Source organism: Vreelandella sp. L-25 (assembly GCF_056857535.1).
In genome coordinates, this window is sequence record NZ_JBSXNH010000069.1 from 57,672 (window position 1) to 108,670 (window position 50,999).

The 50,999-nt window shown below is 54.6% G+C and carries 52 protein-coding genes and 1 pseudogene (1 of these 53 only partly in view); 30 read left to right on the forward strand and 23 right to left on the reverse strand.

The genetic code is table 11. From position 1 onward, the window contains the following. The 8 genes from AC13CN_RS11420 to tatC form a co-directional block, all read left to right on the forward strand. Window positions 1-200 carry the 3' portion of a gamma-butyrobetaine hydroxylase family protein gene (locus AC13CN_RS11420; RefSeq protein WP_054641528.1) on the forward strand. The gene continues 184 nt to the left of window position 1, outside the view, so only the last 200 of its 384 coding nucleotides appear in the window; its start codon lies beyond the left edge, outside the window; it ends in the stop codon at window positions 198-200. Window positions 201-321: 121 nt separating this feature from the next. Beyond that, entirely contained in the window at window positions 322-1,077 is a 756-nt protein-coding gene (gene ubiE / locus AC13CN_RS11425; RefSeq protein ID WP_062361961.1) for a bifunctional demethylmenaquinone methyltransferase/2-methoxy-6-polyprenyl-1,4-benzoquinol methylase UbiE, read from the forward strand. Window positions 1,078-1,120: 43 nt separating this feature from the next. Beyond that, window positions 1,121-1,783 (forward strand): ubiquinone biosynthesis accessory factor UbiJ, encoded by a 663-nt coding sequence (locus AC13CN_RS11430; protein WP_044630491.1) that lies wholly within the window; start codon window positions 1,121-1,123, stop codon window positions 1,781-1,783. After that, on the forward strand, window positions 1,780-3,402 hold the full coding sequence (gene ubiB, locus AC13CN_RS11435) for a ubiquinone biosynthesis regulatory protein kinase UbiB (RefSeq protein WP_253556807.1): 1,623 nt from the start codon (window positions 1,780-1,782) through the stop codon (window positions 3,400-3,402). The genes AC13CN_RS11430 and ubiB overlap by 4 nt, the downstream gene beginning before the upstream one ends. Window positions 3,403-3,454: 52 nt before the next feature. Next, window positions 3,455-3,802, forward strand: a complete 348-nt coding sequence (locus AC13CN_RS11440) for a phosphoribosyl-ATP diphosphatase (protein ID WP_044630500.1) — start codon at window positions 3,455-3,457, stop codon at window positions 3,800-3,802. 30 nt (window positions 3,803-3,832) lie between these two features. Beyond that, the gene (gene tatA / locus AC13CN_RS11445) at window positions 3,833-4,105 is read left to right on the forward strand and encodes a Sec-independent protein translocase subunit TatA (RefSeq protein ID WP_044630489.1); all 273 of its coding nucleotides are present in this window, start codon (window positions 3,833-3,835) and stop codon (window positions 4,103-4,105) included. A gap of 3 nt (window positions 4,106-4,108) precedes the next feature. Beyond that, the gene (tatB, locus tag AC13CN_RS11450) at window positions 4,109-4,528 is read left to right on the forward strand and encodes a Sec-independent protein translocase protein TatB (RefSeq protein ID WP_054641529.1); all 420 of its coding nucleotides are present in this window, start codon (window positions 4,109-4,111) and stop codon (window positions 4,526-4,528) included. Then, window positions 4,525-5,307: a twin-arginine translocase subunit TatC gene (tatC, locus tag AC13CN_RS11455; protein ID WP_062361953.1), complete on the forward strand. Its 783-nt coding sequence runs from the start codon at window positions 4,525-4,527 to the stop codon at window positions 5,305-5,307. Before tatB ends, tatC begins: the two co-directional genes overlap by 4 nt. Window positions 5,308-5,385: 78 nt before the next feature. On the opposite strand, the gene elbB is transcribed toward tatC, so the two are convergent. Beyond that, on the reverse strand, window positions 5,386-6,045 hold the full coding sequence (gene elbB, locus AC13CN_RS11460; protein ID WP_044630486.1) for an isoprenoid biosynthesis glyoxalase ElbB: 660 nt from the start codon (window positions 6,043-6,045) through the stop codon (window positions 5,386-5,388). Window positions 6,046-6,205: 160 nt separating this feature from the next. Here elbB and hemB point away from each other — a divergent pair, with 160 nt between their 5' ends. Then, window positions 6,206-7,213 (forward strand): porphobilinogen synthase, encoded by a 1,008-nt coding sequence (gene hemB / locus AC13CN_RS11465; RefSeq protein WP_044630485.1) that lies wholly within the window; start codon window positions 6,206-6,208, stop codon window positions 7,211-7,213. Window positions 7,214-7,337: 124 nt separating this feature from the next. Beyond that, on the forward strand, window positions 7,338-9,539 hold the full coding sequence (gene ppk1 / locus AC13CN_RS11470) for a polyphosphate kinase 1 (protein ID WP_253556808.1): 2,202 nt from the start codon (window positions 7,338-7,340) through the stop codon (window positions 9,537-9,539). 59 nt (window positions 9,540-9,598) lie between these two features. Here the strand turns inward: ppk1 and metE are convergent, their stop codons facing one another. Beyond that, on the reverse strand, window positions 9,599-11,896 hold the full coding sequence (gene metE / locus AC13CN_RS11475; RefSeq protein ID WP_253556809.1) for a 5-methyltetrahydropteroyltriglutamate--homocysteine S-methyltransferase: 2,298 nt from the start codon (window positions 11,894-11,896) through the stop codon (window positions 9,599-9,601). Window positions 11,897-11,995: 99 nt separating this feature from the next. On the opposite strand from metE, the gene AC13CN_RS11480 reads away from it, so the two are divergent. Continuing rightward, a complete protein-coding gene (locus AC13CN_RS11480; protein ID WP_058577124.1) occupies window positions 11,996-12,934 on the forward strand; it encodes a LysR family transcriptional regulator in 939 nt (312 codons plus the stop codon). On the opposite strand, the gene AC13CN_RS11485 is transcribed toward AC13CN_RS11480, so the two are convergent. Both AC13CN_RS11485 and AC13CN_RS11490 read right to left on the reverse strand, forming a co-directional pair. Then, the gene (locus AC13CN_RS11485; protein WP_062361936.1) at window positions 12,897-14,519 is read right to left on the reverse strand and encodes an ATP-binding protein; all 1,623 of its coding nucleotides are present in this window, start codon (window positions 14,517-14,519) and stop codon (window positions 12,897-12,899) included. The genes AC13CN_RS11480 and AC13CN_RS11485 overlap by 38 nt on opposite strands. Before the next feature lie 17 nt (window positions 14,520-14,536). Further along, window positions 14,537-15,295, reverse strand: a complete 759-nt coding sequence (locus AC13CN_RS11490) for a winged helix-turn-helix domain-containing protein (RefSeq protein ID WP_062361934.1) — start codon at window positions 15,293-15,295, stop codon at window positions 14,537-14,539. Between the two features lie 229 nt (window positions 15,296-15,524). Between AC13CN_RS11490 and AC13CN_RS11495 the strand changes: the two genes are divergently transcribed. Beyond that, the gene (locus AC13CN_RS11495; RefSeq protein ID WP_253556810.1) at window positions 15,525-15,665 is read left to right on the forward strand and encodes a hypothetical protein; all 141 of its coding nucleotides are present in this window, start codon (window positions 15,525-15,527) and stop codon (window positions 15,663-15,665) included. Window positions 15,666-15,749: 84 nt separating this feature from the next. On the opposite strand, the gene AC13CN_RS11500 is transcribed toward AC13CN_RS11495, so the two are convergent. The 3 genes from AC13CN_RS11500 to AC13CN_RS11510 form a co-directional block, all read right to left on the reverse strand. Next, window positions 15,750-15,929 carry a PLDc N-terminal domain-containing protein gene (locus tag AC13CN_RS11500; protein WP_044630479.1) on the reverse strand — a complete coding sequence of 60 codons (180 nt, stop codon included), beginning with the start codon at window positions 15,927-15,929 and terminating at the stop codon, window positions 15,750-15,752. A gap of 71 nt (window positions 15,930-16,000) precedes the next feature. After that, entirely contained in the window at window positions 16,001-16,516 is a 516-nt protein-coding gene (locus AC13CN_RS11505) for a retropepsin-like aspartic protease family protein (RefSeq protein WP_228168353.1), read from the reverse strand. Window positions 16,517-16,532: 16 nt separating this feature from the next. Next, the gene (locus AC13CN_RS11510; RefSeq protein ID WP_253556811.1) at window positions 16,533-17,879 is read right to left on the reverse strand and encodes an MFS transporter; all 1,347 of its coding nucleotides are present in this window, start codon (window positions 17,877-17,879) and stop codon (window positions 16,533-16,535) included. A gap of 136 nt (window positions 17,880-18,015) precedes the next feature. On the opposite strand from AC13CN_RS11510, the gene AC13CN_RS11515 reads away from it, so the two are divergent. Together AC13CN_RS11515 and AC13CN_RS11520 are read left to right on the forward strand one after the other, a co-directional pair. Further along, entirely contained in the window at window positions 18,016-18,477 is a 462-nt protein-coding gene (locus AC13CN_RS11515) for a substrate-binding periplasmic protein (RefSeq protein ID WP_253556812.1), read from the forward strand. A 4-nt stretch (window positions 18,478-18,481) separates the two neighbouring features. Next, window positions 18,482-18,703 carry a diguanylate cyclase gene (locus tag AC13CN_RS11520; RefSeq protein WP_058577122.1) on the forward strand — a complete coding sequence of 74 codons (222 nt, stop codon included), beginning with the start codon at window positions 18,482-18,484 and terminating at the stop codon, window positions 18,701-18,703. Between the two features lie 39 nt (window positions 18,704-18,742). On the opposite strand, the gene AC13CN_RS11525 is transcribed toward AC13CN_RS11520, so the two are convergent. Both AC13CN_RS11525 and AC13CN_RS11530 read right to left on the reverse strand, forming a co-directional pair. After that, a complete protein-coding gene (locus AC13CN_RS11525) occupies window positions 18,743-18,889 on the reverse strand; it encodes a hypothetical protein (protein WP_164834392.1) in 147 nt (48 codons plus the stop codon). A gap of 44 nt (window positions 18,890-18,933) precedes the next feature. Then, window positions 18,934-20,559, reverse strand: a complete 1,626-nt coding sequence (locus AC13CN_RS11530; RefSeq protein WP_062362354.1) for a BCCT family transporter — start codon at window positions 20,557-20,559, stop codon at window positions 18,934-18,936. 239 nt (window positions 20,560-20,798) lie between these two features. On the opposite strand from AC13CN_RS11530, the gene AC13CN_RS11535 reads away from it, so the two are divergent. Continuing rightward, window positions 20,799-21,149 carry a hypothetical protein gene (locus tag AC13CN_RS11535; protein WP_253556813.1) on the forward strand — a complete coding sequence of 117 codons (351 nt, stop codon included), beginning with the start codon at window positions 20,799-20,801 and terminating at the stop codon, window positions 21,147-21,149. Here the strand turns inward: AC13CN_RS11535 and AC13CN_RS11540 are convergent. From AC13CN_RS11540 to trmB, 6 genes are all read right to left on the reverse strand, one after another. After that, a complete protein-coding gene (locus AC13CN_RS11540; protein ID WP_058577120.1) occupies window positions 21,146-22,039 on the reverse strand; it encodes an AEC family transporter in 894 nt (297 codons plus the stop codon). The two genes, AC13CN_RS11535 and AC13CN_RS11540, sit on opposite strands and share 4 nt — an antisense overlap. A gap of 188 nt (window positions 22,040-22,227) precedes the next feature. Next, window positions 22,228-25,218, reverse strand: coding sequence for a bifunctional [glutamate--ammonia ligase]-adenylyl-L-tyrosine phosphorylase/[glutamate--ammonia-ligase] adenylyltransferase (gene glnE / locus AC13CN_RS11545; protein ID WP_475311987.1), 2,991 nt, complete (start codon window positions 25,216-25,218; stop codon window positions 22,228-22,230). Between the two features lie 53 nt (window positions 25,219-25,271). Further along, complete coding sequence (locus AC13CN_RS11550; protein WP_054641555.1) at window positions 25,272-25,643, reverse strand: diacylglycerol kinase; 372 nt, start codon at window positions 25,641-25,643, stop codon at window positions 25,272-25,274. Between the two features lie 26 nt (window positions 25,644-25,669). Continuing rightward, window positions 25,670-27,148, reverse strand: coding sequence for a D-alanyl-D-alanine carboxypeptidase/D-alanyl-D-alanine endopeptidase (gene dacB, locus AC13CN_RS11555; RefSeq protein ID WP_273682640.1), 1,479 nt, complete (start codon window positions 27,146-27,148; stop codon window positions 25,670-25,672). 11 nt (window positions 27,149-27,159) lie between these two features. Continuing rightward, window positions 27,160-27,489: a DMT family transporter gene (locus AC13CN_RS11560; RefSeq protein ID WP_062375183.1), complete on the reverse strand. Its 330-nt coding sequence runs from the start codon at window positions 27,487-27,489 to the stop codon at window positions 27,160-27,162. Further along, window positions 27,486-28,151 carry a tRNA (guanine(46)-N(7))-methyltransferase TrmB gene (gene trmB / locus AC13CN_RS11565; RefSeq protein ID WP_044630158.1) on the reverse strand — a complete coding sequence of 222 codons (666 nt, stop codon included), beginning with the start codon at window positions 28,149-28,151 and terminating at the stop codon, window positions 27,486-27,488. Before trmB ends, AC13CN_RS11560 begins: the two co-directional genes overlap by 4 nt. A 221-nt stretch (window positions 28,152-28,372) precedes the next feature. On the opposite strand from trmB, the gene AC13CN_RS11570 reads away from it, so the two are divergent. The 8 genes and pseudogenes from AC13CN_RS11570 to AC13CN_RS11605 all read left to right on the forward strand — a co-directional run bounded on the left by AC13CN_RS11570 (window position 28,373) and on the right by AC13CN_RS11605 (window position 37,470). Continuing rightward, entirely contained in the window at window positions 28,373-30,256 is a 1,884-nt protein-coding gene (locus AC13CN_RS11570; protein ID WP_273682643.1) for a beta-ketoacyl synthase, read from the forward strand. Then, window positions 30,253-30,747: a pantetheine-phosphate adenylyltransferase gene (coaD, locus tag AC13CN_RS11575; protein WP_054641557.1), complete on the forward strand. Its 495-nt coding sequence runs from the start codon at window positions 30,253-30,255 to the stop codon at window positions 30,745-30,747. Before AC13CN_RS11570 ends, coaD begins: the two co-directional genes overlap by 4 nt. A gap of 71 nt (window positions 30,748-30,818) precedes the next feature. Then, a complete protein-coding gene (locus AC13CN_RS11580) occupies window positions 30,819-31,067 on the forward strand; it encodes a YfhL family 4Fe-4S dicluster ferredoxin (RefSeq protein ID WP_039182874.1) in 249 nt (82 codons plus the stop codon). 50 nt (window positions 31,068-31,117) lie between these two features. Beyond that, window positions 31,118-31,291, forward strand: a pseudogene (locus tag AC13CN_RS11585) (MATE family efflux transporter); the annotation flags it as partial. A gap of 35 nt (window positions 31,292-31,326) precedes the next feature. Further along, window positions 31,327-32,853, forward strand: coding sequence for a hypothetical protein (locus tag AC13CN_RS11590; RefSeq protein WP_483053158.1), 1,527 nt, complete (start codon window positions 31,327-31,329; stop codon window positions 32,851-32,853). Then, on the forward strand, window positions 32,846-34,882 hold the full coding sequence (locus tag AC13CN_RS11595; protein WP_483053159.1) for a hypothetical protein: 2,037 nt from the start codon (window positions 32,846-32,848) through the stop codon (window positions 34,880-34,882). Before AC13CN_RS11590 ends, AC13CN_RS11595 begins: the two co-directional genes overlap by 8 nt. Window position 34,883: 1 nt before the next feature. After that, a complete protein-coding gene (locus AC13CN_RS11600) occupies window positions 34,884-37,031 on the forward strand; it encodes a hypothetical protein (protein ID WP_483053160.1) in 2,148 nt (715 codons plus the stop codon). Next, complete coding sequence (locus tag AC13CN_RS11605; protein ID WP_253486059.1) at window positions 37,024-37,470, forward strand: hypothetical protein; 447 nt, start codon at window positions 37,024-37,026, stop codon at window positions 37,468-37,470. Before AC13CN_RS11600 ends, AC13CN_RS11605 begins: the two co-directional genes overlap by 8 nt. 175 nt (window positions 37,471-37,645) lie before the next feature. On the opposite strand, the gene AC13CN_RS11610 is transcribed toward AC13CN_RS11605, so the two are convergent. From AC13CN_RS11610 to AC13CN_RS11635, 6 genes are read right to left on the reverse strand one after another with little or no spacing between them, the layout of a single operon-like run. Further along, window positions 37,646-38,416 (reverse strand): M48 family metallopeptidase, encoded by a 771-nt coding sequence (locus AC13CN_RS11610; protein ID WP_483053161.1) that lies wholly within the window; start codon window positions 38,414-38,416, stop codon window positions 37,646-37,648. Next, the gene (locus AC13CN_RS11615; protein ID WP_483053162.1) at window positions 38,416-41,694 is read right to left on the reverse strand and encodes a type I restriction endonuclease subunit R; all 3,279 of its coding nucleotides are present in this window, start codon (window positions 41,692-41,694) and stop codon (window positions 38,416-38,418) included. Before AC13CN_RS11615 ends, AC13CN_RS11610 begins: the two co-directional genes overlap by 1 nt. After that, window positions 41,691-42,470, reverse strand: a complete 780-nt coding sequence (locus AC13CN_RS11620) for a restriction endonuclease subunit S (protein WP_483053163.1) — start codon at window positions 42,468-42,470, stop codon at window positions 41,691-41,693. Before AC13CN_RS11620 ends, AC13CN_RS11615 begins: the two co-directional genes overlap by 4 nt. After that, the gene (locus AC13CN_RS11625; protein WP_483053164.1) at window positions 42,364-42,882 is read right to left on the reverse strand and encodes a restriction endonuclease subunit S; all 519 of its coding nucleotides are present in this window, start codon (window positions 42,880-42,882) and stop codon (window positions 42,364-42,366) included. Before AC13CN_RS11625 ends, AC13CN_RS11620 begins: the two co-directional genes overlap by 107 nt. Then, entirely contained in the window at window positions 42,872-44,389 is a 1,518-nt protein-coding gene (locus AC13CN_RS11630; RefSeq protein WP_483053165.1) for a type I restriction-modification system subunit M, read from the reverse strand. The genes AC13CN_RS11625 and AC13CN_RS11630 overlap by 11 nt, the downstream gene beginning before the upstream one ends. Window position 44,390: 1 nt before the next feature. Then, entirely contained in the window at window positions 44,391-45,014 is a 624-nt protein-coding gene (locus AC13CN_RS11635) for a restriction endonuclease subunit S (protein ID WP_483053166.1), read from the reverse strand. Between the two features lie 106 nt (window positions 45,015-45,120). On the opposite strand from AC13CN_RS11635, the gene AC13CN_RS11640 reads away from it, so the two are divergent. From AC13CN_RS11640 to AC13CN_RS11670, 7 genes are all read left to right on the forward strand, one after another. Then, the gene (locus AC13CN_RS11640; RefSeq protein ID WP_483053167.1) at window positions 45,121-45,342 is read left to right on the forward strand and encodes a hypothetical protein; all 222 of its coding nucleotides are present in this window, start codon (window positions 45,121-45,123) and stop codon (window positions 45,340-45,342) included. Between the two features lie 77 nt (window positions 45,343-45,419). After that, window positions 45,420-45,869, forward strand: a complete 450-nt coding sequence (locus AC13CN_RS11645; RefSeq protein WP_253486067.1) for a LexA family protein — start codon at window positions 45,420-45,422, stop codon at window positions 45,867-45,869. After that, entirely contained in the window at window positions 45,866-47,146 is a 1,281-nt protein-coding gene (locus tag AC13CN_RS11650; RefSeq protein WP_483053168.1) for a Y-family DNA polymerase, read from the forward strand. The genes AC13CN_RS11645 and AC13CN_RS11650 overlap by 4 nt, the downstream gene beginning before the upstream one ends. A gap of 105 nt (window positions 47,147-47,251) precedes the next feature. Beyond that, window positions 47,252-47,890, forward strand: a complete 639-nt coding sequence (locus tag AC13CN_RS11655) for a hypothetical protein (protein WP_483053169.1) — start codon at window positions 47,252-47,254, stop codon at window positions 47,888-47,890. Window positions 47,891-48,114: 224 nt separating this feature from the next. Continuing rightward, complete coding sequence (locus tag AC13CN_RS11660) at window positions 48,115-48,612, forward strand: hypothetical protein (RefSeq protein WP_078087416.1); 498 nt, start codon at window positions 48,115-48,117, stop codon at window positions 48,610-48,612. Between the two features lie 57 nt (window positions 48,613-48,669). Next, window positions 48,670-49,260 (forward strand): hypothetical protein, encoded by a 591-nt coding sequence (locus AC13CN_RS11665; RefSeq protein WP_483053170.1) that lies wholly within the window; start codon window positions 48,670-48,672, stop codon window positions 49,258-49,260. 87 nt (window positions 49,261-49,347) lie between these two features. Then, a complete protein-coding gene (locus AC13CN_RS11670) occupies window positions 49,348-50,085 on the forward strand; it encodes a hypothetical protein (protein WP_483053171.1) in 738 nt (245 codons plus the stop codon). A gap of 241 nt (window positions 50,086-50,326) precedes the next feature. Here the strand turns inward: AC13CN_RS11670 and AC13CN_RS11675 are convergent, their stop codons facing one another. Together AC13CN_RS11675 and AC13CN_RS11680 are read right to left on the reverse strand one after the other, a co-directional pair. Next, window positions 50,327-50,650 carry a hypothetical protein gene (locus AC13CN_RS11675; RefSeq protein WP_253486074.1) on the reverse strand — a complete coding sequence of 108 codons (324 nt, stop codon included), beginning with the start codon at window positions 50,648-50,650 and terminating at the stop codon, window positions 50,327-50,329. Between the two features lie 163 nt (window positions 50,651-50,813). Further along, a partial coding sequence (locus AC13CN_RS11680) for a hypothetical protein (RefSeq protein WP_483053172.1) occupies window positions 50,814-50,999 on the reverse strand: 186 nt, incomplete at its 5' end.

A 50,999-nucleotide genomic window follows, 5' to 3' on the forward strand; every position in this document is an offset into this window, starting at 1 on the left:
GCCTGCAAAATATTACCCAGGCCGGTAACTACGCGCTCAAACTGCACTTTGATGACGGTCACGACAGCGGCTTGTTTAGCTGGAACTACCTGTTTGACCTTGCCACACATCAAGATGCCTATTGGCAGAACTATCTCAAACGCTTGGAAGAGGCAGGGGCCTCCCGCGAGCCTGCGGGCATTCAATTCAAGCAGCTGTGACGCGGTGCCCCAGGTGAAGCGCAGACAAGCCGGGGTCGGGAAGGCTACAATGTTGCCAACTACTTATTGCGATGACCTAACGGTCGACAACTACCGCCTCGAACTCGGGAGCTAAAGCCCCATGAGCCCCACCGAAAAACGCACTACCCATTTCGGCTACCAAGAAGTGCCGGTCGACGAGAAAGCCTCTCGCGTGGCCGATGTATTCCACTCAGTGGCCGCCCGCTATGACGTGATGAACGACCTGATGTCCATGGGCATTCACCGGGTCTGGAAACGACTCACCATTGAGCGTGCAGGCGTTCGCCCAGGGCACCATGTGCTGGACATCGCTGGCGGCACGGGCGATCTCACCCTAAAGTTCTCCCGCTTAGTTGGCCCGCGTGGCAAAGTCGTTTTGGCCGACATCAATGCCTCCATGTTACGCGTTGGCCGCGACAAGCTGATGGATAACGGCGTAGGTGGCAACGTGGAGTACGTTCAAGCCAACGCCGAGTGCCTACCCTTCCCGGATAACAGCTTCGACTGTATTACCATTGCCTTCGGCTTGCGTAACGTCACCGATAAAGATGCCGCGCTGCGTTCTATGGCACGGGTACTCAAGCCAGGCGGCCGCCTGCTGGTGCTGGAGTTCTCCAAGCCCAACAACCCGCTGCTCTCCAAGGCCTACGATGAGTACTCTTTCCGCCTGCTGCCCAAAATGGGCGAGCTGGTGGCGGGTGACGGCGAAAGCTATCGCTACTTAGCCGAATCAATTCGCATGCATCCGGATCAAGAAACCCTGAAAGGCATGATGGAAGCCGCGGGCCTTGAGCGGGTCGAGTACACCAACCTGACCGGCGGTATCGTCGCCCTTCACCGCGGCATCAAGTTATGACACAGCAGCATCAAGCAATCATCCTCTGGCACCAGAGGTCAGCATGCTAATCACCCCGACCCTGCTGCTGGCCGGATGTGAACGCACGTTAAATGCTCTACTTGCCCGCGATCCAGCCGCACCTGCGCGGCTGGCGGCGCTAGCGGGCAGTCGACTGCTGGTTCGGCTTGAGAAACCTCATTTGGCGCTTCTTCTGTGCTACCACGCGACAGGCGTTGATCTGCAACATGGCGATGAGGTGGAAGAGACCGACGTTGATGCCGTGGTGGAACTGACGCCTGAAACGCTCTCCGAATGGCTGAGCGGCGCTTCCATTGAGCGGCTGATGTTCGACGGGAAACTGGCCGTACGCGGGCGTATCCACCTATTGGAAGCAACCCGCGATCTGCTGTTCGATCTGGATATTGATTGGGAGAGCGAGCTGGCGCGCTGGCTAGGCGATATGCCTGCTCACTCACTGGCGGAAGGTATTCGACGTGCGGCCCGCTGGGGACTGCGTGCCAAAGACGAGCTGCTGCAGGACGTATCGGAGTACGTGTTTGAGGAAGCTCGCCTGCTTCCCGGCCGCCAACAGCGCGACGTGCTCCGCGACCACCTGACCGAGCTTGAGATCGCCACCGACCGTCTGGAAGCGCGACTTAACCGTCTCCATAAGCGACTCACGCAGCCAGCGGAACCATCAACGCCTAAGGAGCAGCGCGGATGAGCCTGCGGCTGTTTAAAATTGTCTGGGTCGTCACGCGGCACCGTTTAGACACTTTGATTCCCGCTGAACGCCTACCGCTATGGATGCGCCTGCTGCTGAAGCTGTCGCCGCTGCAGCTAGTGCCCGTGGGCCAGCGTAGCCGCGGCGAGCGTTTGCGTTTGGCGCTGGAGGCGCTGGGGCCGATTTTTATTAAATTTGGTCAAATGCTCTCTACCCGCCGGGACTTGCTGCCCGAAGATATCGCCGACGAGCTGAAGCGCCTACAGGATCAGGTGCCGCCCTTCCCTGGCGAACTAGCCGCCGCGCGGGTAGAAAACGAGCTGGAGATGACGCTGGCAGAAGCCTTTGCCGCCTTTGATCGCGTGCCATTGGCATCGGCATCAATTGCCCAAGTCCACGCCGCTACACTTCACAGCGGCGAAGACGTGGTGGTCAAGATCATCCGCCCCGGCATTGACCGCATCATGCGTCAAGACATGGGCTTGATGTATCAGGTCGCCAAACTGCTTTCCAAAGTGCCGGAAGCTAGGCGCTTACGCCCTGTCGAAGTAATCCGCGATTACGAGGCGACGCTGTTCGACGAGCTGGACCTCTACAAAGAGGCCGCCAACACCTCGCAGCTCAAGCGTAATTTCAAAGACTCACCGCTGCTGTTTGTGCCGACTATTTACTGGCCCTACACTCGACGCCACGTCATGGTGCAGGAGCGCATTCGCGGCGTGCCGGTCGCCGATTTAGACACCCTGATCGCACGGGGCACAAATTTGAAAAAGCTCGCCGAGCGCGGGGTGGAAATTTTCTTCACCCAGGTGTTCCGCGATAACTTCTTCCATGCGGATATGCACCCCGGCAACATCTTTGTGAACTGCGATGACCCGGAAGACCCGCAATATATTGCGATCGACTGCGGCATTGTGGGCAGCTTGACGCGGGAAGATCAGGACTACTTGGCCCGTAACCTGCTAGCGTTTTTCCATCAGGATTACTACGAGGTCGCTGCGCTGCACATTGAATCGGGCTGGGTAGGTGAAAACACCCGCGCCAACGAATTTGCCGCCGCTATCCGCACAGTTTGCGAGCCCATTTTAGAGAAGCCGCTCAAGGACATCTCTTTTGGACAGGTGCTGCTCGGGCTTTTCCAGACCGCTCGGCGTTTTAATATGGAAGTGCAGCCCCAATTGGTGCTGCTGCAAAAGACGCTACTCAATATTGAAGGCCTGGGCCGCCAGCTCTATCCAGAGCTGGACTTATGGAGCACCGCCAAGCCCTACCTAGAAAAGTGGATGAAAGAGCGGGCAGGCATTGGTGGGTTGTGGGAGTCCCTCAAGCGCCAAGCGCCGGAGCTTTCTCATCAACTGCCCGAACTACCGGTGCTTGCTCATCAGGCGCTTAGCCGCATGGAGCATGAGCACCGTCAGCGCCATCAGCAGGTGACGGCGATCAGCCAGATGCGCCGTCAAATGAGTCAGCAAGGTAAGCGCCAGCATCGGCTGCGCATTGGCTTGGCCCTCGTCGCTATTGCGCTGGCTTGGCAGCCACTCAGTAGTTGGGCTGCCACTCAGGATTGGCCGATACTCGCGGCTGCCGGTGCCGGCTTAATACTGCTGCTCTGGCACTGATACGATGCAATCACTTGACGAAACGACGCCGCCGATTGATAAAGAGAACACCATGACCGACGCTAACCATGTTCCTGTGCTTGACGCCCTTGCTGAGGTTTTAAAGCAGCGCCGCCACGCTAATCCAGAAGATTCTTATGTTGCCTCCTTGCATCATAAGGGTTTGAACACGATACTCGAAAAAGTCGGCGAAGAAGCCACCGAAACGCTGCTGGCAGCCAAAGACGCCGAGCACGGCAGCGAACAGGACCGTGAAGCGTTGATCGCCGAAACGGCCGACCTGTGGTTTCATAGCCTTGTCATGCTGTCGCATCTGGATCTTGACCATCAGCGAGTACTTGATGAACTCGCCCGGCGGTTCGGTATTTCTGGTCACGACGAAAAAGCGTCCCGATCATAACGTTAACCCTGCTCCAATGAGGAAATGCATATGTTAGGTGGTATCAGTATTTGGCAGTTGCTGATTGTTCTGGGCATTATCATCCTGATTTTCGGCACTAAAAAACTGCGTAACGTGGGCACCGACCTTGGCGGTGCAGTGAAGGGCTTTAAGAAAGCCATGCACGAAGAGGAAAAAGAGGGCGATAAGAAAGACGCCGACCAGCCTCAAGCGAAAGTGAGCCACGAAGAAGCCGGCAATACCTACGACGTACAGGCGGAAGAGAAACGCGCTGCTGCTGACCGTAACGAAGAGCGCAAATAAGCCATGCTGGATATCGGCTTTCTTGAACTCATGCTCATTGGCATCGTGGCGCTACTGGTGCTCGGCCCTGAACGGCTGCCCAAAGCGGCACGCACGGCAGGGCTATGGATCGGCAAGATCAAGCGTACGGTATCCGGCATGCAGCGTGAGATCAGCGCCCAACTGGAAGCGGAAGAGCTGCGGCAAAAGCTGAACGAGCAGCAGAAGAAGCTCGACGATAGCTTGAAGAAAGCCAAGCAGGACGTGGAGAGCATTGCCGAGTCTCCCTCGCCCAGCAGCAATGCGACCGCTAATCAGCAAGCGACCGAGCAGCGAGTAGCAAGCGCCAGTGCCCGGCTAGACGACGCGCTGCAAACGGTGCGTGAAGATACCCCAGCCCCCACTGACAAGGCCGATCATCAAAAGGATAGCAACCACCAATGAGTATGTCTGGCGATTCCCCGGAGCCGCATAACGACCAAAGCCAAGCGCCTCTCATTGAGCATCTCATCGAACTGCGTTCGCGCTTGATGAAGGCCATTGTGGTAATTCTGGTGGTGTTTCTGGGGCTTTACGCGTTTGCGAACGACATCTACAGTTTTGTGGCCGACCCACTGATGTCGCTGCTCCCAGAAGGCTCACAGATGATTGCCACCGAGGTGGCTTCTCCCTTCTTAGCGCCGTTCAAGCTCACCCTGGTGGTGGCGGTCTTTATTGCTATCCCCTTTGTGCTGCATCAGGCCTGGGCCTTCGTCGCGCCAGGGCTTTACGACAACGAAAAAATGTTGGCCATACCGATTTTAGTATCCAGCGTGGCGTTGTTTTATGCCGGTGCGGCCTTTGCTTACTACGTGGTGTTTCCGTTGCTGTTTGAGTTTTTCACCCAAACCGGCCCGGAAAACGTTGCGGTAATGACCGACATCAACCAGTACCTCAACTTTGTACTGAAGCTGTTCTTTGCGTTTGGGGTGGCCTTTGAGATTCCCATTGCCACCTTCCTGCTGATTTTATCTGGTGCCACAACCGTTGAGAGTCTCTCCAAAAAGCGACCTTACATTGTTTTAGGCTGCTTTGTGGTGGGTATGCTACTGACACCGCCGGATGTCATATCCCAAAGCCTGCTAGCGATCCCTATGTATCTTTTATATGAGGTTGGTTTGCTCTTTGGCCGCTTGGTCCGCAAGCGCCGCGCAGAAGCAGACGCCGAAGATCAGGAGTCGTAAGCTCTCTGCGTGCCCGGTACTAAAAAGCCTCTGTCATCCCAGGATGACAGAGGCTTTTCCCCTACTAAGCGCTGACACTTAGCCCATCATTTCATCAATGCGGTCTACCAGCTTAAAAATACCGGTAGCGGCTTCACTGATACGCGTAGCGAGCATATATGCTGGCGTTGTCACTACACGATGCTCATGATCCACCACAATCTCTTCTACGCCACAGCTGCGATGCAGGCCACCCATCGCGCTAATGGCCCCGGCGACGCCCGGATCATGCCCAATGGTGACCGCAATGCCATCGCCCAACAGGCGCGGAACCATCACCGGGGCAATGCACATTAAACCGATGGGCTTGGCATCCTCTTTAAATCCGGCTAACGCCTCTTTGACGCTCTCCAGCACCTGCATGCTGTCACTCTGCATGGCAAAATCAGAGAGATTTTTGGCCACGCCAAAGCCACCCGGCACGATCACTGCATCGAACTCATCAGAATCAAGCTCGGTAATCGGGCTAATATCACCACGGGCCAAACGGGCAGACTCCTGCAGCACATTGCGGGTTTCGCCCTCTACCGGCGCTTGGTCTAGGTGATTAATCACATGGTGCTGAGCCACATCCGGGGCAAAGCAGCGATAACCGATCCCCAATTGATCAAGGCGTAACAGCGTCAGGGTGGTCTCGTAAATTTCCGAGCCATCAAACACGCCACAACCCGCCAATACGATTGCTACCTGCTTCGTCATACCTATCTCCTTGTCCAAGTCATCTCTGTGGCTGAATGGCTCACTTTAGTCAGTCTCTATTGCCGCCACAAGGCGGCTTTCGCTGTACGGCATGCCTGATATACTCCCACCAAGCCCTGATACACGGGGCGCCCACGATGCGATTGCCTGGAGAGAGCCATTGAATACCTCAAGCCCACGCCACTTCCCCGCTACCCGAATGCGCCGTATGCGTCGGGATGACTTCTCGCGCCGCTTGATGCAAGAGTCGACGCTAACGCCCAACGACCTTATCCTGCCGGTATTTGTTCTGGAAGGTGAAAATCAGCGTGAAGCGGTGGCCTCCATGCCCGGCGTCGAGCGCCTCTCGATTGATCTGCTGATTGAGCAGGCCCGCGAAGCCTATGCGCTGGGTATTCCCGCACTGGCGCTGTTCCCGGTGATTGGCCCTGAGCAGAAAAGCGAACTGGCCGAAGAGGCGTACAACGCCAGTGGCCTCGTACAGCGCAGCGTGCGTGCGCTCAAACAGGCGCTGCCCGAGCTGGGGATCATTACCGATGTGGCCCTCGATCCTTATACCAGCCACGGGCAGGACGGCATTCTCGATGAGCAGGGGTACGTTCAAAACGATCGCACCGTCGACACGTTACTCAAACAAGCGCTCTCCCACGCGGAAGCAGGCGCCGATGTAGTGGCCCCTTCCGATATGATGGATGGCCGCATTGGTGCCATTCGCCAAGTGCTGGAGCAGGAGCATCTGCATAACGTGCGCATTATGGCCTACAGCGCCAAGTATGCTTCCCACTATTACGGCCCCTTCCGCGATGCGGTCGGCTCAGCCGCCAATCTGGGCAAAGCGGACAAGCGTACCTATCAGATGGACCCTGCCAACAGCGATGAAGCGCTGCACGAAGTGGCCATGGACATTGCCGAAGGTGCCGACATGGTCATGGTCAAACCGGGCATGCCCTACCTGGATATGGTACGCCGAGTGAAAAGCGAGTTCCAAGTGCCTACCTTTGCCTACCAGGTCAGCGGTGAGTACGCCATGCACCGTGCAGCGTTCGATAACGGCTGGCTAGAAGCGGAGCCAGTGATTCTGGAGTCGCTGATGTGCTTTAAGCGCGCTGGGGCCGACGGCATCTTGACCTACTTTGCCCTAGAGGCCGCTCGCCTGCTGCAGCGTTAACCGTCATTTATGCCATTAAGATGACAAATCAGTGACACCTATTTGTCATCTTCCCCCTGCATACTCACCCTAATAAACATTAAAACGCTATGATGAGTACGAGCCACTACCGCGGGGGGCAACCATGGACGACAACGCTATAGATTCCACGCCAGCATTACCAGTACCGCCCAATGAGCAAATGAGCGGCGAAGCCGATATTGCACCGCTGCGTATTAACCGCACACCCACCGGGGTTCAAGCAAAAGAGTCACATACTGAAGCTGACCTTGACGATCCGCAGCTCTACTTTAACCGCGAGCTTTCTCACCTACAGTTTAATATTCGTGTATTAGAGCAGGCGTTAGACGATGCGCACCCACTGCTCAACCGGCTAATGTTCCTGCTGATTTTCTCCTCCAACATGGATGAGTTTTTCGAGATTCGTGTGGCGGGATTAAAACATCAAATGGCCTTGGGCGATGACACCCCCGCTGCTGATGGCCGCCTGCCCAAAGCCGTGCTGGCTGAGATTTCCGAGATTGCTCACCAACAGATTGCCCGTCAGTACGAGATTCTCAACGACACGCTACTGCCTGCACTAGAAGCCCAAGGGCTGCGTTTCCGCCGCCGCGACCAGTGGACCGACGCTCAAAAAGCTTGGGTGCGAGACTTTTTCGATAACGAAATCATGCCGGTGATTAGCCCCATTGGCCTGGACCCATCACACCCGTTCCCACGGCTGGTGAATAAGAGCCTCAACTTTATTGTCGAACTTGAAGGCAAAGATGCCTTTGGCCGAGCGGGCGGCATGGCGATTCTGCCCGCGCCGCGCTCGCTGCCGCGCCTGATGGCACTGCCTAAAGAGCTGTGCGCGGAAGGTTTTTCCGAGTATGTGTTCTTATCGTCGATGATCCACGCCCACGCCGAGGAGCTTTTCCCCGGCATGCGCGTGCGGGGCTGTTACCAGTTCCGCCTGACCCGCAACGCGGACATGACCGTTGATCCTGAAGAGGTATCCGATCTTGCCTCGGCCCTGCGTGGGGAACTGCTGGCCCGGCGCTACGGCAGCGGCGTGCGTTTGGAAGTCGCCGACAACTGCCCGGACGATTTGACCAACTTCCTACTGCGCCAGTTTGACTTGGTGGGCGGTGATCTTTATCGCGTTCAGGGGCCCGTAAACCTGACCCGCATGATGGCAGTGCTGGGCGATGTGGACCGCCCCGAGCTGCTCTACCGCCCGTTTGCCCCCAGCGTGCCCAAAGCGCTGAAAGGCGGCAGTCTGTTTAGCGCCATTGCTAAAAGCGATATATTGCTGCACCACCCCTTCCAGTCCTTCTCTCCCATTGAGGATTTGCTGCGGGAAGCCGCCCGGGACCCGGATGTGCTGGCCATCAAGCAAACGCTTTACCGCACCGGCTCAGACTCCCCCATCGTCAGCGCGCTGGTCGACGCTGCTAGTCAGGGTAAAGAGGTGACGGTGGTGATTGAGCTGCGGGCGCGCTTCGACGAGGCGGATAACCTGCAGCTAGCGTCACGTTTGCAAGAAGCAGGCGCGATCGTGATTTACGGCATTATGGCTTACAAGACCCACGCCAAGATGCTGCATATCGTGCGCCGAGAAAAAGGTGAGCTGCGCCACTACGCGCACCTGGGCACCGGCAACTATCACTCCAAAACTGCCAAGCTCTACACCGATTACAGCCTGCTGACCGCCAACACAGCCCTATGCGCGGATGTGCATAAAGTCTTTCAGCAGCTCTCGGGCATGGGCAGGGCACGCAAGATTGATACGCTGCTACATGCGCCTTTTACGCTGCACGAGCGCTTAGTCGAGATGATTGATCGGGAAGCCCAGATGGCACGTAAAGGAAAACGCGGCCATATCATCATCAAGTGCAACTCGCTGACCGAACCCAAGCTGATCAAAGCGCTATATCGCGCCTCTCAAGCGGGCGTGGAGTGCGATCTGATCATTCGCGGCATGTGCTGCCTGAAGCCGGGCATCCCCGGCGTATCCGACAATATTCGCGTACGCTCGATCATTGGCCGCTTCCTTGAGCACACCCGGGTATTCCACTTCCATAACGACGGCAAGCCAGAAACCTGGTGCTCCAGCGCGGATTTTATGTCGCGCAATATGTTCCACAGGGTAGAGACCTGCTTCCCGCTGCTGGATAAGAAACTTGCCACCCGCGTTCGCAAAGACCTGGAGACCTACCTGGTGGATAACTGCCAGAGCTGGCTACTGCAAAGCGACGGCAGCTACCAGCTACAGGACCCCGGCAGCGGCGACGCGATCAGCGCTCAGGAAACCCTGCTGTACGCTTACGCCTCTAAGAGCTAATGCAAAAACCCCGCTGCACTTAGTAGCGGGGTTAATAGCAGCCGAGCAACCCACCTGGCTTAAGCGTAGCGCTGACGCAGCTGCTCAGCGGCCTCCACCATATTGGCCAGGGCAGGCTCTACCTCGGCCCATCCACGGGTTTTCAATCCGCAATCCGGGTTGACCCATAGACGTTCGGCCGGGATTTTCTCCAGCGCTTTCTCCATCAGTGCCACCATCCACTCCACCTCGGGAATATTTGGCGTGTGGATATCGTAGACGCCCGGCCCAATTTCATTGGGGTAGGCAAAGTCCTGAAACGCATCCAGCAGCTGCATATCTGAGCGCGACGTCTCGATGGTGATCACATCGGCATCCAGCGCGGCAATGGCGCCAATGATGTCGTTGAACTCTGAATAGCACATATGGGTATGAATCTGAGTGCTGTCGGCCACGCCTGCCGCGCTTAGCTGGAAGCTCTCAACAGCCCAATCCAAATAGCGCTGCCACTCGCTCTGGTGCAACGGCAGCCCTTCCCGCAGCGCTGGCTCGTCAATTTGAATCACATGGATACCCGCTTTTTCCAGGTCACACACTTCGTCGCGCAGCGCCAGGGCGATCTGGCGGCAGGTGGTGGCGCGGGGCTGGTCGTCACGCACAAACGACCACTGTAAGATCGTCACCGGCCCGGTGAGCATGCCTTTCATCGGCTTTTCGGTCAGCGATTGGGCGTACTCGCTCCAGCGTACGGTCATCGCCGTGGGGCGGGTCACGTCACCAAAGATAATCGGCGGTTTCACACAGCGGGAGCCATAGCTCTGCACCCAGCCAAAGCGGGTAAACGCAAAACCGTCGAGCTGCTCGCCAAAGTACTCCACCATATCGTTACGTTCGGCTTCGCCGTGCACCAGTACGTCCAAGCCAAGCGCTTCCTGGCGTTCCACCGCGTAGGCGATCTCTTCGCGCATCCGCGCTTCGTAGTTCGCTTGGCTTAGCTCACCGGCCTTGAAAGCACGACGTGCGGCACGAATGGCATCCGTCTGTGGGAACGAGCCAATCGTGGTGGTGGGGAACAGCGGCAGTGCCAGCAGCCTGCGCTGGGCCTGCACACGCTGGGCATAGGGCGATTGACGCTGACTATCCTGAGACGTGATAGCGGCTAGCCGCTCGCTCACCGCAGGCTGGTGAATACGCGTCGACTCCCGGCGCGTATCCAAGGCGCGGGTTGCCTCGCTCAAACGCTGCTCGTCTTCCGGCGTAGCACGGTTATCAATCAGTCGCGCCAGCGTGACCACTTCATCCAGCTTCTGGCGAGCAAACGCCAGCCAGTTCACCAGCTCAGCGTCCAGCTCGGTCTCTTGACGCAGGTCGACCGGCACGTGAAGCAGCGAGCAGCTAGGCGCGAGCCACAGCCGCTGGCCCAACCGCACTTTCAGCGGCAGCAGGCGCTCACGCAGTGCTGCCAAATCGGCCCGCCAGATATTCCGACCATCCACTAAACCTACCGAGAGCACCTGATGCGGGCTTAACCGATCAATCACGCTCTCCACCTGCTCAGGAGCACGCACGGCATCAATATGTAGGCCCTCTACCGGTAGCCGCGTGGTGAGCGAAAGATTGTCGCCCAGCGCGCCGAAGTAAGTGGCCACCAGCAGCTTCAGCGGGGCCGACTGCAGGCGATGGTAAGCACGCTCGTAGGCCTGCTGCCAGGCCAGTGGCAAATCCTGTACCAGCGCAGGCTCGTCTAGCTGCACCCACTCAATACCCTGAGTCGCTAGGCGGGAAAGCGTCTCGCTGTAAACATCCAGTACGCTATCAAGAAGCTCAAGACGGTCAAACTCACTGCCCTTGGTTTTGCCTAGCCATAGCCATGTCAGCGGCCCGGTCAGCGTTACTTTAGGCGTAAAGCCCGCTTTTAGAGCTTCATCTACCTCGTCAAACAGCCGCGTAGAGGCTAAGGTAAATGTCTGCCCTGGATGAAGCTCAGGCACTAGGTAGTGGTAATTGGTATCAAAATATTTAGTCATCTCGCAGGCGGCCGCCGGGGTACCGCTTGGCGCGCGGCCACGGGCCATGCGAAAGGCGGTGTCCAGGTCGACGTGGCCTGCGTTTACCTCGTCTTGGGCTTGAAAGCGGCTAGGCACCGCGCCCAGCATTACGGAAACGTTTAGCACTTGGTCATAAAATGCGAAATCACCCACGCTGACCATATCCAAGCCCGCGGCTTGCTGGGTTTGCCAGTGGGCAAGCCGTAGCGCTTGGCCAACGGCTTCTAGTTCGTCACGGCTAACGTCGCCCTTCCAGTAAGCTTCAGTGACTTTTTTCAGTTCGCGCTGAGCGCCAATGCGGGGATAGCCGAGAATATGAGAAACTGTCATGATGATTCCTTCCAACGTGAATGATTTCACACAGTTTGAGTGCCGCATAAACGTGAATCAAACTAAAGATTTTAATATCAAACATGAAAAACACTCACAATGATTGAATTACGCCATTTGCGCACGCTGCTGGCCCTACGCGAAACTGGCTCGCTGGTAGAAGCCGCTGAGCGGGTGCACTTAACGCAGTCGGCCCTCTCACACCAATTGAAAGATCTAGAAAGTCGCGTGGATAGCGCGCTGTTTGTGCGCAAGACCCGTCCGGTAGAATTCACGCGGGCAGGGCTTCGGCTACTGGCGCTGGCCGATGAGATTTTGCCGGAAGTTCGCAAAGCGGAGCGGGACCTGGCCCGATTAGCGGGCACCGAGCAGGGGCGGCTCCACATGGCCATCGAGTGCCATAGCTGCTTTCAGTGGCTCATGCCCACGGTGGATTACTTCCGCGACCACTGGCCGGAAGTGGAGATCGATATTCCCAGCGGGCACCATTTCGACCCGCTGCCTGCCTTGGCCCGTGAGCAGCTGGATTTAGTCATTACCGCCGACCCTCAGCCGCTGGAAGGCGTTCACTACGTGCCGCTGTTTCGCTATGAGGGGCTGCTAGCGGTTGCCCGGCAACACAGCTTTGCGGGCCAACCCTATATTGAGCCTAGCGCGCTGGCCGAGGAGACACTGATCACCTACCCAGTGGAGCAGTCGCGCCTGGATGTCTTCACCCAATTTTTGGCCCCAGCCAACGTGCGCCCTAAAGAGATTCGCACCGCAGAGCTGACGATTATGATGATGCAGCTGGTGGCCAGTGGCCGCGGCGTATGTGCGCTGCCCAACTGGGCGCTCACGGAGTATTTAGAGCGCGACTACGTCAGCGCGGTGAAGCTAGGCGAGCACGGCATCTGGAGCACGCTCTATGCCGCTATTCGTGAGGAGTCGGCGGAAGCGCCGTGGATGCAGGACTTTTTGCGTACCGCCAAGGAGACCTCCTTTGCGGTGCTGTCAGGAATTAAACCGGCGAATCGCGACGAGGAATCAGCAGCGTAAAGCGTGCGCCGCCCAGCGCAGGGCTGCTATCTACGGTGACGCTACCACCGTGGCCTGCCATGATTTTTTGCACAATCGAGAGACCAAGGCCGTAGCCACCAGAACTGCGGGCGCGGCTATCGTCCAGGCGCGCAAAGGGTTTGAAGATATCGGCTCGGGCATCGAAGGGAATGCCTGGGCCGTCATCTTCTACATCTATACGCACTAAGCACGGCTCATCCCACAGGCGAATCACCACTTGAGATTTGCCGTAGCGGCAAGCATTGCCCACTAGGTTTTGTAGTGCCCGCTGCAGGTAGCGCGGCTCTGCCAACAGCTCAATATCAGGCCCCGGCGCCAGGGTTAAGGTCTGCCCGCTGTGCAGCGGTGCTAGCGTATCAATCACCCGCTCCGCCATAGACCGGCACTCCACCAACGCCATTTCCAGCTCTGCGCCATTGACCGTTTCGCCACCTAGGCGCGCATAGGTCAAAATTTCGTCCACTAACTCATCCAATTCAGCAATATCTGCATCAATACCCTGGAGCTGACGCTGAATGGCGGGTTGATCGGTCATGTCCTCGACCATCTGCACCGCAAAGCGGATGCGTGCCACCGGAGTGCGTAGCTCGTGGGAGACAGCGCGAATCATCTCTTGCTGACCCCGCAGTAGGCTCTGCACTTGGTTCGCCATGCCATTAAAGGCCATCCCCAAGCGCCCCAGAAAGTCGCCGCTTTCCACTTTGACGCGGGTTTCCAACCGGCCACTGGCAATACGGGTTGCCGCCAGCTCGAGCCGCGCCATGCGCGACTCGATGCTGCGCATAATCAGATAAATGATCAGGCTTAGCACGACCATCAGCGCCACGAGCAGCGGCAAGTGCAAATTGAGCGGCAACGTATCGCCTCGGGAAATAGGCCCAGCCTGAAGCCACTGGTCGGCCCCTCCCGAGGCGTTAGGCAATTGATAAAGTAGCGTAATCGATAGCTTGTCTGTCACTAGCCGGGTTATCACACCCCCGAGCGTTAGCTGAAACTGCTGTTCGGTGGTCAAGTCATCGGGAAGTGCGTTGAGCAGGCTCAACGGCCAACTGCCGGGGCGTAGCTCGGCCAGCGCCGCTAGCCGCTCTTCCTCTGGCATGGCGGCCAGCCATTCCCCCAACAACACCATGCTGCCCTGCCACTGGCGCTCGCTCCAAGCATCAAACGTGGCTTCCAGCACCCATAGCTCCCCGCTGGTGTTAGCCGTGGGCAGCCGCTGGCGCAGTTGCCAAGGCTCTTCTGCCACTAACACCGCGCCCCGCTCAATTCGCGACCGCTCGAAATAGCCTAACTGGGCGTCGTTCATGTCGCGCAGCACCAGCTGCATGCCTAGCTGCTCGGAAAAATCGCCTAACAGCGTTTCACGCTCATCTATGGGCACGCTGGCAAGCTGCTGTGTCATTAATGACATAGGCAGCGCGGCGAGCTGTTCGCGATAATCTTCCCGGCGCACCTGCTCTATAAAAGAACGCCCCCCTAGCGCAATAAAAAACACCACGCACAGCGCTAGGCCCAGCAGTAGGTAGAAGCGTAAAAACGAGCCGTGGCTAAGCACTCGCCGCATTAGGCGACCTCTCTTGTTTAACTGTCTTTAACAAACAGATAGCCTTTACTGCGCACGGTTTTAATGCGGTGCGGCTGGTTAGGGTCGTCGCCAATTTTTGGGCGAATACGCGATACGCGCACATCAATAGAGCGGTCTTGGCCGTCGTATTTAATGCCTCGCAAGTCGCTGAAAATCTCTTCGCGGGTCAGCACACGGCCAGCATTACGCGCTAGCAGCCACAGCAGGTCGAATTCTGCGCTGGTCAGGTCGATACGCTCACCGGAGAGCCAGGCTTCCCGCGTGGCGTTATCAATCTCCAGGTTCTCAAACTTAAGGCGCATTTCACCATCGGGGGCTGGCGCATCCGCGCGACGCAGAAGCGCACGCATACGGGCTAGCAGCACGCGGGGCTGCACCGGTTTGGGCACATAGTCATCCGCGCCCATTTCTAGCCCGAGCACTTGATCAAGGTCATCGGTGTGGGCAGTCAGCATCATAATGGGGCCAGCAAAGTTGGGCCGCACGCGGCGGCAAATGGCCAAACCATCTTCACCGGGTAGCATCAGATCCAAAATCACCAGGTCCGGCTGCAGCGTTAAAATACGATCTACGCCTTTGGCACCATCCGCTTCTAGCGTCACCTGAAAGCCGTTTGCTTCCAGATAATCGCGGGTGAGCTCGGCCAAGCGCTGATCATCTTCAATAATCAGCACATGGTCCTGGTCAGGGTAGTCGGGAGTTACCGATTCCTGCGCCCCAAGTGCTTGAAACTGCTGTTCCAAATGATCTACCATCCTTTTTCTTCACTCCGCTTAGGCAGTTTGTATTATCACCCGCTCACCCTGTGCAAAAGCAGGTTGTGGATAGCTTCCAGGATACCTTAAAACCTTGCAAACGCCTGCCCCTTGATTAGCGTTGCGTATGCATCCTAGTTAGAGGGCGTCTTGAGCAACTTGATTCTTCCACCACCAAGCGCTAATGTGAGGTGGCGAACTGTCGACAATCGGACAGGAGGAGATCGCCATGGGAGATGGCAAAGCCAAAAGTGTCATTAAGCGTGTCTATGTACCAACGCAAGTGCGCGACCTGCCCAACGGAGAGAAGTTAAAAATTCCCGGGCACTACAAAGCGCCGCCCAGCGAAAGCAACAATTCGCTCGATTAACGATGCGCAGATAAAGAAAAAGGCAGGCCTGTCGAGGCCTGCCTTTTTAATACGCCTTCATGTACGCCTTCATGGTTAAGATGGCTATCCCTTGGGGCCGAACAGGAACCAAGCAATCAACCCCACCAGGGGAAACACCAGTAGCGCGATAATCCATAGCAATTTGGCAAGCCCGCTAGCCGAGCTTTTTGCCACTTTAACGATGGCCCATACCACAATGATGAGCCAAATAAGACCGAGCAAACCACCGACTTCAATACCCATAGCAACTCCTTAGCGTGTTGGCATCCATGAGTCTTCAGCTAAGCACATGACTGCAGTGCGCACAAGTCGCCCTAAGGCTCTGGCAAGCGCAGCACCATCTCCCCGCCGCGAATCTCAATCGCTAGCTGGTTTAAAAAGCTCATCCCTAGCAGCACCGTATCGCGCTCCATGCCGGGGCTGATAGAGCCCTGCACGTTGTTCATCTGAATACCGCCCAGCACTACTTCATCTAGCTGAGTCAGATTACCCTCGACACGGCCATTGGCGGTGTTAAACCAAGCACGACGCCCTGGCGCTAAGCTTAGCCTTTTAGCTAGCTCACTAGGCACCGCTACATAAGTGGCGCCTGTATCCAACAAAAACGTCACAGGCTCACCGTTGATCTGACCCGGTGCTTCAAAATGGCCTGCTCGGTTACGCTTTAGTGTTACCGGGCCATTGTCTGGGGAGGTATTCATGATGTTCACGTTAGGGTGCAGCATGTCCTCAAGACCGCCCTGAATCCACCACGTTCCTACCGCCATTAACAGCACCCAAAATAGCAGCATCATCACAATGCCGCCCTGCTGTGGCCTGTGTCTTGCCATTATTCACCTCACGGCATCAAGAACTTTTCCAGGCCACTGCCGCCTCACGGCCACGGCGCTCATTGACGCCTACGCAAATTAGCATCGCTGCAATAAATAGCCCAACACATAAAAGAATAGACGCTTGAAGGCCAATCAGCGTTTGCAACACCCCTAACATGACGATGCCCAGCACCCCCGCCAGTTTGTTTGCCAAGCCCCAGAAGCCAAAAAACTCCGCTGATTTTTCCAGCGGTGAAAAGACACCCACCAGCGCGCGGCTGGCCGACTGGCTAGAGCCTAAACTCAACCCGGCTAAGCAGCCGACCACTAAAAACAAGTGCTGTGCCTGCCACTGCCACCCAAACTGCTGATTGAGCCACTCGGTTAACGCCGGCGTTGCCCAGATCGCGACAATAGCCGCAACCCAGAGAGCAAGTGTCATTTGATAAGTGTGTTTAGCGCCCAGTTTATCTTGTAAAAACCCAAATCCGATGGCTCCCGCAGCAGCGGTGACCTGCACAATAATAAACATGATATTGCGCACGCTCTCATCCCAGCCAATCACCTGGGCCCCGTAGATAAAAGCAAAGGCGATAATGATGTAAACGCCTGCCATCGAAAATAGAAGTGACACTAAGAAAACGCTTAAGTCTTTGAAGTAGCGCAGCTCATGAAAAGTACCCAAAATCCGCTGCTGGGCAATTTGCCGATAAGAAACGCCATGGGGTTTAGGTACACCGCGCTCTTTCAGCCATAAAAAAGTGGGAATCGCCGCCACTAAAAAGAACCCTGCTGCAAAAGGTCCTACCCAGCGAATACGCTCAAAATTGTCAGCCGTTGCCTCTCCTAGCACAATCAGCGTAAACCCTGCGGCCAATAGGCCGCCAATATAGCCCAATGCCCAACCAAAGCCGGAAATTTTACCCAGCGCACCCGGCGGCCCTAACTCTGGCAGAAAAGCGGCAATAAATGACTCTCCCATGGAGTAGGCGTAGTTGGAAAGTACGATCAACACGAGGCCTAGCACTACATAACCAGGTTCAACAAAATAGAGCATGGCCGTGGTTGCCACCGTCGCCATGTAGCTAAACAGAAGAAAGCGCTTTTTTTCAGCACGGTAATCCATGATGGCGCCACACAGGGGAGCGCTGATCACCACCAGTAAATAACTGATGGCTAAGGCCAAGCTCCATAAAAAGTTCGCTAAGCGGTAGCCATCGTTCCGCTCACCGACAATCACCGTGGTAAATAGCTCACCAAATACCACGGTAATAATGAGGAGCGTGTAGGCTTGATTGGCAAAATCAAACATTGCCCAGCCGAAAATTTCGCGCCGCGTAGCGTAGGGGGACGAGGCAGGCGTAGCAGTTGCAGACGGCATATCAGCACTCGCTTAAAAAGAGTTCTAAGACTATCAGTTAGCCGCATCGCACGGCTATAGACAGCGTTAACAGAATAGAGGTGACAGAAATACAAAGTTACTCTAACTTTGCTAGGTAAAATTAGCAGATAAGGCTTTGCGTACAAAACCTAACTTCCGGATACTTCCCTGGGCACGTTCCTACACCGAAGCAAGGCTACGTGACTATCACTGCGTCTACTCCACTACCCGTACGGCTGAAAGAGAACGGCAGTTTCACTGGGTAGGGCCACTTGTAATTAACGAATGGTCTGCTTTTGGCCTCGCCGAACGGCAGCTTGAGCTGACGCAGCTTAGCGAGTTACACGAATGGAAAGTCGGTAGTTTCCGCGAGGATGCCGTGGGAGATTACGTTGCGAGCAAAGGCATTAACGTGTTGCGAGCGCCCACTGAGCGGGAAAACATGGCACGTTTATCCGCAGGCTTGCTTGATGTGATTGTGACGGGGAGGGCCACAGGGGAGTATCTTGCCAAGGAGCTGGAGCTCGCCATTGAGTACTTATTCACCTTTTATTACGCACCGCTTTATCTGTGTACTGCCTGGCAAAGATGCCAATGAGGCGATGAATATTGCCAACTGCCTGCGCCAAGCCATTCTGTCACTGGCTATTCCCCATGCCTACTCCAGCACTCATTCGCACCTAACGGCTAGCATGGGCATTGCCACCACAACACCTGAGCAGCCGCTTAGCCCTGATGACCTGCTCAACAAAGCAGATCAACAGCTCTACCATGCCAAACGACGCGGCAGGAACCGCATCGAGATACACGAACGCCCGGCGTAATCGGGCGTTGTAGGCATCCATCGGCTCTACGTCACAGCGTCACAGCAACCAGTGGGCAATGACCGCTGACAAGCCGACCACCATCGCAGTGACTACCGCAACGGTGACCACCCGATCTAACCAACGGTCGAAGGCAGCCCCTTTTGGCTGCCTTCGCGTTGCCCCGTGACGTCCCTGTCGAGCCATTAGCACGCAGTTTCCATAGGTGCTTCCTCTATCGAAGCCGTTGTTTAGCTATTAATACGCCGATTGACCACGCTGGGCGCACGGCGCAGACGCTCCTCTTCCCCTAACTGCTCCGCCTCAAAGGCATCAGCACCCACGGGGGTCTCACCGTGGCGACGGTAGAGCTGGGTCAGCATCGCTTTACGATCCGCACGCAGCTCGCGTACCAGCACAATCACCATCATATACAGAATAAAGGTAAACGGCAGCGCTGACAGCACGGCCGCTGACTGCAGGCCAGAAAGGCCACCCGCCACGATAAGCGTAAGGCAAATCGCCGCGATCAGCACGCCCCATACCACGCGTTTATAGAGTGGTGGATTGATAGAACCATTATCCGTCATCTGCGCCACAATATACGAAGCGGAGTCTGCTGAGGTCACCAGGAAAATAAAAATTAGCAGCATGGCCAACACGGAGAGCACGCCCGAGAACGGCATCAAATCAAACATCTCAAACAGGGCGACGGTGATGTTTGCTTCGGTGGCCGCAGCCAGGCCTACATCGGTGCCGTTCAGCTCCAGGTTAAGCGCTGCACCACCAAATACGCCGATCCACAAGCACGCCAAAAGCGGCGGCACAAAGAGCACCCCAAATACGTACTCTTTAATAGTGCGCCCGCGAGACACACGTGCCACAAAGGTGCCCACAAAGGGCGACCAGGCAATCACCCAAGCCCAGTAGAAGATGGTCCAGCTACTAGCCCACTGGTTGTCGCTATAGGGTGAAATGCGCAGGCTCATGCCAATAAAATTCTGCAGATAGTCGCCAATGCCTAGCGTAATCGTTTCCAAAATAGCAATGGTCGGGCCGGTGAACAGCACGTAGAGCATCAAACCGATACACAGCGCCATATTTAAGTTAGACAGGCGCTTAATGCCTTTATCCAAACCAGACCAAGTAGATGCCATGTAGGCGCAGAACATCACAAATAGAATGACAAATTGCCAAAACCCATTCTCCGGCAAGCCAAATACCGCGTTAAGACCGCCATTCATTTGTAATACGCCAAGCCCTAGTGATGTCGCCACCCCCATCACGGTAGCCACCACCGCAAAAACATCTAACCAGGAAGCGTAGGGGCGCACATGGGGGTGCTTGGCCGTGACCGACGAGAGCACTGAAGACACCAAACCCGCCTGCCCCTTACGGAACTGAAAGTAAGCAATAATCAAACCCACCACGGAGAATGCCGCCCACTGGTGAATTCCCCAATTAAAATAGCTGTACTGGATGGCGTAGCGTGCAGCCGCTTCGCTCTCTGCCGGGACATCGCCGTAAGGCGGGTTAATGTAGTGCGTCATGGGCTCTGCCATGCCGTAAAACACCAGCCCTACCCCAAAGCCTGCGGCCAATAGCATGCTGATCCATGAGAAAAAGCTGTAGCTGGGCGTACTGTCCTGGGGTCCCAGACGTACTTTGCCGTATTTACTGAGCGCCAGGCCAATCAGGAACACCACAAAGCCAAATACAGAGAAGAGATAGAACCAGCCAAATAGCTCGGTAATTGATGTGAGGGCGGCCTCAGCAGCATTACCAAACGCGACAGGAAACGCGGCCCCCACAATCACTAAGCCGAAAATAATCACTGCCGATGCGATAAACACCGACTTCCCTCCATGATTTGTCATAGCACCACCCTGGTTAATGAAAATACTGGTTAATAAATGCGTGGATTTATAAAAGCACGGCTCTTCATTTTAGTGCGCTCAATTAAATCCTAACATCCGAGGCTAGCAATCGCATGTTAAGCGCTTAATACAGAAAAATTAGCACCAACTGATATATTAGTTTCAACTCTCAAAAAGAAGCAGTGAACTTGCTCGCTCCGCTATGTTCCAATAGTGGCAAACGAACGATGGAGGCTTTCATGCCACAGATGAATCGCGACCAACGCAATGCCGCTTGGCAAGCTGCTAACCAGTGGCGCGCCCGTGCTGCACAAACGCAGCCAAATGGGCTAATGGGCAGCTTGAAACTGCTGTTGACGTGGCTAGCGTTTGGCGCACTGATGATTGTTGGCGTTGTGCTGGGGCTATTTTTCCTGCTGATTGGCTGGGCGATGATGCCGTTTGTGCGCCATAAGATGAAAAAACGCATGGAGCAGATGCGCGCCGACCAAGCTCAAGACATTGGCGGTAGCTACGCTGGCAGGGAGTCGATGGAGCAGCGTGATGCGCTCGAAGGCAGTTACGAGGTCAAGGACGAGCCTCGCCGTTAGGGCGGCGGCTGGATCCAGGCGAAGGCAGCCGCTAGCGTTAGTGGCATGACGATCAAACTTCCCAAGTTACCGATCAATACTAACGACGCCACCTTATGAGGGGCGAGCTTGTACTGCTCTGCGACCAAGTAATTCAATACCGCTGGCGGCAACGCGGCAAATACTAACAAGGTGGCTGTTTGCAACGGATTCAGCGGCAGCAGCCACATGAGCGGCAGCGCAATCACCAGCCCAGAGAGCGGGCAAAGCACCGCCCCCAGCAGCCCTGTTCGCCAGTCGCTAAAGTCAATTTCCAGCAGGCGCACGCCCAGCGCAAATAGCATTAGCGGAATGCACACACCACCCAGCATATGCATGGCTTCCAGCAGCCAGCCGGGTAACGCTACCCCCCCCACATTAACCAATAGCCCCGCAACGCTTGCAGCCACAATCGGCATACGTAGCATCCGCCACAGCGAAGTACGCGGGTCTAGCATGTAAAGTCCCACCGAAAAGTGCAGCAGCATCTCCACGATAAACACCACCACCGCCGCTGGCAGCGCTTCCGGCCCAAAAGCCAGCACCAGCAGCGGCACCCCCATATTGCCGGAGTTATTGAACATCATTGGCGGCAGGAAGACCTTACTGTCTAACCCAAGCCACTTCACCACCGGCCACAGCACTAACCCTGACCCCAACACCACCAGCGCAGCAGCGCTGGCGAGCCAGGCGTACTCCGCCAGGGGCGCTTGGCGGTCGGCTAGCACGGCAAACACCAGCAGTGGAACAAACAGCTCCATATTGAGGGTGTTTAAACTGCGAATATCGGGAGTGCGGAATCGTCCGTAGGCGGCACCGCTACCGGCAATCAAAAACACCGGCAGCAGCGTGGCTAAAATTTGACCGATCATTGACCAGCCACCTCGCTGCGAGGCCGCACAGGAAAAGGAGTGCGCATTGTGTCGTCCTTGTTTTTATTGGAACTGCTGTTATGGGAACTGCTGTGATTAAAACGATTGATATGGGAGCAGCCGTTTTAGGCCAGTCGTTATCAGGCTAGCTTTTTACTGATGCTACTGAAAAACGCCCTGCCCGCCAATCAAGGTTCCAGAAAACGCTGCCACAGTGCGGTCACTATCTGACGGTGCTCCGCAAACTCTTTAACCTGCCCTAACGCCTTTTCACCGGTCAACGCCGCGCGGTGAGTACGACTGCGGTAGGCCAGGTAAGCCTCGCGTAGCTGATCAGCCTCCACTTGGGTGATGTGCCCGCTCTCGGCCAGAGTTTCCAAAATGCGAATATTATCGCTATAGGTGATCAGCGCGGGCGTTTGATGGGAGAGCGCGAGCACGGCGTACTGGCAGAGAAACTCGATATCCACCATGCCGCCTGCATCGTGCTTCAAGCTAAACGTGGCATCTGTGCTGGCATTTTCGCCATCGCCCCGCTCAGATTTGGCGCCCTCGCCTTTCGTGCCCAAGTGATCACGCATTTTATGGCGCATGCTCACCACATCATCACGCAGCGCCTGCGGGTCGCGCTCGCGGCGTAAAATCGAACCACGCAGCTCGTCAAACTTATCGGCCAGCGCCTCACTGCCCGCCACCACTCTGGCCCGCACCAGCGCCTGATGCTCCCAGGTCCAGGCATTTTGATGCTGATACTCGGCAAACGCGTCCAGCGACGTGACGAGCAGCCCCGCATTCCCTGACGGCCGAAGGCGCATGTCCACTTCATACAGACTACCCGCCGGAGTTACCGCAGTCAGCAGATGAATGATGCGCTGGCCCAGGCGAGTGAAAAACACCGGCGTATCCAAAGGCCGAGGGCCGTCGGTACTGCCTTTACCGTCGTTATCGTGCAGGAACACCAGATCCAGGTCAGAGCCGTAGCCCAACTCAATGCCGCCCAGCTTGCCGTAACCAATAATCAAAAAGGCAGGTTCGCGGTTGTTACACCCCGCAGGCGCACCGTGCTTGCGGGTGACATGCTTCCACGCCATCGCCAGCACCGCGTCTAAAATAACTTCTGCGATATAGGTTAAGTAATCGCTTACTTTCATCAGATGACGCGTACCCGCCACATCCGAGGCGGCCACATGCAGCATCTGCGCATGCTTGAACACCCGCAGTGCTTCTAGCTGCGCTTCTTCATCGTCCTCGGGTAAACGGTTGAGCGTTTGACGCAGCTCATCGGCAAGCCGCGATTTATCGGCGGGCGTGTAGAGCGTATCGGGGGTTAACAACTCATCCAGCAGGATGGGGTAGCGTGCCAACTGTTCAGCAATCCAAGGGCTCGCCGAACATAGCCGCATCAAATGCTCAAGGGTATGCGGATTTTCGCGCAGCAGCGCCAGATAGGCGGTGCGTCGTAGCACCGCCTCGATCAACGGCTGCACCCGAGCCAGGGCCGTGTCCGGCGTATCGCTCTGCGCCACGGCAGCCAGTAGCAGCGGCATCAGAGCATCCAAGCGCTCAAAACCAATACGCTGCATGCTCTGCACAGCACGCGAGTGGTACAGGCTTTTTAATCGTTTGAGGGCTTTTTCCGATTCGTTAAAGCCCGCTTCGCTGAGAAGGGCCTGAGCCTCATCCTCTTCAAGTTCACCGCGCCACAATAGCCGCCACTGGGAGAGGCTGGCGTCGCTTTGCTCTTCATCGGCCTCTTCTTCAGGGTCGGCGATCACCGCGTCGAAGTGCTGGCGCACCCGCTCGCGGACCTCATCTAGCTGGGCGATAAGCCCGGGCCAATCCTCGTGCCCCATGGCGAAAGCGACGCGCTCGCGGTCCTCATCATCGGTGGGCAGCATTTGGGTTTGGCGATCTTCCAGCGCTTGAAGGGCGTGCTCCACATCGCGCAGGAAGGCGTAATCCGGCAGTAGCTCGTCCACCACGGCTTGAGGCAGCAGCCCAAGCTCGGGCAAGCGCTTGAGCGCTGTTTGCAGCGAGGTGACCTGCAGCTCAGTATCACGCCCGCCGCGAATCAGCTGAAACGCCTGCACCACGAACTCCACCTCGCGGATGCCCCCCGGCCCCAGCTTGATGTTGCTCTGCATGCCTTTGCGTTTCACTTCGCGATTGATCATCGCCTTCAGCTCGCGCAGCGACTCAATGGCCCCAAAATCCAGATAGCGGCGATACACAAACGGCCGTAGGCTAGCCAGCAGCTCTTGGCCCGCGTCGATATCCCCCGCCACAGGCCGCGCCTTCAGCATGGCGTAGCGCTCCCACTCACGGCCTTGGTCTTGATAATAGCTGGAGAGCATCGAAAAGCTGCCTACCAGCGGGCCGCCATCGCCCAGCGGGCGCAAGCGCATATCTACGCGGAACACAAAACCATCCGCCGTCATGGCATCCAGGGCGGCGATCAGGCGCTGGCCAAGCTTGGTAAAGTACTCTTGATGCTCTAGCGGTTTGCGACCACCTTCAGTCTCGCCCTTTTCAGGGAAGGCAAAAATCAGATCGATATCCGACGAGAGGTTGAGCTCCCCCGCGCCCAACTTACCCATTCCCAGTACCACCAGCCGCTGAGGCTCACCATCACTGCGAGCGGCAGGTGTCCCCCAGCGGGATGCATAAAAACGCTCCAGCCAGCCAAGCGCCGCTTCGGTGCATACTTCCGCCAGCCAAGAGACCGATCGGGCGGTATCCCACATGGTGGCACCGTCGAGGCGATTTAGATCGCGCCAAACAATGCCCAGCATGCGCGCTCGACGAAAACGGCGCAGCGCCCGGTGCAGGGCATCTTCGTCCTCGGCGCTCTCCAGAGCATCATCCAACCACTGAGTCAGCGCTTCTTTGCTGGGCGCGCTATCCAACTCCCCTGCCGCATCCAGCTCGGCCAGCCAGTGGGGAAAGCGCGCCAACGTATCAAGGGCGAAGGTGGAGATAGTGACCACTCGAGCCAGCGCTTCCCGGCGGGCAGGAGCGAGCGCCTCCCAACTACTGGAGGGCAGCGGCTGCTTGGTCATTGAGGCGATATTATCCGCCTGGCTTAGGGCCTCGCTGAGGCGCTGCTGTGCCTGTTCGGCAGCAGGTGCAAGCGCTTTGGGAAGCGTTGTCGTGGGGAATAACGCATCATTGGTCTGCATAAGCACCTCTTTGCCAAGCGATTGTTATGATTCTCAACGCCATTCTAGGCCAACTAGCCCATCCATTTTTCCCAGCCTAACAGCCCCCAGGTCAGCCCCGCCATCATCAGCGACAGCATCACCGCGGCCGAGCCGATGTCCTTGGCACGCCCTGACAGCTCATGGTGTTCGGTGCCGATACGGTCGACCACGTTTTCGATGGCGCTGTTGAGCAGCTCGACAATCAGCACGAGAAACAGACTGCCGACCAGCAGCAGCCAGCTTAATGGGCCTTCGCCAATCCACCAGGCAAATGGCAGCAGCACGGCAGTAATCGCCAACTCCTGACGAAAGGCAGACTCATTACGAAACGCCGCCTTCAGGCCTTTCCAGGAGTAGCGCGTGGAGTGCAGTAAATGGGTTAACCCCGTGTGACGTGGCTTCATGCCCGTTGCCTCACCTAAGCGTTTAATTAATTAGCTAAAATCATTGCATCTAAATCTAACGACAGTGGGTCAAGCACCTCGGGCCAGCTGAGATAGGGGGTACTGCCGCTACCGTTCACTAACACACTAAACACCCCCCAGCGCCCTTGGGCCGTGCGGAAATAGCCCGCCGCGGCGCGTACGGCAAACGGCTGGTTGAGCGTGCCGGTTTTTAGCATGACGTTATTTTGGAACGTTGGAGAGCCACGACGGATAAAGCGCATCACGCCATTGGCGGGCGACTGGAAAGAGGCCACAAAGCTTGGGAACAGCGCGCTTTGGCGGAACATGTCCTCCAGCATGACGTTGACACCGTGGGCCGAGGTGCGGTTATCGGTGGTTAAACCACTACCGCTGTGCAGCGCCACGGGGCCATGACCTGGAAGACGCTGCACATAAGCTTCAATGGCCTGCCCTGCCTGACGCAGCTGCGCTTGGGGTGTTTCCACCAAGTTCAGCGCCAGCACGTCGGCCATATAGTTATTGGAGTAGTTCATGGTGCGCAGTAACAGCTCCTGGAGCGGCTGGCTATCCACTGCGGCAAGGCGCTGGGCGCTGCTTGGCGGCTGGGTTGAGCTTACCCGCCACGGGTCACGCACGCTAACGCCCGCCTGATTGAGCATGCTTAACAGTACCTGGGCGGTTTTTTCAGCCGCATCTCCGGCACCACGGTAAACATCCCGCGCGGCTGCATTAGTAGAAATTTGCCCCGTCAAACGCATCACATCGCCACGCTCATCGGTGATGCGCTCGGCGCTAATCTCCGTGCCACTGTTCGCCGGGCGCGTTACCACCTGATTATCAATGGCCACCAGCGGCGCCTGGCTATCACATAGCCCTACCCGCGCAGGCTCGCCGGGGGTTGCCGCAGGCGCCACATTGACACACCACGTACCAAAATTGACGCCTGCCGAGGTTAGCGGCGCACTATAGGCGTTGGTGACTCGGGTACGCGCGTTGCAGCGATCAGTGGTGATGCACTCCACTGGGCCAAAGCGCCACTGGCTGACCACCAGCGCCCCGTCAACGTGCGTTACCCCGGCAAGCTGCAGGCGCTGGACGAGCCGCCACAGGTCTTCCGTCGTCAAACCTGGGTCACCGCCGCCTTCAAAGACCAGATCGCCACGCAGCACGCCATCCTGTACTTGGCCGGTACTGACGAGTTGGCTGGTGAAGCGATGTTGAGGACCAAAGCGGTTTAGCAGTGCCGCAGACATGTAAGCTTTCGTGACCGAGGCGGGTGAGAGCTGCCGCTCTGGATTTAGGCTACCCAGCAGTGGGTTACTACCGCTATCGGCATCTAACAGGCGCGCTTCAGCGCTGACCGAAAACCCTTTTGCTTCTAACTGACTCAGCCGGGTGAAGTCGGCCCAGAGCACCGAGCTGGCGCACAGCGCAGCGGTCGTTACCCCCGCGACGATACCGTTGCGCAGCCAGCGCGTGGAGAAGTTGCGAAAACACGTCACTTTGAGCTACCTCAATGCACATTCATTTTAGAGAAGACCTGCAGAGTGACCACCCCGGCCACAATCAGGCTGATGCCAAACACCGCAGGCAGGTCGGGCTTTTCACCAAAGACGACAATCCCGACCAGGGTGACCAAGACAATACCTAAGCCCGCCCAAATGGCGTAGGTAATCCCTACCGGCAGCGTACGTAGTACCAAGCTCAATAAATAGAACGCCACCCCGTAGCCTCCAACGACCAGCAGGCTCGGCAGTGGCCGAGTAAAACCCACAGAGGCTTTTAACGCACTGGTGGCAATCACCTCTGCCACAATCGCGAGAATCAAATAAACAAATGTCATGGGCGCTCCAGGTCGATGCACAAACGCCAAAGTGTTTGGCCACTTTGGTCATATTTGGCTTCAAACGGGGTGAGATAGTCACCATTAGGGTGCAACGGGGCAACGCTTGCCTTTTGGCCGGTGACGACCTCCACGGCCTGGGCAAACTCTTCCACATAGAGCTGCCAGTTCGAACGCAGCTCGAGCCGCCCGCGCAGGGCTAACAGTGTGGGGAAAACCGGATGGCCATGCCAGCGCATTTTCAAGTGTGCTGATTTAGGATAAGGGTTGGGATACAGCAGGTAGTGGCGCTCGGGCGTCCAGCCTGCTTCCAGGGCCAGTCGCCAGAAATCGACCAGATCGGCACGCACCAGCAGGGCGTTTTCCGGCAGCTCACCGTGCTCCCGGCCCAGACGATCCTCACTTCGGTCAACGCCAATCACGCTGTGGTGGGGGAACTGTATGGCTATCCGCCGGGTCGATAGTCCTACTCCGCAACCTGCGTCGAGAATCAACGGTGCAGAGTGCTGCTGGCGCCACGCATCGGCCTGCTCAAACGCTCGGCGCGTGTGGTCAGCAATGGGTTTGCGCAGCGGATGCGCTAACGCGCGCGCTACTCGGCGCGCCACATCGTGATGCGGACCTGGCTGATTGGAAATCACTGGCCGTGAGGTGTGCTGCATGCCATCCCCTGGGTTAAAAAAAGCGTGATTCTATCAGTCTCCCGCGCACTCGGCATGACGCCGTTGCACGCCCGGTGCTATGATCACGCCCGAGCCTTTTTGTAAGCTCACTATTAAGCTCAGATCGGTTAAGGTTTTCGACACGGTCTGACAATAACCGTTATTAAAAACCACCGCACCACGAGGAACCCGGCTTGTCACACTTACCGGTGATTGTCGGCATGGGCGGCATCAATCCCGCCGGCAGAACCTCGGGCCATCAGGCCTTCCGCCGCACCGTGCTTGATGCTCTTCCTGCTGACCAGCAGCGCCAAACCGTGGAAAGCTTGGCAGCGCTTATGCGCCTTGCCGAGCACTCCGACAACGGATGGCACGACAGCGCAGGGCAGCCCATTGACGCCCCTGCCCAGATGCTGCGCGATCAGGTGCTTAACCACACGCTGATTCGCCGCAATGAAGACCTGCGCTTTCTCGCCCCTGGCCTGCCGGCAAACCGACGAGCCGATCTGGCGCTGGCAGAGCCGCTGCGCGTGACACTGCGCCGCCGCCAGCTACCCGACCAGTTGCCCGATGGGTGGCAGGTGCGCGAAATCGATACCCGTGAAGTCGAGGTGACTATTCCTGCGGGCATCTTCGACGTGCTGCTACCGGACGCCCAAGAGCCTAAAGTGCGGGCTGCCGCGCAACTGCCGAGCGGCTTTGACCCAGCCAGCCTTTACCGCAGCGTGCACCATCCTCGCGGGCTCTCCATGGCGGTGTTTGGCGCCAGCGACTGCTTGGGCGCCAGCGGCCTCTCTTGGGAAACCCTGCGCCAGCAGCTCAACCCCGACCATATCGCTGTGTACGCGGGCAACTCGATTGGCCAGCTCGATGACCAGGGCTGGGGCGGCTTATTGAAAAGCTTGGTGACCGGCCAGCGCGCCACCTCCAAGCAGATGCCGCTGGGCTATGGACAGATGCCCGCTGACTTCCTCAATGCCTATGTACTCGGCAGCGTAGGCGGCACCGGCGCAGCGCTAGGCGCCTGCGCCAGCTTCCTCTACAACCTGCGCCTGGGCATTGACGATATCCGCGCAGGCCGTCGCCGGGTGGTGATGGTGGGCACCGCCGATGCGCCGATTACCCCGGAAATTATCGAAGGCTTCCGTGCCATGGGCGCGCTGGCCGATGACGCCAGCCTAAAAGCGCTGGATGCCCTGGAGCTGCTGACCGACGCTGATTATCAGCGCGCCTGCCGTCCGTTTGCCCGCAACTGCGGGTTCACCATGGCAGAAGCGAGCCAGTTCCTGCTGCTGATGGACGACAGCCTTGCCCTAGAGCTAGGGGCCGATATTCTCGGCGCGGTGCCCGATGTGTTTGTCAATGCCGACGGCTATAAGCGCTCTATCTCCGCGCCGGGCATCGGCAACTACATCACCCTGGGTAAAGCCGCCGCGCTGGTTAAAGACATACTGGGAGAAACCGCGCTGAAAGAGCGTACTTTCCTCCACGCTCACGGCACCAGCACGCCGAAAAACCGCACCACCGAATCCCACGTATTCGATGAAATCGCCCGCGCGAACGGCATCAAGCAGTGGCCGGTGGTGGCCATTAAAGCGTTCATCGGCCACTCCCAAGGGTCAGCGGCAGGTGATCAGCTGGCCAGCGCCCTGGGCAGCTTCGCCCACGGTTTGCTGCCGGGTATCCCCACGCTGGATGCGGTGGCCGATGACGTCTACGCCGAGCGGCTGCGCTTTTTCACGACTCCTCAAGCATTTACCGCCGATGCTGCCTTTATCAACGCCAAAGGCTTTGGCGGTAATAACGCCACCGGCGTGGTGCTCTCGCCAGAGGTGACCGAGCGTCTACTCACCAAGCGCCACGGCAGCGCCGCGATAGAAGCGTGGAAAGGTCGCCGCGAAGCGGTACGCGCTAACGCCGCTGCCTATCTCGCTGAGGCCGATCGCGGGCGCTACGCCCCCCGCTACCAGTTTGGCGAAGCGGTGCTGGAAGGCCCAGAGCTTGAGATTCACGCAGACCGTATCCACATTCCCGGCTATGACCACGCGGTTTCGCTGGTCGCCGATAATCCGTTTGGTTCACTGGATGAGGGGACGCCGTCATGAGCGCGCATCGCGAAAAGATCGCTGTCTATCCTGGCACGTTCGACCCGATCACCAACGGCCACTTCGACCTGATTGAGCGCGGCGCGCGGATGTTCGACAAAGTGGTGATTGCCGTGGCAGCCAGCCCCGGCAAACACCCAAGCCTGGATTTGGATACTCGAATTGCGCTGGCCCAGTCGGTGTGCGCATCGCTGCCGAATGTCAGCGTGATTGGCTTCTCGACGCTGCTCACTAGCATGATGCACGAACAGGGCGCGACGATTATTCTGCGCGGCCTGCGAGCGGTCTCCGATTTTGAGTACGAGCTGCAGCTGGCCAATATGAACCGCGCTCAAAATCCTGAGCTTGAGAGCGTGTTTCTTACCCCGGCAGTGGAAAACTCCTATATCTCCTCGACCATCGTGCGGGAAATCGCCAAGCTGGGCGGCGATATTTCCCCCCTGGTGCACCCGCAGGTCGCAGAGGCGCTGCGTAAGCACTACACTACCTAGCTATCGATATTGTTGAGCAAAACACTCGGGTATCTAAAACCCGAGTGACACGCCATTCGTGAGGTATGCCCATGGCCCTGATGATCACCGACGAATGCATTAACTGCGACGTCTGCGAACCGGAATGCCCCAACGACGCGATCTCTCCCGGTGAGGAGATTTACGTGATCAACCCCAACCTGTGCACCGAGTGCGTCGGCCACTTCGACGAGCCTCAGTGCCAGCAGGTGTGTCCGGTGGACTGTATTCCCCTCGACCCAGAGCGCCCCGAGACCCAAGAGCAGTTGATGGAGAAGTATCGCATCATTACTGCCGCTTAACTCGCCCACTTAAGATGTGCCTGAACGTTTGCGAGCGAAGGTCACTCTGAATGCGTATTTGGACCCTCGCTTGGCCCATCATTCTCTCCAATATCACCGTACCGCTACTCGGTTTGGTGGATACCGCCGTGGTCGGGCACTTACCCGACTCTCGCTACCTGGCCGGCGTGACCCTTGGCGCAACGCTATTTAGCTTTCTCTACTGGGGCTTTGGCTTTTTACGCACACACTAATGTAGAAAATATTGACATGCACACTAATGTTCACCATGATATTGACATTTATGTTCTGCAGGGCAGTGCCTGTCGATATGACTCGATCAAAGATCGTATACATTCAACGCCTTTACAGGCTCGACGGAGCGTTAGCTCTCAGCGCTGAAGGGATTCCTACTATTAATTGGACAAACCGAACTCTGCACTGGAATATAGATAAGGATAAATTCGAAGAGACTAGCGACTTAATGATAGAGCGATTCCCAATCATCTACAGGAATTGTGAGCCGTGGGATCTCGGAAACCTTTACCTCTACCGCTGGTGGTTAAACTTCGCTGAATCCAGCCCACGCTCAATCGTAACAATAGATCGAAAAGCAAAGAACCTACTCTCCTACTTGCACTTCATCGAAGAACATAAGACCGACGATCTGCCACTCGATATTTTCTACGCTCCTCCTCGCAGTCGGAAGAACCAGCGCGTCACTTATCTCTATAAGTCATACCTCACGAGGCTGTTCGAGCAAAAACAGAACACGCTTCAGACGGTGAAGCAAAAAGCCGCAGAGGTCGCGGCCTTCTATATGTTTCTGAACGACAACAAGCTCACCCCTCCTGGCGAAGAGATAGAGGATCGCTTCTATACACTTAAAAAGAACACGGTAATAGTGAAGGGGGGCAGAAAGTTCCCCGTGAATTATTCAGACATTCATATTACAAAGGCTACGGTTGAAGAGACACAGTTCGATCTAATACAGGGTGAAGAAGGCGGAGTACGCCCACTCTCAGAAAAAGAGGTCGAGTGGGTTCTTGAGGGCGTGGAAGCTCTTAGTAACCGTCAAATGCAACTGATAGTCTGGTTGGCGCTATACACTGGGGCAAGAAAACAAACAATCTGCACATTGAGCGTTGAGGCTATACAAAAGGCTTATAAGTCATCCAGAACAGCCAAAGAGGCGAGAATACCTGTTGGACCGATGACTGGCGTTGATACGAAGGGCAATGTTCAGTACGTGCTCAAGGTGCCCAGCTCACTGGTTGCACAGGTATATGATTGGGTAAAGTACTCAGAGATATACAAAGAACGGAAAGAGAAAAGCTACTACGGTGACTCCTCTCGGAACTATGTCTTTCTTACAAAGTTTGGCCGTCCATTTTATACCGCCAATCGGCACACATATGACGCTGCCGATCCTACGTACTCAATGACTCTAAAAAGAAGTGAGCGGGGACAAGCAGGACTCCAATTAGGGAGTTCGATTAACGACTTCGTGAATCAGAAATTAATTCCATGGATAAGACAACACAAAGACGCACAGTACAAAGGCTTTAAGTTCCATGACCTTAGAGCAACACGGGGCATGCGATTCGTAAGGCAAGCCAAGGTATTAGGCATGTTGGACACAGAGATTATTACTCATGTCAAAGGTCTACTCGGACACAAGCATGAGTCGACTACGATGATCTACCTAAGATATGACGAATTAGTTCAATTGCAGAAAGAAAAAAACAAAAAAGTTCACGAAGCCATGTACGGTGAAGCCTTTCCTTGGGACAACTTCAATGTCTGAATTCTACGACCTGTATAACGACAGACCTGAAGAGTATTCTCACTTTGAAGCTTCATCGCTCACACTATCTGAACTGGGCAGAGTTCGGCTCAACTTCAAATGCAATGGTCAAAATTACAAGCAGATTTACGTTGGACGAGTACTTTTTAACTCTCGCAATACAGGCTCAGTAAAAAGCAGAATCAAGTGTTCTCCTAGCTCGCTGGGTAGCTGGGATATAGATTTCACAAGCCAAATTGCAAACCGTAAAGCTTACCTAACGAGACTTATCGACGCATTCCTCGATGGAACTACAAAACGAGGCTCAGTTACCAATCAGCTAATCTTCATAGACTATGCTGATAATATTTTCGAACGTGAGAAGCTCTTCATCAACATAGAGCTTATGAAAAAAGCATATCGTGACTACTCACTAAGACTCTGGGATCGAGTATCTCAGAGTAATCTTTCCAAATCACTCAAACGAGCCACTGCACGAGAGTATCAAGAAGGGGCTACCCAAGCGATCTTACTGTCATTTAATGACATAGATGAAGATACCGTAAAGAGCTGGGCTCTGAGAATCCAGTTCAGGAGAGGCGAAAAAGGATTCAAAATCCTCCAAAGCATACAGCACGCAGCGACCAGCCGAGATGCGCATCGGTATTTGTTCAATCAAATTTCTGAGTACTTACTTGAAGATGATCATATAAAGCCATTCGTTCTTAAACCAGAAATGAAACTTAGCATTACCGGTCAAATTTACCTCAGCCCATCAATATGGAACTTACACGGAGTAAACGAGACTCCTGCATCATACTATCAGAGATCGGGAAGCTGCGGGCGCAGCCGCATTCAAGAGTTACTTTACGACCGCACTGGAAAGCTAATCAGCTGCATCGATGAATTGACAAAGTTAACAAATTCTGAAGCTGAGAAAAACGGACAATTTTCTGACAAGAAAATACACAAAAGATTACGCGAATATTATCGCTCTGCACTCGCAACGGAGCATAAAAATAAAAGCACATTGGGAGATTACCATCGTGATCTTTTTAATATTGCAAGCATTCACTTTTCTCATCTTATACTTGCAGATAGCGGTGCAAATCTAGCAGTGTTGTGTTCAGCTCCGCTGGTAGAGCCCACCCATCTCGAACGAGAAGGTAAGTTCAGAGTCATCTCTTTCAAGAACAAAGGAGATAAGCAGTTTTCACTTCGCCTGAGCCCCCTAGCAAAGAAATACTGGAGTCAGTACCTCGCTCTGTGCCAAAAGTTCATTGTTTCAGACTCGCCCCTGATAGGGCCGCAGTACTTCAAAAATGCGCAGCCTCACACACGTACAATTAGTAATAAGAACCTCATTAACCCTACCAAGTTCTGGAACACAGATAACCTGTGGATTAATGCAAAAGATTGGCGAGATTACTCGGTGAATTTATCACTCACCGTAACTAACGATGTTCGCTACTCTGCAAATCAGCATCAGCACACGGTTGAGACATCGAGAAGGCACTACATAGCAGTTGAAAACCGAGTTGCAATTAAAGAGCTAAACGACTTCTTCAGCGGTCTAGCCAGCGTTGTAAAGCTCTACAAAGCGAAGCGGGTCGCTGTAAAGGTTATCAGTAAAGATAAGGGAGTGCAGGGCCTTACAGGCAATTGCACATCTCAGGGCAGCATCAAAGATGAAGGCTTTTCAGATCAAGCTCCCAACCCTCGCTGCTCAGCAATGCTTAGCTGCTTTTTCTGCAAGTCGTATGCGCTCAGAGCAACAGAAGAGGATGTTCTCATGCTGCTATCTATTAAGGAATGGCTGCCTTTGCACAGCCGTGCTAGTAGCTTGAACATGGATGAGCATCTTCTAAAGTTCCAGCCTATCATAGAGCGCTTAAACGACATAATCGCTGACTTCTCTGATAAAAATGAGCAGCACTCAAATATCGTTAAGCGAGCCGAGAGGCAAGTCGAGATTGGCAACTTGCATCCTTACTGGGAGATGAAGATAGCGGCTTTGAACGAAATCACAGATAGCAGAGGAGAGCAGTAATATGTGGGCACCGCGATTCTTGAAGGGCACCGAAAAGCTGGAGATCCAGCCCGACATGTTTTCTATTGAAGATCTAACGAAATCGCCGCCAGACAGCTTCGTCATTAGTCGCAACCTAACAGGTGACGCCCTTTCTATATACGGTGATAACATCTGGGATTTATCACCCTACTCAACAATAAGTAAGGGCATTAAGTACAATTTTACTAGCCAGTTCGGCAGAGCAGATGACGAGCTTAGCCCTACAGCGCACACGATTATCGGTGAGATGAAGCACATTATGTTCGCAGCGCTCTATGAGCCGACGCACTCGGGGGGACAGCGCAACAAGCCACAGACCTACAGCAAAATGATCGCGCTTCTAAGGGGTCTCTCCATCATCGCACTGAACGAAAATAAGACACTCGCCCAACTACATGAAAGCCCTTTTGCAGTACCTAAAATCACTGCCAGTCTTTACGCTTCTAGAACAGCATTTCGCAAAGCTGAAACACTCCGAGATTTAAAAGCACTGATCGACTATCTAAACGAGCGATTTAATGCTGGACTACCATCCCTGATCCCCAACGAGCAGCTCAAAAAGATCATTTCAGCCGCATCGCAATTGCGGTCGAACTACATTGATGATCCATCAGCTCAACGCACCCCGCTGATACCCTCCCGAATTTACGCTGCACTGATAAATCTATCGACAGAGATGGTAAATGACTTCCACGAACATAAAGAGAATATAAAAGGCCTGCTGAATAGAATCAACACAGACCCCCTGTTCTTCGCCACTCCATCAATGCTGAAAGAAAATGCAAAGCCAGGAACAGTCAATAACGCAAAGGTTTATCAGGTATTTGCATATTATAGGGCTAAATACCCCAACGCCAAAAGAACCGAAATGCCTTTAGTAAGTCAAGAAGACTCCATAGCTGAGTATGATCTAACGGAATTTTTCGAAAGGTGGTCAATCGGATCAATATATAAAAATAACGGCTACATAAAATATACACTCAGAGGCATTAGAGGCTACCTGAGCCACGTACTGGATGCAGCAAGAATTCTCATATATAGCTACTCAGGTATGCGCAAACACGAGATGGATGCGCTGCAAAAAAATTGCCTGAGCAGCATTCAGATCCCTGGGCTAGGCGAACTTCCTATAGTTCTCGGCCACACTTCAAAAATGACAAACAGCAACTACAGCGAGTCTGTCTTACCCTGGGCGACATGCTCACAGGCAATACCGGCTGTCGAAGCATGTAGGTTCATCCGAGATATGATGGGCTGCCTTACCGATTTTCTATTTCCAAGCTTCGATCATCCTATGAGGATGAGGAAATTTCTCGATACAGACGTACATCGCCAAAAAACTCTTTCATACATCTCAAGAGGATCAGATGAGCTAAGAGTTAGAGAAAGCGACATTGTAGAGTTAGAAAACTTTGATGCATTCCGTGACTGGCGAAACGACCCTAGGCTCAACCTAAAAGTGGGTGAGTACTTTCACCTTGAGAACCATCAGTTTCGGCGCTCTACAGCTGTCTACGCAGCACGAAGCGGTATGGTCTCCCTCCCATCGTTGAAATTCCAGTTCAAGCACCTATCTGAAGTGATGACGATGCTTTACCGAGAGAACGCTAGCTTCGCTGAGAACATTTTCAATATTGTTAAGACTGGTTCTTCACATGATGTAATACGCGACTATCGAGATGAACTTATGTTCCTAGAAGCCTTGGACTTTGAAGCCCATGTAGTAAAAAGCACTGACGAGCTTTTCGGCGGAGCAGGCAGCAGATTTGAACAGGAAAAATCTCAGAGCCCATCATGGTTCAAGAGTATCGAAGATATCGAAAAACGTGTTAAAGATGGACGTTTATCTTACCGAGAAACGGTCCTCGGAGGATGCTCCTCCCGTGAGATGTGTGACAAGTTTAATGTAGATGAAGTCATCCCATGCCTAGCTGGCTGCAATGACGCGATCCTTGGTGGAGATGACGGACTAGGACTTGAACGTGGACATAAGCTCAAAAAATACAAAAGCACTTTAGAGGCGGAGCTAGAGCACATCGATCCAAAGCATCCCTCAGCTCGATTAGCATATGAGGAGATCACGCTAATCAACCAGAAATTAATCAAGATGGAGGCCATAAATGAGTAAGCATCAAGAGTACTACGAAGCACTCCAGAGGCTTATTAACAATGAGCCTTTAGTTGTCGAAAATGGTTCAAAAATCAATAAACGTAACGTAGCACTGGAAGCAGGCAAGAAGAATGCAAGCAGCATTCGGAAGGGCCGAGACTTTGACAATCTAGTCGCAGCAATAGATGCAGCTGCTGCTAAAATGCAATCACCAAAAAAAGTGAGAGCAGATAAAGCTGATACACTCGCAGCACGTAACCAGGAGCTACAAGACATGCTAGACATCTCTCATGCAAAATACCTAGCAGCAATGAATCTACTCCTTGAAAACGACCTTTACTCTGTTGAACAGAAACCCGCCCAAGTAATCAGCCTCGACGAAAGGGATAACGCTATACGCCCCGCGTTTGACGGTACTAATTCGAAGCCCCCCCCCGCCGAGAATAGCAGCACTTAGAAATAGAATTTTCGGGGAGTTACACAGGAAGCGCCGCATCAAGACTCTCCCAGCACTTGGCGGAAGTACATTTCTGTGCGGATGCGGTGGAGATAACAACATACCTGCTACCGGGAAATATCCGTTTCTTCTGATATCATCCCAACATCCCCCCCCTTCTTGGCCAGCAAAAAAATCACATGCCGCCTAAAAGCTGCTCCGCCTGCCCATCCAACCGTTCCTTCACAGACCGCCACTCGGGCATATACCTATCCAGCAGTGCATAGAAGCGCGGGCTGTGGTTGTGTTCTACCAAGTGGCAGAGCTCATGAAGTAGCACGTAGTCGATGGCTCGCATGTTGGCTTTTATCAGGTGTGGGTTTAGTAGCACGGCGCCTTGGTGAGAGCAGCTGCCCCATTGGGTTTGCATGTCGAGCATGCGCCACTCGGGTACGGTTTTTGTCCATGGCAACGTCTCGACCATCATCGACAGGCGGCGCTGAAATACGTCCACCGCTCTGTCGCGGTACCACTGGCGCACGGCCTTTTGTGTGCGCTCAGTGGTCAGCTCTTTGCCTTGCACCCGCAGTTGGCCGCCTATGAGCTTGCAGGTGACCTTTCGCTGGCTTGGGTCGTCGATTACCTTGAGTACGTATCTACGCCCCAGGTAGAGCATACACTCGCCGCTGACCCACGTTCTTGGCTGGACGTAGCGGTTTCGTTCTTCAATGTCATCCAGGTGCTTGAGTATCCATCTCGCCCGACGCTGCACCGCTGCTTTGATCTCGGGCAGCGGTGCCGATTCGGGTGCATCCACCTGCACCATGCCGTTGGGGTGCACATACACCCGTATCGTGGCTTTTTTATGTTCGGGCAGATAGCACAGGTGGTAGCTGAACGTTCGCTCACCGTAACGCGTTTGATACACGCGTGGTGGTTCGTCCTGCGTGGCATCCACAGCGGTCATCACTTTGTTACTCCGTTACGCAGAATCTGCACCACTTCATCCAGAATCGCTTTGGCTTTATCCAAGCCTACCAGTGAGAACAGCTTCGGGAGCAAGTGTTTCCGTACATCTTGCTCAATGCCCACGGGGTTCAGTGAGTTTTCTGCCACGGCGCGATTCACCACCGTATCGATCTCAAAGGCCTCGTCGATCAATTGCTCGCCTTTGTCTTTTTCCAACACAGCGAAGTCGTCACCCAGCACGAGTTTAAACGTGCCGTAGTAGGCCTGGGCATGCTTGTTTCCGCTAAACGCCTCTAGCGGTAGGTCAGGCACCTCTCGCTCTTCAACCTTGGCTTCCAGGTCGCTGAACAGCTTGAACTGCGCCTTGTAGTCGAACATGGATTCGGCTTTTTCGATGGCTTCCTTCAGCAGCGCTGAGAACACCTTCTTGGCGTAGGGGTCGTCGCCTAGCTTCTCCTCGATGGTCTTCTTGGTACGCGTCTTGATCTTGTCGGTTTCGTTTTTGGTCTTCTCGTCGCTCCAGTTATCCGGGTTGCTCTCTACGGGGTCGATAAGCACGGGCTCATCGCCGGGGGCAACATGGACACCGGTGACATAACGATCAATCAGATCTCGAATCTGGCCTTCGTAGGCGGAATAATCGACGGTTTCCTGGGCATCCATCCGCACGGTCTTACGCAGGTCTGAAAACCACTTCAAGTCGGATTTGTACCGGCGGATATCCGCCTCGGTGAACGCTTTGTCATCAAAGAAGCTTTGTGTGGAAAGCGCCGTTTTCAAACACATCCCGAAGTGAGTGACGGCCTCATAGAAATCCTCCCGCAGGGCCTGACGAACATCCACCTCGACACCGTCCTCATCGGCTTCATAGCGAGGCATGAACACCTGACGATAGGGTTCAGGGTCCAGGCGATTATCAATATGCCCGAAGAAGCTCAGAAGCCGATCGTGCAACCTTGGCAGCTTCTTGTACTCGGTGTCGACGTTGGCATACAGGCCTTCAATATCCTCAATGGCAAAGCCGCCCTGAGTCTGTTCCTCAAAGTTCTGGTAGTCCTTAATGGCGGTATCCAGCTCTCTGAGGATGCCCCGGTAATCGATCAGGTAACCGAAGGGCTTCTGAGGGTGCAGCCGGTTAACGCGAGCAATGGCCTGGATCAGGTTGTGGCCTTTCAGCTGCTTGTCGATGTAGAGAACGGTGTTACGAGGCTCATCAAAGCCCGTTAGGAGCTTATCAACAACAATCAGGATATCCGGTGGGCCATCGGTGCCGAAATCCTCTATCGTGGCTTTCTCGTAGTCCTGGGGGTCGCCCGTAACGTTCTGCTTCCACCACGCTTGCACTAACGGCAGGTTGGTTTCATCCACATCGGTATGGCCTTCGCGGGTATCCGGCGGAGAAATCACAATGGCACTGGTCACCATACCTGCGCTATCGAGTTCCTGTTTATAGCGAATCGCGCTGAGCTTACTGTCCGTGGCCAATTGACCTTTGAGTTCCAGCCCCGCCTTTTTGAAGTTTTCGCTGAAATGCACGCTGATATCAAACGCGTTGAGCTTAATGCGATCCTGCGCGGTATAAATTTGACCTTGCTTGGCGTACTTGCGTTTGAGGTCGGCTTTCTGGTCGTCTGACAGGGCGGCGGTCACCTTATCAAACCAGCTATCGACCGCCTTCTGATTGACATCTAGCTGGGGTTTTCGCTCTTCGTACAGCAGCGGCGTCACGGTGCCGTCTTCCACCGCCCGCTTCATGGTGTAGGCGTGAATGATGGACCCGAATTTCTCGGCGGTTTCGCTTTTCTCTTTTTTCAGTAGCGGCGTGCCGGTAAACGCAATGAACGAGGCATTGGGCAGAGCTTGGCGCATCCGCTGGTGGTTTTCACCCCCCTGGCTACGGTGGCCTTCATCCACAACGACAATGATATTTTCCGAGGGGTTATAGCACTCTGGTTGCTTAGCGGCGGAAGCGAATTTGTTAATGATGGTGAATATAATCCGCTCATTACCTTGGCCAATACGTTTGGCCAGGTCCTTGCCCGAGCGTGTTTTGGCGAGAGCGTCACCGCTTTTCTTACCGGCGATGTCGCTGCCAAACGCCCCACCGGTTAGGAAGGTCTTGGAGAGCTGTTTCTCCAGATCCACCCGATCCGTGACGACGATGACCCGGCAATTCTTTAGCGCGTCACTGAGCAGGAGAGCGCGACAGAGGTACACCATGGTGAACGATTTACCTGAGCCGGTGGTGTGCCACAGCACGCCGCCCCGGCGCTCACCGTTGGGCTTAAAGCCCGAGATGCGTTCCAACAGAGCCTTGATGCCGAATGCCTGAGGGTAACGGGCCGCGATCTTGCCTACTTTGCGGTCGAACAGGATGAATAACCGGAGAAATTCCAGAAACCGGTGCCTATCCAGCAAGCCTACTAAAAGCCTGTCTTGTTCGGTCGGCGTGACGTGCTTTGACCATAGCTGTTCAAAGTAAGCCCGAACCTTCGGAGGCTTGCCCTGGAACAGCGCGTCTTTAATGGAGGCAGACAAGGGCTGGTTCTTGATGCCCTGAACGTAGGGGTCGTCAAACTCTTCATCTTTCCACGTTGACCAGAACTTGGCCGGGGTATGGGTCGTACCGTACCGGCCATCGTTGCTGCTGATGGCAAACAGCAGCTGGGCGAAAGCGTAGAGGTACGGCACTTCATCGTTCTTCTGGTTGCGGAGGTGCTGGCTGATGCCTTCCTCCACCATGTTCTTGTTGGGGTTGCCGGAGGCCGCTTTCTTGGCCTCGATCACCGCCAGGGGAATGCCGTTCACGAACGCCACCACATCCGGCCGGCGGGTGTGGGTGCCCTGGGTGGACAGCACTTCCATCTCTTCGGTGACATGGAACTCGTTGTTGTCCGGGTTATCCCAGTCGATCAGGTGGATCGTGGGCTGGGCCTTCTTGCCGCCGATGAACTCGGTCACGGTGATGCCAAGGGTCAGCATGTCGTACACGGACTGGTTGGCGTCCATCAAGCCCTGGGCCATGGAGGGTGTCGTGACCTCCCGAATCACCTGATCCACAGCCTGATCAGACAAGGGGTACCATTCGCCTTTGAACTCAAACTTTCGCCGGCGCAACACCCGCTCCAGCACCGGTTTCATCACCACTTCCCGCTGGCTGCCTCGAAGGGCCTGACACTCCGTGGCCGGCAGAAACGTCCAGCCTAAGTTGATCAGGGTGGCCAGGGCCGGGATGTGACTGGAATGCTGCTCATTCCCTTGAGGGGTGGTGTTCATGCGGCCTCCGTGTCCACGTTCACCCGACGTTTGCCGGTCAGGAGTTGTTGCATCAGGGCTTTCTTTTCTTGTTTAAGCATGATTAGGCGTTTTGATAGGAGATCAAACTCTTGATCGGTAGATAAAAGGATCTCACCAATCGCCCTCTGTTCAGCTGGATCGGAGGGAATAAGAACCGCCTGCTTTTGAACATCTTTTTTGCCCAACCCTAACTGAGCCGTCCCGTTGGCTCTGCGGCGAAGGCTTTTATTCACTTTCTCTGAATTTATGAGATAACCGAGAAACTGGCTATCTGTCTGATGAGGAGTTAGAGCATAGACGTGATCCGCTAATAGATATTTCTCATTTTCTGGAATTACGCCCACACGACCAATAATGTTTCCACCACCGATATCATCTTTCGGCATTACAAGCTGGCCTTTGGCAAGATATGGACCATTCAATGAAGTTTTCTTTGTTGGTATAAGTCTGCCTGTGCGGGTTACTGAGCCCATATCAATAATGTATTTGTCGCCGATTTGATCTATGTACTTCGCTTTCGAAGAGCCGGAGGTAATTTCTACTAGATCGCCTAACTGAGCAGATACCCACTCCCCCTCAAACCCCGGCAACCGCTTCTTCCCGGTCAGCAACTGCTGCATCAACCCTTTCTTCCGCTGCTGGCTGTTCTCAAGCAGGCGCTCGGTGGCGGTGATGGCCTGATCCCAGGTGGAGAGGATCTGGGCGATCTTTTTTTGTTCGGGGAGGGGGGGGGAGAGGAACGGGAATGCTTTCACAATTTGTTTTGTTCAGATATGGAATCGTAGTTTTCGATGCCACTGACTCCATGTAGTGCTTCTGAGCACTAAGCGCGTATGCCAGATATTCATTCTGAACCGAATCGGAACATACGAATGCATGGAGCTGTTGATTGAGAACAACATCTTTTTTAGAAATTGCAACGAGACCAAGTTCACCAACGGCTGCCATAATGACTGCGCCGCTGGGGACAATTTTGCCACCACAATCGGCTAAAGCTGATTCGCTTACATAGTTTTTCTGTAGATGCGATGGAATATATCGGCCAGAAATTTCCGGCGTTGTGACCCATGGAATGTCGCCATCAAAAGACTTGGGCTTATTTCTGCCGGGTACAATAGACTGGCAAATCGTTCCGACAGGAGCTTTTTTCCAACCCTCAGGCACCATAACCCAACTCCTTCAGATAGACGTCCATCTGCTCGTTCAGCTTCGCAATCTCGGCCTCGATCTCTTTCCGCTCCGCTTGCACGGCCATCAGGTCGATCTCTTCCTCTTCCTCGAAGGTGTCCACGTAGCGGGGGATGTTGAGGTTGAAGTCGTTCTCCTGGATTTCCTCCAGACTGGCCACGTAGGAATACTTGTCCCGGGTGTCGCGCTGCTTGTAGGTCTCGACGACCTTGGCAATGTTCTCTTCGGACAACTGGTTCTGGTTCTTGCCGGCCTGGAACTCTCGGCTGGCGTCGATAAACAGCACGTTGTTGTCGGTCTTGTCCTTGCGGAACACCAGTACGGCCGCCGGGATGCCGGTGCCGTAGAACAGCTTCTCGGGCAGGCCGATGACGGCATCCAGAAGGTTTTCTTCGATCAGCTTCTGACGGATCTTGCCTTCCGCAGAGCCCCGGAACAGAACGCCGTGGGGGACGACCACCGCCATGCGGCCGGTCTTCGGCTTCAGGGTCTCGATCATGTGAAGGATGAAGGCATAGTCGCCCTTGGACTTTGGCGGTACCCCGCGCCGGAAGCGGGCGTAGGGATCGCTGTCGGCGCCCTCGAAGCCCCACTTTTCCAGTGAGAACGGCGGATTGGCCACCACAATATCGAAGTGCTTCAGGCCGCCGTTTTCATCCAGCAGCTTGGGATTACGAATGGTGTCGCCCCATTCCAGCTTGTGGTTGTCGATCCCGTGCAGAAACATGTTCATTTTGGCCAGAGCCCAGGTGCTGCCGATGGCCTCCTGACCGAACAGGGCGAAGTTCTTGGAGCCGTCGTTGCCCTTGCGGATCTGGTTGGCGCACTTGAGCAACAGGGAAGCCGAACCGCAAGCCGGATCGCAGATCTCATCGCCTTCCTTCGGCGCGACGATCTCGGCCATCAGCTCGGAGACTTCCGGCGGGGTATAGAACTCACCGGCTTTCTTGCCGGAGGTGGCCGCAAAGTTCTTGATCAGGTATTCGTAGGCGTTGCCGATGACATCCAGCTTACCGATCCGACTCGGACGCAGGTTCAGCTCCGGCCGGGCGAAGTCTTCCAGCAGGTGGCGCAGGATGTCGTTCTTCTGCTTCTCATCCCCCAGTTTGTTGGAGTTGAAGCTGATATCCTGGAATACGTCGGCCAGCTTGACGATGTTGGCCTCTTCAATGGCGTGCAGAGCCTTGTCGATCCGCTCGCCGTTGCCCGGCTCATGGCGCTGGTCATACAGGGCGTAGAAGCCGGAATCCCGAGGCAGCACAAAGCGCTCGTTCTTCATCAGCTCTTCGATCAGCTCCGGCGTGTCGCCGTACTCGGCCACGTAGTTATCGTAGTGATCCTGGTACACATCGGAGAGGTACTTCACGAACAGCATCGTCAGCACGTAGTCCTTGTAGATGCTGGGGTCTACGGTGCCCCGGAAGGTATCGCAGGCGTTCCAGACCGCTTTGTTGATCTGATCCTGCTTAACGGAATCGTTACTCATATCATTTTCCTGCCGTCGTATTAGGACGAAGTAGTTGGTGGCCAGCGGCATCAACCATGCGCTGCCGATTTTCGATTAACTGGTTAAAAAGTTGTTGTTCGCGGGTGGCGGCATCGGCCAGTTTGACCATCAGCGCCTGCTGCTCAATAGGCGGTATCACAATAGGCAGGTTGCCCAGCTGTGACTTGGTAATGCTGGGTGCTGCTGACCCTTGAGAGCACATGGCGAAATAGCGCTGAGCATCTACATGGTTGAGCTGCCAGGCCAAAAATTCAGGCAAGACGTTACATGCACTTAAGGTAAGCCGGATGTGATAGAAATTCGGCGTGCAGACGGTATTACGTGGAAGCTCCCGAACCACCGCTGCATCGTTGCGCGTGCCCCTGGCCATAAACAGGATGTCGCCTGAACAAAGATATTCTGGGCGTTTGCGGCCTGGCAACGTCACCCGATCCAGCTTTTTTCCTTTTGGGTCGTAAAGGGCTTCACCCACGACAAGGTGGCGGTACTGCACAACAAAAGCATCGCCTTGGCTATCCAGCTCTAGCTTTCCACGAAAGGGGTAGCCAGGCTGAATGGCGGCAATACTCTGTAGCAAACACGTTTGTTTGGGCGGATGATTCATGCAGCGATCCCAACGTCATGGTTAAGATGAATTAACCTTACCACGCGTGCATCATCGCGCAAGATGCAGTTTAAAAATAAGGGCAATGCCAACCAAGGAGGCTGTGATGTCAGGTGAAGAACAAGCACCGGTGGAGACTCCACAAAATAACCCACTGCAAAAGCTCAAAGGCTCCGTACAGCGCTATGAGCAGCCGTTTGAACCCGTTGGTGTCGATGACTGGGAAGCCGTGCTGCTTGATGGGCTAACGCCCGAGACCGCCCATGCTGATGAGCTTGCGACGCCGTCCTTGAAAGAACTCGGGGAAGACCCTGACAGGAAGCGATAAATCTCTACTCAGAGCTTGTTGATGCGGTGCCTCTCCGTATACTGTATGAAACAACAGTTATTTTAGAGGCTCGGCGTATGACTACAACCGCTTCGTTCATAGGCACTGCTGCCCTATGCCCCGTACCCCAACCGTTACCCATGTTCGCCAGTGCTGTGCGAGCGGGGTTTCCAAGTCCCGCTGATGACCACCTGGATGCGGAGATGGATCTGCATCGCCATGTCGTTAAACGACCCGCCGCCACATTCTTTGTGCGTGCGGAGGGCGACTCTATGATCGGTGATGGTATCCACCATGGAGACCTGCTGGTAGTAGATCGGAGCCTAGAGCCGCTGCCTGGGCGTGTGATTGTTATTGCGGTCGATGGCGAACTCACTGTTAAACGGCTAGAGCGTGTCGGGCAACGCGCCTACCTAAAGGCCAGTAATCCCGCCTACAAACCTATTCCTTTGGAAGGTCGCGAATCGCATGTTTGGGGTGTCGTAACCCATGTCCTGCACAGCTTACCGGGTGCCACGCCGCTATGATCGCCCTGATCGATTGCAACAATTTCTACGTTAGTTGTGAGCGTGTGTTTAACCCAGCACTTGAGGGCCGCCCAGTTGGTGTTCTCTCGAACAACGATGGCTGTATTGTTGCCCGTTCTAATGAGCTAAAAGCGCTGGGTGTCGATATGGGGACGGCCATGCATTTGCTGCCGCCGTTTATCCGCCGCCAAGCTATTCTCTTGTCGAGTAATTATGCGCTTTACGGGGATATGAGCCGTCGCGTGACAGAGGCACTAACAGAGTTTTCGCCGGACGTAGAGGTGTACTCTATCGACGAAAGCTTTGTGGGGTTTCACGGCTTTGAACCTGCGACCCTAGAAGCCTATGGGCAAAACTTACGCCAGACAGTACGGCAATGGACGGGAATTCCGGTTTCGGTCGGTTTTGCGCCGACACGGGTATTGGCCAAAGTAGCCAACCACGCCGCAAAGAAACACCCAGGCTACCGAGAACAAGGTGTTTGCCTGTTAACGGCGGATAGCCATGCCACTCAAGCGCTGCTCAAACAGCTACCGGTGACCGAACTCTGGGGCATTGCACGACGTACCGGCGAACGGCTACGCGTGATGGGGGTTGAGACTGCTTGGCAGCTGCGCGAAGCCGATCCCAAGCACATACGTCGTCATTTTAGCGTGGTGCAAGAACGCATTGTCTGGGAGCTACGCGGGCAGTCGTCCATTCAGCTAGATGATATGACCCAACCCAAGCAGCAGATTATGGTGTCGCGCTCCTTTGGGTGTCTTGCCAATAGCCCACATGACCTGCGTGAAGCCCTTCGCCAACACGCTGCCCGCGCGGGTGAAAAACTACGCAAGCAGCACAGCGTCACCAGCGCCGTGATGGTGTTTGTGCGCACCAATGCGTTTCGACAAGATTTGCCACAGTACCGTAATCGCGTGGTAGTGACACTAGAACGCCCGACGGACGATAGTCGCGAGCTGATTCATGCTGCGATTAAAGGGCTCCGACAGCTCTGGCGTAAGGGCTACGCCTACCATAAAGCCGGCATCATGCTTCTCGATCTCTCCCCCAAAGCCAACCGCCAACTGACACTGACAGAAACACCGCAAACAGAGGAAGAAGCAAGGCGTAGTGAACGGTTGATGGCTACTGTCGACAAGCTCAATCGAGAACTAGGGCGAGGGACGATACAACTAGGGCTGCCTCGGGTTGGAAATGCCTGGACATTACGCGCTGAACACCGCACGCCGCGCTACACCACGCGCTGGGAAGAGCTAGTGAACGTTAAGCTTTAAGCGGCAACGCTGCTAATTAAAAAAGCCAGAATGGTGAGCAAATCAAATAATCTGGTGCTAAGGTGGTTTAGAAAATAGCGGTGCGTAATATATTTGGAGAGCAGGATGCCCCTAGCCAAGCCGTCTACTAACGACCCTTTACAAAGTGTGTTTGCTTTCCGCGCTTTTGATTTACGGGACAGATTCCCCCAGCCACTAGAAACGTTTCGCCAAGCACTGGAGTGCTTACAAAGCGGTGATGCTTACCTGCCCCATATGAGCGGTGAGATTGTAGCTTACCTCCGTGATGGTCGCGCACTGCCTATCCCCGAATATTTTTTCATCATTCAAAGCGGCAACACTAGCGCTGTGGTGCCACCGCAAGAAAATGATTATGTCTGCGCAGCTGTTGAAGCTTGGTTACGAGACGCGTTGCTGAAGACATCGACACTGCTAGAGAAAGCATCAGCAGTCAGACCTGCTCGGCTCAACATCCTACTTGATCAATGCGATCCAAATGCCCCGGAACCTGACGACATTCAAGGATGGCAGAATATGCGCGATGTCGGCAGAGAAATCATCAACACCCCCAGCAGAGAAAAGGTCTGGGAAGCAGCCGTTCAGGTAATGGGGGAGGTGCAGGCAAGACGCTGGATGAAAACAGCGCATCCGCAGCTCGACGGCAAAAGCCCTAATTTAGGCATTGAGGACGATCCTGCGCGGGTTTATGAGCTTGTGTTGCAGATGAATACAGGAGCGAGCTAATGGCTGATATCGACCCAAAGCAGCCATTTCGAAAATACAGCAGGAGCGCGAATTTTGTATTTACAGCCTAAACTAAATTATTAATTATATCTGTCAACGACTTAAAGTGGGTTTTGTAGGCTGCATTTGTCGGATGAACGTGCTGGCGCGTTTATTCAATAATAAGATGGGAAGTCTAATACACTGTTAGGCTTTGCAACTGATATCACCGGATCTCACCACGCATGAGCAGCGCAGACAGACTTACCGAAATTCACATCGTTCAGGCAAGGCTTCGTGCGCTTCGCCTCGTTGCATTCACCGGCGCAGTTTTTCCTGGTGAATGGGGTGCGCAGTGGAACGAGGCCATAGTTCCCGATCTGCTTGAATTTGGATTTCACGCAAGGAAGGTAAACGAGTTCTGCGGCCTTATGGACGAGGACTTCGGTTCAATCGACGTCAAAATCGTTAACATCTCGGCAGGTGATCCCGGGAACTGGGAATCGAACTATCGGAATGCACTGAACGCACTTTTGCACATGCAGACATTCTCCATAGGACACGCACACGCCGATCATCGGCGAATTTTTCTTGCATCGGAGGCGAACCTAATCGCCACTTACATCAAGGTATCGACTGATCGCTACCCTGAAGTCACCATCAGCCTCTTCGGGCTCGTCGATTGCTTTCTAAACCGGGTTCTTCATAAGGTTCGTGAAAGGCACCCGCGCCTCCGGTTTTGAAGACAAAGACGCAAGTGTTGATGTGCGCGACGCCTAAACATTCCATCGAGGTGATTTATGGTTTTTGACGATTTACTAACGGACACGGTGAGCCTCATCAAAAAAGATGGGACCAATGTCGAAGGCATCAAGGCAAGCGTTCAGACGAGCAAGATATTCATACAGGGCAAGAAACCACTCATCGAATCAGGCGACTTGATTCAGCGAAAAATGTCGAATGGGGCTGAGGAAACGTTCGAGGTCATAGATCCTGGCTTTCACGAAGAGTTTCACAGCATACCGGCAGGGTACCAAATGCGGGTCCGAAAACTAGGAATCCCTGAAGCCAAGAGCGCCATTCAAAGCATTACGTACAACGTTACGGGACACAACGCGAGGATTAATCAAAACTCCATTGACCATTCGGTGAACGTTGTACAGCTTCACCCCGATGTCACCGACAATCTTCAAGCTTTGCGTACAGAAATCCAACGTCTGATACAAGACCCTTCCCAACGGCAGGAAGCGACAGAAGTAGTTGACGCTATTGAAGAGCAGTTCAACTCTGGAGCGCCAAGGAAATCTGTAGTTCAGGCACTCGTACGCGGATTGCCATCGGCCGGCAGTATCGCGTCAATCGGGTCTTTTCTGGTTTCGCTCCTTGGATGAGAAACATAACACGGCACTACATCCAACCGCTCATCGCTACGCGGCTCGCGTCGGGTGAGCTGGGCATTAGCTGTAAATGGAGACTTCGTGAACGCGTACTGTCGACATAAAGTGCATCAATTTTACGAGTCCTATCAAAATCGTAGTTTTGATCAGGATGACGTTGCTCTTTTCACTGTCTTGACGCGCGACTACTCTGACCAACGCAGCATTATGCGGGAATTAGGTGATTTCTTAGCCCATCCAGATGAAAAGAACCGAGGCATCGTCCTGGAAAGCGTTAAACAAGCTGCTGCTCATTTTGAAGAAAACTGTTTAGCTTATTTTCATGACCAAGCATTTGAGCCACCGGTCTTCAAAGGACTTGGCACGCGAGAAGAACTGAGGAAAGAACTAAAAAAAATCTTTACAGCTTCAGGTATTTTGGTGGACAACATCGGAATTGAGGATGAACAGTTTAGGGATTTTATTTTCTGCATTATTTTCCTACTCAGCTCTTTTAGGCTCAAGCTAGGGGCTCGCCTATTCGATCTGAGCGTTGAATATGCGCATGGTCTAACGCTTTATATTTCCTATGAAAGCCTAAACGTCCCGAGGTGCTTTATCTCAATGCCGGTACTGTTTCTCGGCAACGTATGGATAGAAAACACCTCACTTTTGGGTGGTTCTAAGTTTGCTCTCGTAAATCATATTGCTCGCAGGTTTGAAGAAGGGTTTTTGGGAGCTATAGCTTATGAAGACGATCGAGCCAAAAAGCCGCTACATGCAGCGTGTTTTGAGCGAGGAAAGGTATGGCCGTTGCCGAGCCAAAGAAAAAACAGCTAATCAGTCATTGAAATACGTTCCGGCCCTCGTGGGCTTCCACCGGTCCGCCTTGTCTAAGCGGTGCATCGCCAAGTTAGACCGATTAATATTGGCATTATATCAGAATTAACTTAACGGCCGATTTTGGCCGGTTAGCGACGATCTTACTCCAACTATCGCTGTACAAGCGGGTTTGTCCGGCATTACTTAGTGGTTACGCCTACTTAAAACCACATAAACGTAAATCAAGCGATAGGCCGGGTTAAGCATATCCGCCCTGGCGAATATGGGCTATGTACGCGATTACCTCGTAAGCTCTTCCTTGAGCGGCTAGTTGCTGGGCTGTCTGTCCACCGAGAGCCGAAATGGGATATGTTTGATACCATACCCAGGCGTAGGATCGAGAGCCTGCCCAAGGTTCGATCTGGTCCAAAATAGCTTGAATTAACTTTTCTCGCTCTTGCCTTTCGTTCTGTTTATCGCGGTAGCGGGCCCATACAAGGCCGATTCCAAACATGAGTAGAGCGGTAAAAAGAATGCCGAGGGGGAGAAGTATAGCCAAAGCATCATGCGATAAAGATGGCATGTCGAGACTCTCCTTCGGTGTTTAGGGTCCGCATTATGACTTGTGTCGTTAAGATAAAAATTTCCGGAACGAGGGTGATTATCTTTTAGACAGTCTAGTTTAGATAACGGCCTCTAAGCCGAACGTAGCTGGATGCTCTAAGCTCGTCGCGGTTATCTATAAGCTAATCATACTCACACAGCCATGTGGGTTCGTCCAGGTACTGCTCAACTAGGGTCTCCCCATTTTCCGGCGTGTCATCGGCATAGTCCTCCTGAGGAGGTGAACAAGTCTGGTATTCGTGCCTCGGCGTCTGGCGCTCTTCTCCAGAGGGGGTAGAAAACACTTCGGCCTTGAGCAAACAGCCGTT

Coding starts and splice junctions, on each gene's coding strand:
- ubiE (WP_062361961.1), top strand. CDS start 322: ATGAGCCCCACCGAAAAACGCACTACCCATTTCGGCTACCAAGAAGTG.
- AC13CN_RS11430 (WP_044630491.1), top strand. CDS start 1,121: ATGCTAATCACCCCGACCCTGCTGCTGGCCGGATGTGAACGCACGTTA.
- ubiB (WP_253556807.1), top strand. CDS start 1,780: ATGAGCCTGCGGCTGTTTAAAATTGTCTGGGTCGTCACGCGGCACCGT.
- AC13CN_RS11440 (WP_044630500.1), top strand. CDS start 3,455: ATGACCGACGCTAACCATGTTCCTGTGCTTGACGCCCTTGCTGAGGTT.
- tatA (WP_044630489.1), top strand. CDS start 3,833: ATGTTAGGTGGTATCAGTATTTGGCAGTTGCTGATTGTTCTGGGCATT.
- tatB (WP_054641529.1), top strand. CDS start 4,109: ATGCTGGATATCGGCTTTCTTGAACTCATGCTCATTGGCATCGTGGCG.
- tatC (WP_062361953.1), top strand. CDS start 4,525: ATGAGTATGTCTGGCGATTCCCCGGAGCCGCATAACGACCAAAGCCAA.
- elbB (WP_044630486.1), bottom strand. CDS start 6,045: ATGACGAAGCAGGTAGCAATCGTATTGGCGGGTTGTGGCGTGTTTGAT.
- ppk1 (WP_253556808.1), top strand. CDS start 7,338: ATGGACGACAACGCTATAGATTCCACGCCAGCATTACCAGTACCGCCC.
- metE (WP_253556809.1), bottom strand. CDS start 11,896: ATGACAGTTTCTCATATTCTCGGCTATCCCCGCATTGGCGCTCAGCGC.
- AC13CN_RS11480 (WP_058577124.1), top strand. CDS start 11,996: ATGATTGAATTACGCCATTTGCGCACGCTGCTGGCCCTACGCGAAACT.
- AC13CN_RS11485 (WP_062361936.1), bottom strand. CDS start 14,519: ATGCGGCGAGTGCTTAGCCACGGCTCGTTTTTACGCTTCTACCTACTG.
- AC13CN_RS11490 (WP_062361934.1), bottom strand. CDS start 15,295: ATGGTAGATCATTTGGAACAGCAGTTTCAAGCACTTGGGGCGCAGGAA.
- AC13CN_RS11495 (WP_253556810.1), top strand. CDS start 15,525: ATGGGAGATGGCAAAGCCAAAAGTGTCATTAAGCGTGTCTATGTACCA.
- AC13CN_RS11500 (WP_044630479.1), bottom strand. CDS start 15,929: ATGGGTATTGAAGTCGGTGGTTTGCTCGGTCTTATTTGGCTCATCATT.
- AC13CN_RS11505 (WP_228168353.1), bottom strand. CDS start 16,516: ATGGCAAGACACAGGCCACAGCAGGGCGGCATTGTGATGATGCTGCTA.
- AC13CN_RS11510 (WP_253556811.1), bottom strand. CDS start 17,879: ATGCCGTCTGCAACTGCTACGCCTGCCTCGTCCCCCTACGCTACGCGG.
- AC13CN_RS11520 (WP_058577122.1), top strand. CDS start 18,482: ATGAATATTGCCAACTGCCTGCGCCAAGCCATTCTGTCACTGGCTATT.
- AC13CN_RS11525 (WP_164834392.1), bottom strand. CDS start 18,889: ATGGCTCGACAGGGACGTCACGGGGCAACGCGAAGGCAGCCAAAAGGG.
- AC13CN_RS11530 (WP_062362354.1), bottom strand. CDS start 20,559: ATGACAAATCATGGAGGGAAGTCGGTGTTTATCGCATCGGCAGTGATT.
- AC13CN_RS11535 (WP_253556813.1), top strand. CDS start 20,799: ATGCCACAGATGAATCGCGACCAACGCAATGCCGCTTGGCAAGCTGCT.
- AC13CN_RS11540 (WP_058577120.1), bottom strand. CDS start 22,039: ATGATCGGTCAAATTTTAGCCACGCTGCTGCCGGTGTTTTTGATTGCC.
- glnE (WP_475311987.1), bottom strand. CDS start 25,218: ATGCAGACCAATGATGCGTTATTCCCCACGACAACGCTTCCCAAAGCG.
- AC13CN_RS11550 (WP_054641555.1), bottom strand. CDS start 25,643: ATGAAGCCACGTCACACGGGGTTAACCCATTTACTGCACTCCACGCGC.
- AC13CN_RS11560 (WP_062375183.1), bottom strand. CDS start 27,489: ATGACATTTGTTTATTTGATTCTCGCGATTGTGGCAGAGGTGATTGCC.
- trmB (WP_044630158.1), bottom strand. CDS start 28,151: ATGCAGCACACCTCACGGCCAGTGATTTCCAATCAGCCAGGTCCGCAT.
- AC13CN_RS11570 (WP_273682643.1), top strand. CDS start 28,373: ATGGGCGGCATCAATCCCGCCGGCAGAACCTCGGGCCATCAGGCCTTC.
- coaD (WP_054641557.1), top strand. CDS start 30,253: ATGAGCGCGCATCGCGAAAAGATCGCTGTCTATCCTGGCACGTTCGAC.
- AC13CN_RS11580 (WP_039182874.1), top strand. CDS start 30,819: ATGGCCCTGATGATCACCGACGAATGCATTAACTGCGACGTCTGCGAA.
- AC13CN_RS11590 (WP_483053158.1), top strand. CDS start 31,327: ATGTTCACCATGATATTGACATTTATGTTCTGCAGGGCAGTGCCTGTC.
- AC13CN_RS11595 (WP_483053159.1), top strand. CDS start 32,846: ATGTCTGAATTCTACGACCTGTATAACGACAGACCTGAAGAGTATTCT.
- AC13CN_RS11600 (WP_483053160.1), top strand. CDS start 34,884: ATGTGGGCACCGCGATTCTTGAAGGGCACCGAAAAGCTGGAGATCCAG.
- AC13CN_RS11605 (WP_253486059.1), top strand. CDS start 37,024: ATGAGTAAGCATCAAGAGTACTACGAAGCACTCCAGAGGCTTATTAAC.
- AC13CN_RS11610 (WP_483053161.1), bottom strand. CDS start 38,416: ATGACCGCTGTGGATGCCACGCAGGACGAACCACCACGCGTGTATCAA.
- AC13CN_RS11615 (WP_483053162.1), bottom strand. CDS start 41,694: ATGAACACCACCCCTCAAGGGAATGAGCAGCATTCCAGTCACATCCCG.
- AC13CN_RS11625 (WP_483053164.1), bottom strand. CDS start 42,882: ATGGTGCCTGAGGGTTGGAAAAAAGCTCCTGTCGGAACGATTTGCCAG.
- AC13CN_RS11630 (WP_483053165.1), bottom strand. CDS start 44,389: ATGAGTAACGATTCCGTTAAGCAGGATCAGATCAACAAAGCGGTCTGG.
- AC13CN_RS11635 (WP_483053166.1), bottom strand. CDS start 45,014: ATGAATCATCCGCCCAAACAAACGTGTTTGCTACAGAGTATTGCCGCC.
- AC13CN_RS11640 (WP_483053167.1), top strand. CDS start 45,121: ATGTCAGGTGAAGAACAAGCACCGGTGGAGACTCCACAAAATAACCCA.
- AC13CN_RS11645 (WP_253486067.1), top strand. CDS start 45,420: ATGACTACAACCGCTTCGTTCATAGGCACTGCTGCCCTATGCCCCGTA.
- AC13CN_RS11650 (WP_483053168.1), top strand. CDS start 45,866: ATGATCGCCCTGATCGATTGCAACAATTTCTACGTTAGTTGTGAGCGT.
- AC13CN_RS11655 (WP_483053169.1), top strand. CDS start 47,252: ATGCCCCTAGCCAAGCCGTCTACTAACGACCCTTTACAAAGTGTGTTT.
- AC13CN_RS11660 (WP_078087416.1), top strand. CDS start 48,115: ATGAGCAGCGCAGACAGACTTACCGAAATTCACATCGTTCAGGCAAGG.
- AC13CN_RS11665 (WP_483053170.1), top strand. CDS start 48,670: ATGGTTTTTGACGATTTACTAACGGACACGGTGAGCCTCATCAAAAAA.
- AC13CN_RS11675 (WP_253486074.1), bottom strand. CDS start 50,650: ATGCCATCTTTATCGCATGATGCTTTGGCTATACTTCTCCCCCTCGGC.